Raw genomic sequence first — 56,089 nt, forward strand, 5'->3', positions numbered from 1 at the left:
CGAGCTTGCGCTGCAGGAGAAGCAAGCCGGCAGCAGCACCTGGGTTGCACTGACGCTTGCCGTGCTGTTTGTCTATTTGCTACTGGCCGCGCTGTTCGAGAGCTGGTGGCTGCCACTGTCCGTGGTGTTGATTGTTCCCATGTGCATCCTGGCCGCGCTGGCAGGTGTCACCTGGAGAGGGCTGGACAACAATGTGCTGACCCAGATTGGCATTGTGGTGCTCATCGGACTTGCCGCAAAAAATGCCATCCTGATTGTCGAATTTGCCCGCCAGGCGCATGCCGAGGGCGCAACGCCGCGTGAGGCTGCCCTTGCCGCTGCACGCTCCCGACTGCGGCCCATACTGATGACGTCTCTGGCCTTCCTGATGGGCTCCCTGCCGCTGGTCTTTTCCACCGGGCCCGGGGCTGAAATGCGCCAGTCCGTGGGCACTGCCGTCTTCTCCGGAATGATTGGCGTCACCCTCTTCGGTCTCCTCTTTACCCCTCTGTTCTTCACCCTGCTCACGCGAAAGAGCAGCAACGCGGTGGCCTCAACCTTGCCGCAGACTGCTGGAGTACAAGCATGAAAGCACTTGCAATGCCTACCCTTGCTTTGCGCTGGTCCGTACTGTTGACCGCGAGCCTACTTGGGGCGTGTTCCAGCACCGCTCCTTACCACTCGCCGTCTTTGCAGGCCGATCAACTGACGACCTTGCCCTCCGCCCGTGCGGTAGGGGTGCTGGAGTCCGACACGCCCCTGGCGCTGTGGTGGACCCAACTGGGCGATGCGCAGCTGGATGCCCTGGTGCACCTGGCCTGGAAAAACAACTACGACCTGCGGGCCAGTGTGGCCCGGCTTGCTTCTTCACGCGAGCAACTGCAGGCAGCGCAGGGCGCACGCTTGCCGGGCGTCACCCTGGGCGCGGAGGCCAGCCATGTGCGACTCGCTGCGGTTGAAAGCCGCAGCGGTGTAGCCAGCATTGCGGACCCGGTGCAATGGCAGGCTTCGATGGCATGGGAGCTGGACCTCTTCGGGCGGGTCAGCCACAGCATCGAAGCCGCCCAATTCTCTGCAGATGAGCGCGCAGCACTCAGTGACGACGTACGGCGCGCGATATTGGCCCAGGTGGTGGAGACCTATCTGGAACTGCGTGGTGCGCAGATGGTGGCTGCGAACCTTCAGCAGCAACTGGCTATGCAGGAAGAGACACTGACGCTGATTCGCGCACGCGAACGTGCAGGCAGCGTTGCAGCGGTAGAGCGCATGCGCTACGAGGGGCAGATCCGGTTGGTGGGTTCGCGGTTGCCGGGTTTGCATGCACAGGAACGCGCGGCACGAAATCGCCTGGCAACCCTCACCGGTCAACGGCTGGACGCGCCCATGCTGGCCCTTTTGGATAGCCCGGTGCCGCTCCAACTGCCAAAGGCCATGCTGGCGGACGAGCCGGCACGCCTGTTGCTGCGCCGCCCCGATGTCCGGGCCGCCGAGCGGGCCATGGCCGTGGCCGCGGCGCGCGAGGGCATTGCACAGGCCGACCTCTTTCCCCGGGTCAGCCTGCTGTCCATGCTGGGTGGGGCCGGCATCGCTGGCGACTGGCTGGGCAGCGAGGCGGGGCGCTGGCGGCTGGGTGCCGGCCTTTCCTTTCCCTTGTTGGATGGGGGTGCACGGCGGGCACAATTGCGCGCGGCGGGGGCGGACATGCAGGTGGCCAGTGCCAACTTCGACAAGGTGGTTGCAGTCGCCCTGGAAGAAACCGATTCCGCACTCTCCAACTGGACCCAGGCGCGCAGGCGCAACGAGGACCTGAACACGGCCCACAGCCTGACGCAGGAGAGCGCCCGTCTGACGCGCATCCGTTACCAGGAGGGTGCCGAGAGTCTGCTGGGCGTTTTGGAGGCGGATCGCACGGCCCTGGCTGCCAATGAGCAAGTTGCGCTCGCCCGGCGGGATCTGGCCATCGCCACCGCACGCTGTTACGTTGCCATGGCGGGTGGTCTGGACGTTGCGGAGGTCACTAAACAATGACTGCGTCCACGCGATCAGTGGGTCCATTGCCAACTGGCGGCAACAGGATCCAGCACGTATCTGCAGTGATCCCTGTCAAAGGGTTCGGTGCCGAATCGGCAATAGCCCTACGCAAACTGCATGATGTCTGGACAAAGCTGTCAGCGACGGTCTCTGCGCATGTGCAGCTCAGTGCAAAGCGCATACGCATCACCTTCAGTGGCGTGGATGTTGCTGCCTTTGTCCGGATTGGCGCGGCACAGCTACCCGGAAACTGGATCAAGTTGTTTGTGCCAACGGCAGCAGGCGGCAGTGTAGGCCGCGCCTACACCCTGCGAGCACTCGATCTCGAAGCGGGGACGTTTGATGTGGACTTTGTCATTCACAACACGGGTGCCGTTTCGTTGTGGGCGCAAGCTGCACAAGTGGGTGATGCAGTCACCTTCGCCGGTCCGCGCGACGGCGGTTTCAGCTTGCCCTCCCATACGCAGCGGCTACTGTTAATTGGCGACGCCACTTCCCTGTCTGCTATCCAGGCGATCCTGACCCATGTGTCTTCCGACCTGCCTGTTGACGTAGTGATTGCGGTGGAGCACCCGGGTGACCGTGAGGCGCTGGTCGCAGGACCTCAAGTGCACATGAATTGGGTGTGCTCTCCAGATGAAGCATCAGGTGAATCGGATGAACTGCAAAGCATCTTGAATAGCCTGCCCATTTCCTTGGGCCCTTGCCAGGTCTGGATGGCCGGCGAGTCGCGCACCGTGGTGGCGGCACGCAAACTGCTGAGCGAAAGATGGCCTATGGAAGAAGCCCGGATTCATTCAAAAATCTATTGGAAGCGCGGAACCGCCCATTTCCGAACCTAGATGCTTGCACCCGCAATAGCTTCCTCTCCCTCACACCCCAAGGACACCATGAATAACCTGACGGCCTTTCCCATCACCCACAAATGGCCCGCCACCAGGCCTGACCAGATTCAGCTCTACTCCTTGCCCACGCCCAATGGCGTCAAGGTGTCCATCATGCTGGAAGAAACCGGGCTGCCGTATGAGGCGCATCTGGTGGACTTTGCGAGCAAGGACCAGTTCAGCGCGGAGTTCCTCTCGCTCAACCCCAACAACAAAATCCCCGCCCTGCTGGACCCCAACGGGCCAGGGGGTCGCCCGCTGGCCCTGTTTGAGTCGGGCGCCATCCTGCTCTATCTGGCCGAGAAGACCGGGCAGTTGCTGCCCGCTGACCCTGCCCAGCGCTACGAGACGATCCAGTGGCTGATGTTTCAGATGGGAGGCATTGGCCCGATGTTTGGGCAGCTGGGTTTCTTCCACAAGTTTGCCGGCAAGGACTATGAAGACAAACGCCCGCGTGACCGCTATGTGGCGGAGTCTCAGCGCTTGCTCGGCGTACTGAACGCGCGCCTGGCAACACGCAGCTGGATCATGGGTGACACGTACACCATCGCTGACATCGCCATCTTCCCCTGGGTGCGCAACCTGGTCGGTTCTTACAACGCGGGTGAGTTGGTGGGCATGCAGGACTTTCCCTGGGTGCTGCGCAGCCTGGGCCACTTCGTTGCCAGGCCGGCGGTTGCACGGGGCCTGGATATTCCAAAACGCAGCTAACCAGTGGCCAAGAAAATAGCCTCAGAGCAGCCCATCCAACAACTGGGTTTGGTGCTGCGCGTAGAACGCGCGCCGGCAGGCACCATGTCCATAGCTGTATCCGCTGCAATGGCAACCCCATGCTTTTGATGAGGCGTCAACTGCATCCATGAAGTGCAGCCAGAGCGCCTTCCGCAATGGGCGCCAGGGAAATACGATTCAGACATAGACATTGCGCAGCGCGCAAGCAATCCAAATTATGTGGCCCATACCAGGCCATAGCCAACATCAGGAGCCCACCATGCACCCAAATACGTACAAGCCTGCGCCTTCCGTTCCCTGGTCCATGGTCAGGGGCGATGTGCAATTCATCTGTCCGGAAGCAGCGGGCGTTTTGCGGGTGACATCCGGGCGCGCCTGGGTCACCTTGAATCCGGCAACGGAGTTTCCGCCTCCCCGCTGGTGCCCCGACATTGAACCAGGGGACATATTCATGGGTCCTGGAAGAGGTTTGACCTTGCATGCCAGACAACGGGTACTCATCGAATCATGGCCCGTTGGTAGCGGCAAAAGCTCCGATCTGATTTGGGAAGATGCCAAAGCGCATCAGGGCAATGACCGGTGGCAAGATGCGGTGCTGCAGTCTGCGTCTCGGGTCGTTCGCAGTGCGAAGCAGTTGGCAGTGGCGCTACGCATTCAACGCATTCCCAATCAGCACTAATCGGAGGCAAAAAATGAACGCTTATGACTACCAACTCTTTGTCATCGGTGGCGGCTCCGGTGGGGTGCGTGCTGCGCGCATTGCCTCCAGCCTGGGCGCACGTGTGGCCATCGCAGAGAGCTACCGCTATGGCGGAACCTGCGTCATTCGTGGGTGCGTGCCCAAAAAACTGCTGGTCTACGCGGCGCACTATGCAGAAGACTTTGCCGACGCCCATGGCTTCGGCTGGAGCGTGCCACCCGCTGCATTTTCATGGCCCCGCTTGATTGCAGCCAAGGACAAGGAAATCTCCCGCCTGAGTGGGCTGTACGAGAACAACCTGCTTGGCTCGAACGTCAGCACCTTGTACGGCAACGCACGCCTGGTGGACCCGCACACGGTGGAGATCAACGGCCAGCGCATGACCGCCGAGCACATCCTGATCGCCACCGGTGGCACCCCTTTCATACCCGAGGTCCCTGGAATAGAGCACGCCATCACCTCCAACGAAGTCTTTGATCTTCCTGACCTGCCGCGCCGCGTGCTGATCGTGGGTGGAGGCTACATCGCGGTGGAATTTGCGGGCATCCTCAACGGGCTGGGCGCGCAAGTCACCCTGTGCTACCGGGGTGAGCAGGTGCTGCGGGGATTTGATGATGACGTGCGCGCGCACCTGCAGGCCGAGATGGTCAAGAAGGGCATCACCCTGCGGCTGCACCAGGATGTGGCCCGCATTGAAAAACTGCCCGATGGTTCGCTCAGCGTGGGCTTTGCCGATGCCGCCGCACGGTGCCTGGTGGTGGATGCAGTCCTGTATGCCACGGGACGTGTCCCCAACACGCAAGGCCTGGGCCTGGAGGCGGTTGGCGTGGCCCTGGATGGTTCTGGCGGTGTAAAAGTAGATGCCTTCGGAAAAACCAACGTGGACAGCATTCACGCCGTGGGCGATGTCACCAACCGCATTGCACTCACCCCGGTGGCCATCCGGGAGGGCGCGGCACTCGCACACACGCTGTTCGGCCCCACGCCGCTTGCCGCAGACCTCACCACCGTGCCTTCTGCGGTCTTCAGCCAGCCGCCCGTGGGCACAGTAGGACTGACCGAAGCGCAGGCGCTCGCGCAATGCGGTGCGATTGATGTCTACACCAGCACGTTCAAGAATATGCGCCACACCCTGTCGGGACGGGACGAGCGCACCCTCATGAAGCTTATTGTGGACAGCGCTAGCCAGCGCGTGCTGGGCGCCCACATGGTGGGCAGCGATGCGCCGGAGATCATCCAGGGCCTGGCGATTGCTATCCGCATGGGCGCCACCAAGGCCGACTTCGATGCGACCGTGGCGCTACACCCTACGGCGGCGGAAGAGTTTGTGACCATGCGCGACAAGGTGACCAAAACAGCCACGCCCTCTGCATGACAGACTTCCCCGGTGCAGCCCTCAGAGTCAGGACTGCACCGGCAGATACGGGCTGATGTTGGCCACCGCGCGTGCAACGTACAGCTCCTTCTCGCCCACGGGGGCCATGTAGTGCAATGCGGATTGGGCGGCCTCCAGGCCTTCCAACCGGGCAATAACCCAGGCCGCCAAATACTGCGAAGCCAGACAGCCACCTGCGGTGGCCACATTGCCAGCGGCATAGAAGGGTTGATTCAACACCTCCACGCCCGCCTCCACCACCCACGGCTTGGTCAGCAAATCCGTGCAGGCGGGGATCTTCTCCAACAAGCCGAGCTTGGCCAGCATCAGGGTGCCGGAACATTGCGCGCCGATAAGTTGCCTGGCAGGGTCAAGCCGCAACTGCCCCATGACGTGTGGGTCGTTGGCAATGTCACGGGTCTTCATTCCGCTGCCAAAAAGTACCGCGTCTGCCGCACAAGCCTCGGCCAAGGTCGACTGGGCGTGCAAGGTCAGGCCATTCATGGAGGTGACTGTTGGCGATGGACTGCAGACGCTCACCCGCCAATCCGGCTTCTTGATGCGATTCAAAATGCCGAAGGCGACCAGCGAGTCGAGTTCATTGAAGCCGTCAAAGGTAAGTATGGTGATGTGCATGGCAGCACTCTAACCCCCAAACCATTTTGCTGTTGCGGCGTCAGACGCAGGAACACAGTGCGAATGACGCGCCTTCCGCCCTCTCCCGCACACCATTACGATGGCCGAATGAACATCATTTCGCATTCAATCAACAAGCAACGTACGGGATTGCGCCAGGGTGGCCAACAGAGCGATGGTGGCGAGCCGGAAATCTGTGCATGATTCCATATTCCACTCTGACAGTGTTTGTCGGTGCTGTGCTGCTGTTGCTCATGTCACCAGGCCCCAACATGGCCTTCGTCCTGGCCCATGGTGCCAGCTATGGATGGCGCGGTGGGGCAGCCGCTGCATTGGGCATTGGTGCCGCAGATCTCGTGCTGACCGCCTTAACGGCAGCAGGCATTACGGCAATAGTGATGCAGTGGTCGTATGCCTTCGACCTGATCCGATTCACGGGCGTCCTCTACCTTATGTGGATGGCCTGGATGGCTCTGAAGAGGTCCGTTTCTGTTGTGACGCCATCAGCTATTCAAACATCGCTCTGGTCGGTGTTTCTGCGTGCGATGCTGAATAGTCTTCTCAACCCCAAGGCCTTGTTGTTTTTCATGGTGTTCTTGCCGCAATTTGTGGAAGCCAATGCGACGTCCGTCATGAACCAGGTGGTGTGCCTCGGGGTCGTACTGACAATAATTGCAGTGTCATTTCACCTGGTTCTTGGGTCTCTTGGGGGCGCAATCCAGCGACGTGTGTCACGTCTACAGGGCGTAGCGCATTGGCAATCACGTGGTTTGGCGGTGGTCCTGTTTCTGCTCGCGCTGCGACTGGCGCTTTCATCACGTCCCCGCTGATCCCGTTGAAAGGACTTTCCAAAGCCCACTATGCATGAAAGGGAGCGTGAAATGAATGTTCTTAGAATCGCGGCCTTCTCTGACGATGAAGTCGGTGGCAATCCTGCAGGGGTGGTCATTGCCGACGAACTGCCCTCTAGCGCTGAGATGATGCGCATTGCGTCGGAGGTCGGGTATTCGGAGACGGTATTTGCAACCCGACAGGGGGCTGGATGGCGTGTGCGCTACTTTTCACCTACAACTGAAGTTGCGTTCTGCGGACATGCAACCATCGCACTGGGTGCGGCGCTGACACTTGGATTTGGTAGCGGTGTGTTCCCGCTGGTACTCAATCAGGGCGATATTTCCGTCGAGGGAAGGCGCCAGGGCAATGTGATGGCCGTTGCACTTCAGTCTCCTCCCACACGCAGCAGAACGGTCGCGCCCATTTTGGTATCCAAGGCGCTCGCTCTTTTTGGCTTCCGACCCGAGGACATCCATCCCGACATACCGCCAGCGGTCATCCACGCCGGGGCAGACCATCTGGTGTTGATGCTCAATAGCCGGGAAGCCCTCTCTTCGATGAACTACGATTTTGAAACGGGGCGGGCGTTGATGCTGCGTGAGGGCTGGGTTACGGTTCTCTTGGGCTATGCCGAAACACCACAGTTGTTCCACACGCGCAATGCATTTGCCTATGGTGGGGTCTATGAAGATCCGGCCACTGGGGCAGCAACGGCGGCGCTTGCCGGATACCTGCGGGATATCCAATGGCCACACAAGGACTCTATAGAGGTCGTTCAAGGCCACGACATGGGTGTGCGATGTTTGCTGCGTGCTGAATTTGGATCGGAAATTGGCAGTTCCATCCGCGTTTGCGGCACCGCGAGAATGATGTGACTGTGAGCGCCAAGGTCTTTTTGCGGAGCGAGCCATGCTGAAAATACTGGGGCATAGCGCCTCCATCAATGTGCGCAAGGTGCTGTGGCTTTGCGCCGAACTTGGTTTGCCTTACGAGCAAGAACCCTGGGGTCAAGTCCCTCTGTCCACCCAGTCACCCGAGTTTCTGCGCCTGAACCCCAATGCCTTGGTACCCGTTTTGATAGATGGCGACTTTGTGCTCAGCGAGTCCAACACCATTTGCAGGTACCTTGCCAACAAGTGCGGCAGAACGGATCTGCTGCCCACAGACCCGATGGCGCGCGCCCGTGTGGAGCAATGGATGGACTGGGGTGCTACGGAACTCAATGTCGCTTGGCGCTATGCCTTCATGGCGCTGGTTCGCAAGACTCCAATCGACCCTGATCCGATACTGCTGGCGCAGAGTGTTACCAGCTGGAATCGGCACATGCAAATTCTGAATGGCGTTCTCGAAAAGACTATGGCATACGCGGCCGGCCCCTCCTTCACCGTGGCCGATGTGGTGTTGGGCCTCGGTACGAATCGGTGGTGGATGACACCAATAGAACATGCCGTACTGCCTGCGGTACAAGATTACTACCATCGGCTGAGTGAACGCCCCGCCTTCCTGCTGCACGTACGCAACGGGCTGCCTTGATTGCCCGAGATTTACGCAAAGCCCACCCCTTGGAGAGAACCATGAGTGAGAGAGTTGAACCAATTGCCGTCATTGCCATGCAAGCGGAAGTACGTCACAAACCGTCGAACTACCCGGACGCCTTTGCTTCCCGCGTTGCAGGCAGGGAGAAGCGCGCGCTTGGAGATATTTTCGGGCTGGGAAATTTCGGTGTAAACCTGACCCGCCTTCCGCCAAAGACTGCGTCTGCCCTGCGTCACGCCCACACGCGGCAGGACGAATTTATCTTCGTGCTGCAGGGACGCCCTACGCTGGTAACCAATGCCGGAGAGACCGAATTGGAGCTTGGTATGTGCGCTGGCTTCAGGGCGTGCAGTGGGGATGCACACATGCTCATAAATCGCACGGCTGAGGATGTGTTGTACCTTGAGGTAGGTGACAGGTCCATGGGTGATTCAGTGAGCTACCCGGATGACGATCTGGCCGCGTCCCTGGGCATGGATGGTCGCTGGACTTTCACGAAAAAAGATGGAACACCTTACTGACGCATGGTTGTGTGCCCGGATCAACGAGCAGGGTGCGTATGGATAGACTGTTCAAACCCATGTTGCTGCAGTTAGGTGCGGCGTTGATGGGTCTGGTATTTGCAGTGGATGCCTGCTCGCAGTCGACCTTGCCAATACCGTGCCCGACGCCAACTGCGATTTCCGACTACTGGGAGCCACAGAGTGCAGACAGTGCAGGATTTGACGCGGTTGCCCTGTGCACCGTCCTCGCGTCCGTGCAAGGTAGTGAAGCCAATATCCACGGTGTGTTGATCGCACGCAATGGCAAGTTGGTAGCGGAGATGTACCGCGCCGGACAGGATCACCCCATCAACCACCTTTATGGCTTGTGGGGACAGTTCAAGGCCTTCGATGCAGGCACGCTGCACGACGTCCGATCGATCAGCAAATCAGTCGTCAGCTTGTTGTTTGGCATCGTATCGGCCAAAAGCCCGACACACGCGCCCAACACACCGGTCATTGACCTCTTTCCAGAACTGGCTGACCTGCGCACGACAGACGCGGTGGCGATTCAGTGGCGCCACCTGTTGGCTATGAGCTCTGGCCTGGACTGGTCTGAGGGATCACCACCTGACAACGAGACCAGACTCTTCTGGAGTTCCCAACCAGACCGCTATGTACTCAGCCGCAGCAGTGTTGCCGCTCCGGGGCGCCTCTTCAACTACAACAGCGGTGGCACAAGCTTGATCGCTGAAGCGCTGGCGCGTGCAGAAGGCCTCCCGATTCAGGAGCTGGGGCGCCAACATCTGTTTGACCCTATGGGCATTACAGATTGGGAGTGGGTGCCTGACTTGCATGGCCGCGCACTCGCCTTCACGGGCCTGCGTCTGCGTCCTCGCGACCTGCTCAAACTGGGGCAGCTGGTTCTCAACCGAGGCCAGTGGCAAGGCCGACAGCTCGTGCCCGCCGAATGGATTGATGAGTCCACCCGCACCTCCCTATCAACCGGCTTTATCAACCCGATCCTACCTGACGAAGAGATCGGTTACGGCTACCAATGGTGGACCGGTCATACGCTGTGGCGCGGACAGCGCCTGGCCTGGATCGCCGGTTTTGGTAACGGAGGGCAGCGACTGTTCGTGGTGCCCGATTTGAACCTTACGATGGTGATTACAGCAGGGTCTTACAACGCCAGAAGCATTGACGCGCACGTAATGCGCTTGTTTGCCAACGTCGTTGCCAGTGTGGAATGCCCTGGCTGCCGCTGACGCTTCAGTGGCGCGGACCCCGGGCATAAGGTGCCCACAAATTCCGCGCGACATGGTGATGCGCTAAGGCATGGACGAAGCCCTGGGCTACATGGCTTTCGAGCCGCTGGGGATAGAAACACTGGATGAGACGGCCACACGGGGACTGGCGGGGGATTTGCTACCAAGTGCTGCTTAACCCAAGCGGGCAGGGGAAAGGCTGGGCCGTTCAGCAAAAGGCCATGGCCGGTCTGTAGTCTGCGGGTTTTGCGCCTGCATTATCCAAAACTCCCAGCCAGGAGTAAACGATGTCACCTGTTCTTGAAGACTGTTGCCTGTGCGCAATAGTCCGTTTCCAGGCCAGCCGCGTGCCACTGCGCCTGCTACATCTTGCTGCCACCTAAAATGGCTTTACCAAACAAATGAAAGCAGACTGGCAATGCAAACCGCTTCCAAACACCTTGATGAGCTGGAATGGGATCGCTGGCCACTCGATCAGGTGGCTTTACGAGGTAAAGCAGAGTGGAAAGAGCTGCTTGGAAGTGGTTCAGGTTGCCAGAACGACATGACGATGGGAGTCGTTCGCATCAGACAAGGTGAGTCGCTCGAGCCGCATTACCACGCGCAGCCTGAAACGTATTTCACCCTGTCAGGGCGCGGAACAGTCACCATTGAGGATGTCGTGCATGAGGTCGAACCGGGGAGAATGCTGTTCATTCCTGGCAATGCCCGGCACCAGATCAACAACGTTGACGAAGCGGATCTCATGATTCTGTACGTGTTTGCAATCAGTGATTTCGGCAAAGTAAAGTACCACTTCTAAGTTCGTCTGGCGCACGGTTGCGAAGGCTGCGGCCTTTTGCTGGAGGGACTAAAGCGCTGACCCACGCGGTGCGAAGCCCCGGCTTGACGCGGAACTCTCCAGACGCAGCGCACCCAGGCTTGCCCACAAGGCTCAATGAACGTGCCGGTGGTGAATGTCCGGGTAATGCGGGTGGCTGTGCCGCATGGAGGGGTGGGTGTGCGCATGGCTGTGGTGGCCACTGCCATCCCATGCTTGTGCATGCGCATGCTGGTGGTGTGCGTCATGGCTGTGCGCGTGGGTGTGTTCCAGCACCTCGTGCAGGTGTTCATGGGCATGGCTTTCGGTCAGGTGCAGCCACACGCCCAGGCCCATCAGTGCGGCAGCCAGCCAGAAAGCAGGTGAGGTGTGCTCCGCAAAAACCAGCAAGGCCACGGCCGCGCCAATAAACGGTGCAGTGGAGAAGTAGGCGCCGGTGCGGGCCGTGCCCAGCCCGCGCAGCGCCAGGACGAACAGCACCAGACTGATGCCATAACCCAGCAGGCCAAGGCACAGCGTCAAGGACAGCACAGGCAGCTGGGGCAGCAAGGCTCCCATGCCAATGGCCAGCACCGTGTTCACGCTGCCGGCGATCACACCCTTGATGCCGGCAATGAACAGGGCGTCCGAGGCTGATACCTTGCGCGTGAGGTTGTTGTCTACGGCCCAGCACAGACAGGCCAGGCCCACCAGCACCGGCCCCATGGCACTGGACTGTGCGCCCGGGCCGGTCTGCCAAGCCAGGGCGACACCGCCGGCCACGATGGCCAGCATGCCCAGCACGATGCGCCGGTCGGCGTTCTCCTTGAACACCAGCCAGGCGATGGCGGCGGTCAGCACGGCCTCCAGATTCAGCAACAGCGAGGCGCTGGAGCCACTGGTGGAGACCAGGCCATACATCAGTGCCACAGGCCCCAACACCCCGCCAAACAAGATTGCGCCCAGCAGCCAGGGCCATTCACCGCGCGCCAAGCCCGGAGGCTTGAAGCCGCCATCGCGCAGCACGCGCGCCAGCGTCAACCCCAGGCCACTACCCAGATAGAGCAGGCCCGCCAGCAACACCGGCGGCATATCACCGGTGAGCAGCTTGGCCAAGGGAGTGCTCGCGCCAAACAGGGCTGCAGAGCCCAACGCATACAGGACACTTTTATTCATGCGGCGATTGTCCGCCACGGCCGTAAGGCGCGGTCAGTCCCTGGCCGCTCGCGGCTCATCGAATTTCTGCTGCACCCTCTGGCTTGGGTACGGGCACAACGGCCTGCCCCTGTGCCTGCCAGGCAGCGATGCCACCCTCCAGGTGACGCACCTCAGCGCCCATGGCCTGCAGAGTCGCACTCAGGCCCTGGCTGATCTCATGGCCGTGGGCGCAGTACACAACGATGGGCAGGTCTCGCGCAATGGTGTCTTTCCAGTCCAGCCAGAGTGCCGGGTCTCGCCACTGGGCGCCGGTGATCTGCACCCCTGAAGCCGCAAAGGCCTGTGCGCGCCGCACATCCAGCAACCGCAGTGGCACACCTTGCGCCAGTTGATGGGCCAGCTCTGGTACGGAAATAGATGGCATGGAATGCTCCTGAAAATCAAGGGTGAGTGAGTGGATACAACAGAATTCCGATGAGTGCAGCCGATGCGACGACGACGGGTTCCTGCAGCTTTTTGTACTTCCACAGGACGCCAATGGTCAGCAGCGCCAGCACGGCGGTGGGCACATCGACAATGCTGCGCTTGGCAATCACCACCACCGAGCCCGTGATGGCCCCCACGGCCGCAGCGGTCACACCGTCCACAAAAGCCACGATGGCCGGGAGCTTGCCGTACTTTTTGAAGTAAGGCGCAGGCAGGATGGTGAACAGATAGCATGGCAAAAACGTGGCCAGTGCCGCCATGCAGGCACCGGGAAAGCCCGCGACCAGATAGCCAATAAAACCCACGGTAATGACCACCGGCCCCGGCGTGATCATGGCCACGGCCACCGCGTCTACAAACTGCTTTTCTGTCAGCCAATGGTGCTCGGTGACCACACCGCCGTACAGAAAGGGAATGATGGCCAAACCGGAGCCAAACACAAACGCCCCGGCCTTGGCAAAGAAGACGCCTATCTGGGTCAGCAAGGGCCAGTCCAGTGTGGCCATCCAGGTGCCGGTGTGCGCCATGTCAACGGGCAATGCGGCGGCCAGTCCCCCGCCGCCCCAGCGCTTGGGCGGTGCGCGCCACAACCAGGTCACCACACCGGCCGCCAGAAACAGCCAGGCGATTTCCGATTCGGTGACGATGGTGACAGTCGCCAGAATCAGAAAAATCGCCCACAGCAGTTTGTCTTTGCCAATGCTTTTAGTGCTCAGCTTGTGCGCGCTGATGGCGATGATGCCGATGACGGCGGCGCCCACGCCGTAGAACACCGCCTGCATCCAGGGCAGCCCGCCAAACTGGCTGTAGGCCCAACCCAGGGCCACGACCATGAAGAACGAGGGCAACACAAAGGCGATGCCTGTCAGGGTGGCGCCCAAGATGCGGTAGTGCACGTAACCGAGGTAGATGGCGGTTTGCGCGGCCATGGGGCCCGGTGCCAACTGGGCCAGTGCCAAGCCCTCTTTGTAGTCGGCCTCTGTGATCCACGTACGTTGCTCCACCAGATCGCGGTGCATATAGCCCACCAGCGCCACGGGGCCACCGAAGCCCAGGCTTCCAAGACGCAGGAAGTACAGCACCAGCTGCCACAGGGTGTAGCGGATGGCATCGCGCGCTGGGGCGGGGTTGGCTTCAGGGCTTGTCATGGCTTGTTCCCTGCTTGGAGAAGTTCTGAAACAAACCGTCGAACACGGCACAGGCGGCCTGCAGCAGGCGGTCATCGCTCGCAATGGAATCGCGCATGCCGGCCAGCACGTTCTCAATGCCCGAGGCTTCAGGCGGCTGCAGGCCACCGGCATCCAGAAAATGCACCAGATGGCCGATGCGCTGCAGTGCTGGGGTGTCCAGCCCAAAGCTCGTCAGCATCACCTCGAAGGTCACCTTGGCACCAATGTGGCTGAAAGTGGCTCCATCAAAGTCAAAGCCCACCGCGTCCCTGGGACACTTCCTGGAATTCTCCAGCCACATGAATTTGGCCTTGCGGTCGATGAAGGTCCGGATCAACCAGGCGCAGGCCAGGCGGTCCACCCAAGGGCGCTGGCGCGTGGCCCAGGTCTTGCCCTTGAAGGCCTTGATGTCCAGGCGCGCAATGTCGGCCGCAACCGCGTGCGGCTCGTCCGGAGAAAGAATGCGTGCCAGGGCCAGCTCTAGCGCCTGCAAAGCTGCTTCGGTTTGCTTCTGGGCTTCGGACCCGAAGAAGTCAATCTCTACGACAGCGGCCAAGGCCTTGCGCAGCTTGCGTGCCTTCTTGACCCGCTCGGACGCGTTGTCCTCGTTGAGTTCGGCACTGGTGGCGCGTATGTCTTCCAGCAGCGCCGCGAACTCTTCGCTGCGGTCAAACAGGGACTTGAAGTCGGCACCTGCAGGTTCTTCGACCCGCATCACGCAGGACGTTCCACCAGACTCCGACACTTCGGCGGCCACGCCGTCAAAGACCGCGCGACACGCAGCCTGCTCAGGCATCAGGTAGACGCCATCGCGCAGCACGGCAGCACCCGATGCCTTGAGGGCGCGCCAGGTGCGCATGCGGGTGTTGGCGTTTTCAGTGGGCAGACTGATGATGAGGGTGAGCCAATATTTCATGCAACAATTATTACATTGACGTATTAAGTGTTGCAAATTATTTTGACAACTCTCCGGGTGTGTCTGGCCCAAGTGTGTGGGCGAGTGGTACGCCGCTTCTGATGACGGGCACACCACCCAATCCGTAGCGGCTTGCCGCGCTCCCCTTCAGCCCTGTCCCTGAAGCTGATGGACCGCACGTGCCAGCGCCGCAATGCCCGGCTCGATCTGGTTCAGGCCGATCGACGAAATGCGCAGCCGGAAAAAAGGGCAGGGCGTGGGTGGGTTCAAAAAGAAGCTGGCCCCCGGCTCGATCAGCACGCCGAACTGCTGCGCCAGCAGCGCCAGTTGCGCCGTGTCCATATCTGCAGGTGCCTGTACCCAGAGCGAGGCCCCGCCGTGCGGTTGCTCAAAGCGGAAGTCGGGCAGGTGCTGCTGCAGCGCCTGGCCCAGGCGTTCCAGGCGCTGCAGCATCTCGGCGTTGATGCGCCGCGCATGGGTCTCGTGGTGGCCCAATGACAGGTACATGGCATAGGCCTGCTGCAGGAAGGCGCTGGGGTGGCGCAGCATGGCGTGGCGGGTCTGGCGCAGCGTGGCAATCAGCGCGCTGGAGGCGACGATATAACCCAGCCGCAGCGCGGGCGACAGGCTCTTGGAGACCGAGCCGATGTAGACCACGCGCCCGGTGCGGTCCAGGCTTTTGAGGGCGGGCATGGGTGCGCCCTGGTACAGGTTCTCGGCTTCGTAGTCGTCTTCGATGATGGCAAAGTTCTGCAGCTCGGCCTTGCGCAGCAGCCACTGTCGGCGCTCCAGGCTCATGGCATGGGTGGTGGGGCTTTGGTGCGAGGGCGTGACATACACATAGTCCAGCGCGGGCAGCCCATCCACCACCAGGCCCTGCGCATCCACGGCAATGCCCAGCAGCTGCGGGCTGCGGGCCGACAGGCTGTTGCGCGCATGCGGGTGGCCGGGCTCTTCCAGGCCCAGGCGGGTGCTGCTGTCAAACAGGGCCTCAGAGAGCAGCGCACAGGCATGCTGCGAGCCGCAGGTGATGAGGATTTCCTCGGCACGGGCAAACACCCCGCGTGCGGGCAGCACGCGCTGGCGGATCTGCTCCACCAGTTGCGGCACATCGGCACTCTCCAGGTCATGCGTCCACTCCGGCAACTGGGCGCGGCTGAGGGTGAGGGCGCAGCACTCGCGAAAGCCTTCCAGCGGAAAGCCCTTGTCGTCGCTGGCGCCGTAAACAAAGGGGTAAGGGTAGTCCTGCCAGCGCGCGGGCTTGCTGAAGAAGCGCTCCGTGCTGCGCGAGCGCCGCACGCGGGCCGGCCAGTCGGGAGCCACATCACTGGGTGCTTCGGGCCCGCGAAACGGGTCGTTGCGGGCCAGCGCCAGATCGGCCGCCAGCGGGCGCGCCTGCGCGGCCACATACACGCCGCTGCGCAGGCGTGACTCCAGGTAGCCATCATCCATCAACTGCTGGTAGGCGGCAGTCACTGTGTTGCGGCTCAGGCGCAGCAGCGTGCAGAGCTCGCGCGAGGAGGGCAGAGCCGTGCCCGGTGCCAGCCGCCCGGCCAGGATGGCCTGCACCACGGCCTCGCGCAGGCGCGCCTGCAGCTTCATGCCGGGGCGCTCGGGCAGGCCCAGTAGCTGCTCCCACTGCGGTGCGCTGGTATCGGGAATGGGCGCGCTGCGCGCACTGGCATGGCCGGTAGCGGGCATCTGGCTCCTGGTGGGCGGGGTGGTCAGCATGTATGCTCCAACGCTTGCAACTATCGCGCCACCCGGGCGTGCGCTGCGTCCACTTTACGAGCCTGCCCGCATGACCCCTTATGTCCGATAGCCATGCCTTCTCCCGCCTGGACTACTTCAAGGCCCTGACCGTGGTGGTGATCTGGGGCCTCAACTTTGTGGCCATGAAGGTGGCCCTGCCCGGCCTGGGCCCCATGCTGCTGGGGGCCTTGCGCTTTGCCGCAGCGTCCCTTCCCTTTGTGCTGTGGGTGCGCCGCCCCAATGTGCCGTGGCGCTTTATCGTGCTCTATGGTCTGCTGCAGGGCGTGGGCCAGTTTGGCCTGCTGTTTACCGGCCTGGCACTGGGCATGACGGCCGGCATGGCCTCGGTGGTGCTGCAGGCCCAGGCCTTCTTCACCATGCTACTGGCCGTGCCGCTGCTGGGCGAGCGTGCGCGCGGCTACCAGTGGCTGGGTCTGCTGTTGGCTGCAGGCGGCCTGGTGGTGCTGGCCTCCAGCCACGGCAGTCTACCGGGGCAGATGACGCTGATCGGCTTCTTCTTCAGCCTGGGGGCGGCGTTGATGTGGGCCAGCGCCAACCTGGCGGTGCGCTTCATGGGCCGCCAGTCCGCAAGCTATGACCCGTTTGCCTTCATTGTCTGGAGCAGCCTGGTGCCCATACTCCCGTTCCTGGCCATGGCCTGTGCGCTCGACGGCGTGCAGCCGGTGTTGCAGGCGGTGCTGCACCTGAGCCTGCGCGAGTTCCTGGCCATCCTGTTTCTGGCCCTGCTGGCCACGCTCTTGGCCTACACGCTGTGGACTGGTCTGCTCAAGCGCTTTCCGGTCGGGCGGGTGGCACCGTTCTCGCTGCTGGTGCCGGTGGTAGGGCTGCTGTCGGCCTATGTGGCCTTTGACGAGCAGCTTAGCTTGCTGCAGGTGCTGGGCACAGTGGGCGTGTTGCTGGGGCTGCTGGTGAACCAGTTGGGTGGGCGTTTCCTGCGGCTGGTGTTTTAGGGAGCGCACCACTGTTCTTCGCACGGAATGCCGTCTGCATCCCCATCCATTTTGACGCCAGGACAGTGGGCCAGGAAATATTTCGCCTCGGCGCATGAAGTCATTTGAGAGCAATATTTTCGGCCATCGCACTGGAAAGAGGGCATGGGTGAAGCAGATGCCTTGGTCGGCATTTCATTCAATGCCTCAGTGGCGGCCAAGGGAGGGGCTTGGAACTTGGCACGTGCGGGCAACTCTTTGTCTTTGGCCAATTGCTTTTGTCGCTCGGCATTGAGTTCTTCGACCGTGGGCTGCTTGCGCACCTCATTTGACGGACAGGGGTCCTGCTGATACCGCACGGAGCCGTTGACGTTGCACTTGTAAATCTGAGTGGCTGCCACTGCAGTCGACGCGAGCAGAAAGGGGGCCAACACCAGTGCCAAGGCGAACGATTTGAGCATGGGGGACGTAAACAGTTTGTGGTGTCGCAGTATCTGCGAAAAGCCCAACGCCACCGTACATCGGGTGCTGCGGGAGGGCGGGCAGCGCCCTGTCGGGCACCGCTACCGGCGAGGACATGTGGCGCTTCATGGAAGGCAGCGCGCGCGCAGCCAGTTTGATGTGGCAGAGACCTGGCAGTGCTACAACCTGCGTCCGATACCTGCGCCGGAAACATTAGTCTGCTGGGCACGCTCGATCGGTCCGTAGCGAGGGGAATGCGTGAGGAATTGGGGGGGGGTGGTTGAATTCTTGGCCGCGGGAGCAGACCTTGATATGCTGCTGGCTACGTATGTCAATTCGCAGCAAAGTTCGTGAAAGAAGCGGACAAACAGAAAAGCAGTGCACCAAGTGTGCCGACTGGAAACCTGCCGATGCCAACTACTTTTCAAGTTTTAAGCAGGGAGTGTTAGGCCTTCATCCATGGTGCCGTGCATGTCTGAGTGACTACACCCGTGAAGCCTACGCTAAGCGGCGAACTACTGTACGGAAGTACCTAAAGGACTTCGGTGCACTGCCCAGGGTAAATCACGCACTTCCCAAGCCAGTTCATGAAATCCTAGAGGAAATTACACGTGAAGTCGATGATCAGGCGACCTACAAGGCGTACCTGATTACAAATAGACTGACGAACGAACCCTATGTTGGTATCACCGCTCGCAGTCTCAGACATCGGTGGAAGCAACATCTTTCCGATGGTGTCAAAGGGCAAGGCTATCTACTTCATCAGGCCATGCAACGGGATGGCATAGAGAACTTTTCTTTTGAGTACATTGCGTGTGCCTCGGACAGGCGAAACTTGCACCTTCTCGAGATACAACTTATCGAGCAGTTTCGGTCTCTCGAAGTTGGATATAACCAAACACGTGGTGGCTCAGCTGGCGAAACAGTCGGCAACGAGATCATCGTTGATGACAAGACTTTTATTAGCCTAAATGCTGCCGCACGTTATTTCAAGATTCAAGAAGGTACTGCTGTACAACGGTTGAAGCGGTACGGATGGACTCAGGAGCAAACCTTTGGCTTGAGTCCTCCACCCGATCGCCAACCTCGAAGGAACACTTTTGAAGTTGATGGTGTCGCTTACATAAACTTCAAATGGGCATGCAAAGCATTTGGGCTGAGCGAATCCGCTGTACGATCTAGGCTCAATAATGGATGGGATAGGCGTCAGGCATTTGGACTGGATCCTCGACCACCTCGCAAAACTACAGGCAAGGCGATCGCAGTTAGTGGTCAATCCTTCCCAAGTCTTGCAGAAGCAGCAGCCCATTTTGGTCTTGCTGTAGGTAAGGTGGCACAAAGGCTCCGGGCTGGGTTAACTGCCGAGCAGGCGTTTGACTTACAGGACAAGAATAAACACGAAGTGAGCGGGACCCCCGTCGTTGTTGATGGGGCGACATTTTCCAGTCGCACTGCGGCAGCGAAAAGGTATGGGGTTGAACCTTCTCTGGCCAGCGCACGAATTCGGAAAGGTTGGACTGTTGAACAGGCGTATGGACTTACCTCTCCAGTACCTAAGCCGGTCAGCGTCAACGGTGTCGAAATTGTAGTTGCAGGCAAATTGTTTCCCAGTAGAGCTATTGCCGCGAAATCATTTGGGTTGGATCCTAGGCTCGTTCACAAACGATTGAAAGACTATGGATGGACCTTGAATCAAGCATTTGAGATTGATCCACCGCCTGAGGCTCGCTCAAACCATGCAAAGGCGATTACCGTTCAGGGTAAGACCTATGCGGCAATTATTGATGCGTGTCGTGCATTTGGCCTGTCTGTCTCCACAGTCCGGAGAAGGATGGCCTCTGGAATGACTTTTGAGGGGGCACTTACAAAGCCCTCGCAAAAAAAGAAAGTCTAATGACTGCTCTGGAGTTGGCAGACTACAGAGGCCTTGCACCCGCAATAGGCCCGGCGGAGCCGATAACTTTTTTCCGATTCGGCACCTCAAAGCTGAATGTCGGCCATGTGGAAAATACTAGACCCGCATTGCCGCGAAAGCAGTCACTCAAAGGGTTCCCCCAATTGCGGAATGTTCAGCATTCGCGTCGAAGTCCCCAATCTCGCGAAGTAGTCGATCGTGTGATGTACTGGCTCAATATTCACTTGCCGACATTGCACTATCAATATGCCCGTACCCAAATGCTGTCTATAGACGTAGGTACATGATTTTCAAGATAAATTCCAGACATTCATCGCGATGTTTTCTGACGGGATCCCTCGTTATCCCGCAAAGCTGCGGGATATATCAAAGTTAAGCCCCATGAACCCTAGCAAACGCTACCTTGCTGCGATAGCTGCAAACCTCGATCAGCTTCAGCGAGCCCAGATGGCTTGGATCTGTACACAAGGCTTCGCTGCCGCCGGGCAACCCACACATCTGTTTGCAAAATTGTGCTTCAACGCTCTCTTTAACGACTACATATCAAAATGTGCCAAGGTTTTCGAACTAGGGCGTCAAACTGCATCCATTTGGTACATTGAAAGGACAAATTCAGCCGCCTTCCTTGCTGCCATGGACAATAACAAGGGATTGCTTGACCAACTTTGCGCCATAGCCGTGCCTTTGAAGCACCTGCGAGATCGGGACCTTATGCATTTGGACGAGACTGGAGTTCTGGATCCAAATGGAGTGTGGGAAGCAGCCGCCCTCAATCCACGAGAGCTCCAGGTTGCTGTAAAGGCAACGCTTCGAGTACTGCGAAACCTTGCCTCCCAAAACAACATTGATGTCCCGCCACTGCCACGTTCTCTAAATGGACCTCGGACAAGTCACATCGCAAAGTACCTCTACAACTATGTGCAATGACGCCTAAACCATCTCTCAACCGGACCGCTGCGGCGCCTGCCTCCACGGTCCGGTTAGGTCGAACTTTAAACCCACGCTTTGAGCGACCGCTTCCAACCCAAGTCAGGATTCGGCTGGGGTGCGTTTGCGGTCTTAAGGCTTTTTCACCCGCTGCGCGGGAAGGGGGTATGCCGGGCGACGATTTGTGGTGCTCAACCATGAGGAGCCCGCCCTTGCCCCTCCTGCGCACCCACCCGCCGGTGCGAGAACTCTGACCGCCAGATACCGGACGTATTTGAAGACCCGCTTCCAGCCCTAAAGAGTCTTCAACTCCCTAACACATCCGCCAAAACGATCTGCATGGTTTTTGGGCATGGGCTGCCAGCCCAACAGGCATGCGGGTCCGGGGTAGTTGCACAGACCTTATCCACAGCTCCATTCACAGTTCCTGGGGATGGAAGTGTTCACCCATTCATATCTTTTCGTCGCGCAGCCAGTACCACTTGTACAAAAAGAACTGCCCAAAGCGGCGAAACGGCGCAAAGGCTTCGGCGCTCACCACGTTGAAAAGATTGGGGTACTGCAGCGGCGTGTTGTAGATGGGCAGCTGGAAGACCTCCTGCCCCGCGTCCTTGCCGGCCACGCGCTCGGCCAGGCGCTTGCCGGCCCAGGTGGAGAAGGACACGCCGTTGCCGCCATAGCCCACGGCGTACCACACGGTTTGCTTCGGGTCGGGGCGGGCGATGCGCGGCATCATGTCGTGGCTCACGTCCACCCAGCCCCACCACGAGTAGTCAATCTGTATGCCCGCCAGCGGCGGGAACTTGCGCGCGATGGCATCCGTCAACAGCTTGAGGTGGGCCGGGTCCTGCGCGTCGGCGCCGGTGATGGAACTGCGGCTGCCCAGTTGCAGGCGCTTGTCGGGCAGCAGGCGGTAGTAAAAGCGAAGGGTGCGGGTGTCGGTCAGAAAGGTCTGCGAGACAAAATTGGTGGCGGCCAGCTCGGCATCGGTCAGCGGGCGGGTCACCACCGAGTTCGACAGGATGGGCAGCAGCTTGTTGTGCGTGTGCGGGCTCAAGCGCTGGCCGGTGTAGCCGCCGGTGCACACGGCCACGCGCCGCGCGCGCACCGTGCCGGTGGGCGTGTGCAGGGTGTGGATGCCGTCGGCACCGGTCTCCCAGCCCTGCACCGGGCTGGCAGGGTGCAGGCGCACACCCAGGGCGCGGGCCCGGCGGATCAGGCCGAAGGTGAACTTGAGTGGGTGTATGCCCACGCCTTCGTGTTCGTACAGGGCGCCCAGGTGCTCGCGCTCGTCGCAGTAGCGGCTGCGCACTTCTTCGGGCGTGAGCAGGCGGGTGTCGTAGCCAAAGATGTCGCGCCGCACGCGGGCCTCGTTCTTCAGGTACTCCAGCTTCTTGGGGCGGTGGGCCAGATACAGGTGGCCGCCATCAAAGGCGTCGCAGTCAATGTCCTGGGTGAGCGCCTTGAAGTTCTCAAAGCCGGTGCGGATTTCGGTGTCCATTTTCTTGGCCACATCCAGGCCCCAGCGCCCTATCCACTGAGAGCGGGTCAGGCGCCCGCTGGCGTTCTGGCCTTGGCCGCCGCTGCGGCTGGAGCAACCCCAGGCGGCGCGGTTGGCCTCCAGCACCACGGCCTGTATGCCGTGCTCTTGCGCCAGGTAGAGCGCAGTCGACATGCCAGTGGAGCCCGCACCTATGACCACCACATCGGCCACGCTGTCACCCAGCAGCGGGCCGTCGTCTTCCGGCGGCTCACCGGCAGTGGCCACCCAGTAGCTGGGGGCGTAGTGGCTGCCGGTGCCGGGGTCCGGGGCCAGCAGCGGGTCGTAGATCGGGTTGTAGGCCTGGCTTGCTGGGGTAGCCATGCTCATGCCTTTGCCGCTGCGTTGGCGGGCAGGACGGCAGGCAGGTTGGGCCGGGCCTTGCGGAACACCTTCTTGCTGAGGATCTTGCCATTCTGGAAGGCGAAAATGTCGACGCCATCGCTCTCGATGCGGCTGCCGTCCGCGGCTGTGCCCACAAAGGTCCATTGCGAGACGCCAAAGTCGCCCTGCACAACATGCTGGCCGTGCAGCCACTGCGCATCGGGCACGGCAGCCCAGGCGGCGGCAAAGGCGTGGCGCACGGCCTCCAGGCCCACATGGCGGGTGCCAAAGGCTTCGGGCCCGGCGGCGGTTTCAAACACGCAGTCGTCTGCCATGAAGGACATCAGCGCCTCCACATCATGCTGGTTCCAGGCCAGGCTGAAGGCGGCCAGGGTGGCCTCGGTGACCGGTGGGTGTGCGTTCGTCAAGTCGGGGCTCCAGTGCATGGCAAAGGAGCCAAGACTAGGGCGCAGGGCCGGGCTGCGGTAGAGCCAGAGCGGCGTGTTCTATGCAGCCAGGGCGCTCACTTTGGGGCGCCCACAGGCGCCCGCAACACGCTGCGCCAAGGCAGTACCATTTCGGTGCACACTTGGAACTTTGGCTCTGCCCGCAGACACAGGCGCGCAGCCCTTCAATTCGCATCGGAAAAAATACATGACAGCCTTCAAGACCCACTCCCTTTTTCGCTGCATGTTTCTGGCTCTGGCCAGCCTGGCCCTGGCCGCCAACGTGTTTGCCCAGACCCGGGAAGTCACCTTTGCCCACCAGGACATGCTGGTGCCGCTGCGCACGGTGATGGAGTCGGGTGAACTGGAAAAGGCCACCGGCTACAAAATCCACTGGCGCATGTTTGGTGGTGGCGGTGACGTGATACGCGCCATGGCCTCGGGCGATGTGCAGATTGGCGAGGCGGGCTCCAGCCCCTTTGCCGCAGCGGTCAGCCAGGGGCAAAACCTCAACCTGTTCTGGATACTCGACGACATTGCCGATGCCGAGGCGCTGGTGGCCCGCAATGGCAGCGGCATTGCCAGCGTGAAAGACCTCAAGGGCAAGAAGGTGGCCACGCCCTTTGTGTCCACCGCGCACTACCAGCTGATGGTGGACCTCAAGCTCGAAGGCGTGGATGCCAAGGGTGTGAACGTGCTCAACATGCGCCCGCCCGAGATTGCCGCAGCCTGGGAGCGCGGTGACATCGACGCCGCCTTCATCTGGGACCCGGTGCTCAGCCGCATCAAGGCCAACGGCAAGACGATTGCCAGCTCGGGCAGCATCGGCAAAAAGGGCTACCCCACCTTTGATGGCCTGGTGGTGGATGCCAAGTGGGCCCGTGACAACGAGGGCTTCATGGTGGCGCTGGTGAAGGCCCTGGCCCGTGCCGATGAGGACTACCGCAGCAACGCCGCCCGGTGGACCGTGGACTCTCCCCAGGTCAAGGCCGTAGCCAAGTGGACCAAGGCCGATGCCAGGGACGTGCCTGCGGCCATGGCCTTGTATAAATTCCCGACGATGCAGGAACAGCTCTCGGCTGCGTGGCTGGGCGGTGGCGCGGCCAAGGCCCTGGCCGACACGGCAGTGTTTCTGAAGGAGCAGGGCCGCGTGCAGGAGCTCAAGCCCAGCTACGGCGCCTATGTGAACCCCACCTACGTGCAGAAGGCGCTGGGCAAATAAGGCGGAGCGGCGAGGAGGGCGGCATGCCAACACTGGAAATACACGACCTGTCGGTGAACTACGCCACCCGGGGCGGCACGCTGCAGGCGCTGGCACAGGTCAACCTGACCCTGCAAGGCGGCGACTTTGTCGTGGCCCTGGGCGCCTCGGGCTGCGGCAAGACCACGCTGCTCAATTGCATGGCAGGCTTTTTACCACCGACTGAGGGGCAGATCGTGCTGGACGGCCAGCCCGTGACCGGGCCGGGTGCCGAGCGCGGCGTGGTGTTCCAGCAGCATGCGCTGATGCCCTGGCTTACTGTGCGCGACAACGTGGCCCTGGGCCTGCGCATGCAGGGCGTGGGCAAGCGCGAACGCGAACGCATCGCTCTGGAGCGGCTGCGGCAAGTGGGGCTGGAAGCCTTTGCAGACCACGCCGTGTATGAGCTCTCAGGCGGCATGCAGCAGCGCGTGGGCATTGCGCGTGCGCTGGCCTGTGACCCGGCTGTCCTGCTGATGGACGAACCCATGGGCGCGCTGGACGCCTTCACGCGCGAGCAGGTGCAGGAAATTTTGCTGCGCGTCTGGGAGCAGTCGCGCAAGATGGTGTTCTTCATCACCCACTCGGTGGAAGAGGCGTTGTTTCTGGCCACGCGCCTGGTGGTGATGAGCCCCAGCCCCGGGCGCATCACCCATGTGTTGGACGACTTGCCGTTCTCGCGCCAGTTCCTGGCGCATGGCGACGCGCGGCGCGTGAAGTCCGAACCCGGCTTCATCCGTATGCGCGAAGAGGTGCTGGCACTGGTCCACCACCGGGAGGCCGCGCATGCGTGAGGCCGCGCCACAAAAGACCAGCCGCTTCAAGGTGCAGGGCGAAGGCAGCAGTGCAGCCATCAGCGTGGTCACTGTTTGCGTGCTGCTGGCGCTGTGGTTTGGGGTGACGCAGCTGGGCCTGGTCAAGCCACTGTTTTTGCCATCGCCGCAGGCGGTGTTGCTGCAGTTCCAGGAATACCTCACGGGTGCGGCCAATGATAGGCCGCTATGGCAGCACCTGCTGGCCAGCGTGCTGCGCGTCAGCGTGGCCTTCGTGCTGGCCTTGCTGTTGGCCGTGCCGGTGGGGCTTGCCATGGGCATGTCGCGGGTGGTGCGCGGTATCTGCGATCCGCTGCTGGAGTTCTACCGCCCGCTGCCGCCGCTGGCCTATCTGCCGCTCATCATCATCTGGTGCGGCATTGACGAGGTGCCCAAGGTGCTGCTGATTTTCTTGAGCTGCTTTGCCCCGCTGGCGCTGGCCGCACGCGCCGGTGTGCGCAGCGCCTCGCAGGAGCAGATGCAGGCCGCCTGGTCCATGGGTGCGGGCCCGTTGCAGGTGATACGCCATGTGGTGCTGCCCGCAGCGCTGCCCGAGATTCTGGTGGGCATGCGCATTGCCATCGGCTTTGGCTGGACCACGCTGGTGGCCGCAGAGATGGTGGCCGCCAACGTGGGCCTGGGTCAGATGGTGCTCAACGCCTCCAACTTCTTGCGCACCGACATTGTGGTGATGGGCATCCTGGTTATTGGTGCGGTGGCTTGGCTGTTTGACTGGCTGATGCGCCGCCTGGAACGCCGGCTGGTGCCTTGGAAGGGGCGCATGTAGGCAGCCAGTGGCCCCCCTGCAGTTGCAGCCGGTAGTGCGCACTGGTCTTACTGCACAGGGGTTTGCCATGCTGTGTGCCCTGTTGCACTGCCCCCGGGTTGGACGCGGGCGGTGTAGCGGGCCCGCCAAGCGGCGCAGGGCTTGTAGCGACGGCATCTGGCGGCTCGGCCACGGGCCTGGCCAGCAACGGTGCCGGTGTGAGCTGAATGCCTGCCTCCGGGCTTGCCGCCTGGGCCGGCAACAGTAAGCCCAGCGCAGTTGTCAGCACCAGCAGGTCTGCCTTGATGTTTCCGTTCACGTGAAGCTTCTCCCTGGTTCGGTGGTGGTATGGCGCTCAGTCTTTGGGTGCCGGCACAAAGCCGTACAGGCGCTCGGGCGCCAGGCGCTTGAGCATGGACTTGTCATCTACCACACCCACAATGGCGTGCTCCTTGTCACCGCTGTCCAGGCGCACCGTCTTTTGCACCGGATGGCCGGCCGCATCGGTGATGGCCGCCACGATGGGCGCCTTGGCACTGGCGGTGCGCTGCACCACCACCGCCAGCTCGCCCGAGGCCAGCTTCACAAAGTCGCCCGGCGGGTACAGGCCAAACTGCTTGACCACCGAGGTGGACAGGGGGCCACCCGCGTCTTCTGCATACAGCTGGCGCACGGCCTGCTGCGGCGATAACGCTGCACGCAGCGCACGCGGGCTGATCTTGGCCATGAACACATCGGCCACACGCAGGGCCACGGCCATTTCGCTGATGGTTTTCTGGCCCTTGGGGTAGCCGCTGCCATCGCTGCGCTCATGGTGCTGTTCGATGGCACCCAGCCACTCTTCGTCTTTCACGCCGGCCTGGCGCAGCAGGTCAGCGGCGGCGGCGGGGTGCAGGCCTATTTTTTCGCGCTGCTTGTCTTTCACGGGCACGTCCTGTCCGGCCATCTGGCCTTGCAGCTCCATGATGGACAGGTTCATGGTGAGTGCTGCCTTGGCCAGGCACAGCATGCGTTCTGCGGGCCACTGCAGCTGGCGCGCCATCAGCACACACAGCACGGCCGCGTGCACGCTGTGCGTGTAGCCATACCAGTAATGCTGGGCGTTTTCCTGGCGCACGCAGCGGTACAGGGCAATGTCCGGATGGGTGTCGAGCAGGCGGATGAGGTGCAGCGCAAATTGCTCCACCCTGGCCGGGAAATCCGGCCCGGCCACATCGGCCAGCAGGGCCTGCAAATCGGCCCCGGTCTTGTCCCAGGCCTGCAATAGGCCGAAGGGCCGCACGGGCTGGGCTACCGCGGAGCTTTCAGCAGCGCGCGCGGATTCACGGACCTCTTCCGCATCCACAAAAGCACCGCGCTCCAGCACCTGGTCGAGCTGGTGTTCGGTTTGCACCACGTGGCCTTTGGACAGCAGCAGTTTGCCGTCCTCGTCCCGCACGTTCCAGGGCAGGGGTTTGCCGAGTTCAACTTTCGAGCGGGGTAGGCGCAATACTTTCAATGTGGCATTCCCTGTGGTGGTTTTTTGGCTTGTGCTTGTTTGTATCACCCGCAGCGGGTGGTTTGCGCACTTTATTTGAAGTTGCCGCTACAGTAGCCCCATCGTTGCGAAAATCAAATTGAGACCTTCAAGGTCCATGTGCACTATGCAGAATAAATACATGCCGGGCGGAGATGCAGCCTGGCGCATTGTGGGGCAGTACGCCCTGTTTGCCTCCTTGTGGATCTGGCTGTCCGACAGCCTGGTGGCCTGGCTGTTCAGCGACGTCCTTACCGCACAACGGGTCAGCATGGGCAAGGGCTGGCTGTTTGTGGTGGTGACCTCCTGCATGCTGTTTGTGCTGATCAACCGGCTGATCGGAAATTTCATGCAGGCCCAGGCCGCCCTGAGCCACGCCAACAACAAGTTGCAGGCCACACTCGGCGCCTTGCCGGACCTGATGTTTGAAGTCTCGCTGGATGGCCGTATCCACCAGTACCAGTCCCACCGCAGTGATTTGCTGGCAGCACCTCCCGAGCTTTTTCTGGGCAAGTGCTTTGCTGACATACTGCCGCCCCAAGCCTCCGCGGTCTGTCAGCAGGCCATGGACGAGGCAGGCCGCAAAGGGTTTTCTGCCGGCCTGCGCTATGCGCTGGACTTGCCGCAAGGCGAGTGCTGGTTTGACCTGTCGGTGGCCCCCCTGGCCAGCAGCGTGGGAGGGGCGCCGCACTTCATTTTCATTGCCCGGGATATCACCGAACGCAAGCGGGCCGAGAAGCAGCTGGAGCTTGCCGGCCTGGTGTTTCAGCATGCGCGGGAGGGCATCATGGTCTCCGACCCCGACGGCGTGCTGGTGGATGTGAATGAGGCCTTTTGCCGCATTACCGGCTACAGCCGCAGCGAGGTACTGGGCAAGAACGCCCGGCTGCTGAGCTCGGGCCGCCAGGGCAAGGAGTTTTACCGCCTGATGTGGACCAGCCTGCTGCAGGCGGGCTATTGGAGTGGCGAAGTCTGGAACCGTCGCAAGGACGGCGAAGAATATGCCGAGCTGCTGACCATCAGCACGGTGCGCAATGACCAGGGCCAGGTGGTACAGCATGTGGCGCTGTTCTCGGACATCACCCCGCTCAAGCGCTACCAGCTGGAGCTGGAAAGCATTGCCCATTTCGATGCGCTGACAGGCTTGCCCAACCGCCTGCTGCTGTCGGACCGGCTGCAACAGGCCATGGCACAGGCTGCACGGCGTGGGCAAAAGGTGATGGTGGCCTACCTGGACCTGGACGGCTTCAAGAGCGTCAACGACCAGTATGGCCATGCCGTGGGCGACAGGCTGTTGGTGGCGCTGGGCCACCGGCTGCAGGACCACCTGCGCGATGGCGATACGCTGGCGCGCCTGGGCGGGGACGAGTTCGTGGCCATCCTGGTAGACCTGGAAGAGAGCGAGACGGTGCTGCCCCTTATAGCCGGGCTGATTGCCGCCACCGCAGAGCCCTTTCACATTGACGGGCTCACCCTGCGCATTTCGGCCAGCGTGGGCGTCACCAGCTACCCGCAGTCTGCTGAACTGGATGCCGACCAATTGCTGCGCCAGGCCGATCAGGCCATGTACCAGGCCAAGCTGGCAGGCAAGAACCGCTACCACGTGTTCGACACCCAGCGCGACAGCGATATGCGCGGCCACTTCGAGAGCCTGGAGCGCATGCGCCAGGCCTTGTGCCGCAAGGAGTTTGTGCTGCACTACCAGCCCAAGGTAAACATGCGCAGCGGCCAGTTGATCGGCGTGGAAGCGCTGATTCGCTGGCAGCACCCCGAGCGCGGGCTGATGCCGCCACTGAGCTTCTTGCCGGCCATTGAAGAGCACCAGCTCTCCATCGACGTGGGCGAGTGGGTGATGGACGCGGCCCTGGCCCAGCAAGGGCGCTGGCGCAGTGTGGGCCTGCACATTCCCGTCAGTGTGAATGTGGGCGCCCTGCAGTTGCAGCAGCCGGACTTTGTGCAGCGCCTGCAGGCCCTGCTGCAGCGTTACCCGGACCTGCGGCCGGGCGACCTGCAGTTCGAGATTCTGGAGACCAGCGCCCTGCAGGAGATGCAGCAGGTCACCGCCGTCATCGGCGCCTGCAAGGCCTTGGGCGTTGACTTCGCACTGGATGACTTTGGCACCGGCTATTCGTCCCTCACCTACCTGCGCCAGCTGCCCGTGCACATCCTGAAAATCGACCAGAGTTTTGTGCGCGACATGCTGCAAAACACCGAAGACCAGGCCATTCTGCGCGGCGTGCTGGGCCTGGCCCGCTCCTTTGGCCGCGAGGTGATTGCCGAGGGCGTGGAAACCCAGGCCCATGGTGCACTGCTGCTGCAAATGGGCTGCGAGGCGGCCCAGGGCTATGGCATCGCAAGGCCTATGATTGGCGACGCCATCCCCGACTGGTTGCAGCGCTGGAATTCCCACCCGCAGTGGCTGGAATCTGTACCCCAAACCCTTCAGGAGTCCCTTGCATGAATGCATCCCATGTTTCCATCCCCAGCTACGACGGCCAGTCCTTCAGCGCTTACCTGTCGCTGCCACCCAAGGGCACGGGCCCCGGCCTGATCCTGATCCAGGAAATCTGGGGCGTGAACGAACACATACGCGCGGTGGCCGACCAGTACGCCATGGACGGCTATGTGGTGCTGGCACCCGATATCTTCTGGCGCCAGAAGCCCGGTGTGGACCTGCAGTACACCGAGGCCGACACAAAATTCGCCTACCAATACATGACCAACCTGGACGCACCCAACACCGTGCGGGATTTGCAGTCCGCAGCGCAAGCCCTGCGCGAGCGCCCCGAGGTGACGGGCAAGATTGCCTCCCTGGGCTTCTGCATGGGCGGGCGCCTGTCGTATGCACTGGCTGCTACGGGCGCGGTGGACGGCGCGGTGTGCTACTACGGCGGCGGCATCCAGAACAACCTGGAGCAGGCACCTGCCATTCAGGCGCCCATCCTGTTCCACTACGCCGAGCTGGATGACCACATTCCCCCCACGGCTGTGGCCGCCGTGCAGGCCGCCTTTGCCGGGCGCAGCAACGCACAGTTCCATGTGTACCCCGGCGTGGGCCATGGCTTCAACTGCTGGAGCCGCCCCCTGTACAACCAGCGCGCTGCTGCATTGGCACGTGGGCGCACGCTGCAGTGGCTGGCGGAAAACCTGGGCTGAGTCCAGCGCCTTTGCAGCTCAGCCGGCGCGCTTGAGCGCCAGGTAGACGGCCGCGCGGCTCACGCCGAAGGTCTTGCCAATGGCCTCAAAACTCAGGCCCTGTACCTCGCGCATCTGGCGCGCGGCCACCAGGTCCACCCGGCTGGCGGGTTTGAGGCCGGGCAGCGGGGCGCCACCACGCAGCAGCGCCGCATCGGCCTGCTCACCACCCACCTCCAGCCAGGCGCGGTGCAGCAGCAGGTCGCGCACGATGGAGTCAAAGTTGAGCGGGCTCAGGCGGCGCAGCGGCGTGTTGTATTTGCCACTGGCCACCAGCTTCCAGGCTGTCATGGGGTGGGTGGGGTCGGTGCCCACGTGCAGCAGTTGCTTGCGCCCCACGGTTTGCGAGAAGCCGGAAAACCAGTGCGCAAAAAAGCCACCCGGCGTGAGCGACTCGGCGCGTTGAACCGCCTCCTGGCTGTCCGCACCGGCCCATGCAGCGAGTGCGCCCTGCAAGGCCTGCATGCGCAGGGTCAGCGCCTCGCCCAGCACGGGGCGCAGGGCATCCACCAGAACCACGATGTCATCGGCGCGCTCGGCCCAGCTGCTGCCCAAGGCCTGGGGCTTGCGCCCGGCGCGGCTGCGGCTGCGCGCCAGTGCGCGCTCCAGCGCCTGCGTGGGCTCGCGCCATACGGGCTTGCGCGCCAGATCCGCATGCAGCCGCTCGAACTGCGCCCGGAACTGCGCGGCCAGCAGGGTGGAGTGGCGGTGCTGGGTGCGTGCGTGCACGGTGGCGGTGGCGGTGGCGGTGGTGCTGGCTGTTGCAGCTGCGGCTGCGGCTGCGGCAGGCCGGTCCTGGCGCGTTGCGCCGTCGTCCGGGCGGGCATGGCGTTCACAGTACTTGCGAAAGTGCAGACCCACATGGCGAAAGCATTGCTGGCAGTGGGCCGAAGCCTCCACCCGCACCAGCGCATGCAGGGCCGCACCCAGCCAGGCCAGGGCTTCACCCGCCTCGTGCACGGCGCGCCACAGTGCCTGGGCGGCCTGCTCGCCCGCGCTGTTGGCCGGCCTGCGTTTTGCCGCTGCAGGAACTGTGGATTCCACAAAGCGCAGGTTGGCGCCGCAACCGGCCATCCAGGCGCCCAGCACCTGGTAGCTGGCCACGGCGGCGGCGAGCGTCTCGCCGTCTTCCACGCCCATCAGCCGCAAGGGGAAGGGCCAGGCCGCATAGGGCCGGGTGTCATTGCCACGGCCCACGCGTGACTCTTCAAAGGCAAAGCGTGTGGCCTCAAACCCCTGGCTGCGCAACGCCACCAGGCGGCGCACGGCGGCAGACATGTTGTTGCGGACCAGGTCGAACTGGCGGCGTGCATCGGCCACTTCACGGGGCTGTTCGTTTGCATGTTCTGCGGCCTGCAGGACCTCGGGGTTGTGGGCAATGGCGTTGAGGTGGAATTCGCTGTCCAGATAGGCGCGCAGGGCGCGTTGGGTCGGGGCACTGGCCTGGCGCACCTGCTCCACCCACAGCAGGTAGGGGTGGGAGAACTGCCCCAGGCTGTCCAGCAGCGCATCCAGATTCTCCAGTGCTGGCCATCGCTCCAGCAGCAGGAACCAGCCACCAAAGCGCTCGCGCAGCGCGGGCAGTTGCAGCAAGGCCGCACCGGCTTGGTCGAGTGCGCGCTGCGCCAGGGCGTCTATGGTGCGCAGCATGTCGCGCTCGGACACGAAGCGTTGCGGGTCGCGTTGCGCGGCGCGGGTGGAGTGCACGTCGTAAATGCGCTCCTTGCCCTGCAGCATGCGGCCCAGGGTGCGGCTGCACTCCAGCGCCAGCGGGCTGCTGCGGGTGGTGGGCGGGGCCAGCAGGCGCAGACGCGACTGGTACAGCGCCACCCCCATGTAGCGGCGCGCATGGCTGTCCACCAGCTCGCTGTCGTCCTGCCAGGGGATGCGTGTGCGCAAGGTGGTGGTGGGTGGCATGGGATGGGTTGGTGTCAAGGCATTGCGCGGGCGCAGGGTAGCAGCATACAGGCAATGCCGCAAACACGTTACAGGGTGTTCAGTAGCAATGTTCTAAAGGTATTGCCGGCATGGGCAAGCCGGTGCCCAATGCAGCGATGAACCCAAGCACACCTGATACCGACATGGAACTGGAACTGGACCTGGACTGGAACGAGGCCCCAGAGGAATGCGCCCCCGCCCTGCAAACCCTGGAGCGCGTGGAGCGCATGGAGCCGCCACCCAGGCGCAACCTGGTGCGCACGCCCGTGCCCTGGCGCGCGTCTGATCCGCCCCTGGTCATGGGCAGCAAGGGCGCCTGGTTTGGGCGTGACAGCGTGCACCCCTCGCAGCTGGTGAACATCCAGATTCTGGGTGGCACCGGCTCGGGCAAGACGGCCTCCTGCGTGGAGCCGCCCCTCGCGGCCTTGCTGAACTATGCCGTAGACGGCCTGCAGACCGCCATGCTGGTGATCGACCCTAAACGCGAGCTGGAGGCCAAGGTGCGCCAGGTGCTGACACAACGCGGCGAGCTCGACCGCCTGGTGGTGGTTGGCGAATGCGCGCCCATGCGCTTCTTTGCGGTGGACAGCCCCCTGAGTGCCACCGAGCGCCTGGCCAAGTGCAAGGCCTTCGGGCCGCTGATCACGCCCACGGGCGACGGCTCCTTCTGGCACCACCTGGGCATGGCCCTGCTGCGCGACCTGCTGCACCTGCAGACCGAAGTGGCGGCGAAGACCGAAGGCGGGCGCCTGTTTGAGCTGATGGCCGCGCAGCTGGGTGTGCAGCGCGCGGGCGCCAACTCCTGGGGGCAGATCCGCGAGATCCTGTCCTGGATCCGCCGCGGCGGCATGGCCAAGCTCAAGGAGGCCAGCGAGGTGCTGGAGCACCTGACCAGCCTGGCCGGGGTGGACTGCGCCGCAGGCAACGCGCTGAAGAACTACACCAAGGACGATGAGCTGTTCCGCCAGTTCACCTACGCCTGCCAGAGTGCCGACCCCTTGGTCAACGCTCTGAGCAACCCCGACATCAGCCACTTCGTGGACCTGGACGCGCTGCCCGACAGCCGCCGCGCGGGCACTGACATCGGCGCGCTGGTGGAGGCGGGCCGGGTCATCCTGTTTTGCCCCGAGGCGCGTGAGGACCATCGCCTGGCGGGCAAGGCGCTCAAGGCCAAGTTTTTCGAGGCCGTGTTTGCGCGCGAGAACCTGGAGCGCCCGGTGGCCTATGTATGCGACGAGGCCCAGCGCTTCGTCACCCAGGACCCGGAGTCCGGCGAGCAGAATTTTCTGGACCGCTGCCGCGCCTACCGCGCCATCTGCGTGCTGGCCAGCCAGAGCCTGTCGTCCATGGAGCATGAGCTGGGCAGCGACAACGCGGCCTGCACCGCGCTGGACATCATCAGCTCCAACACGCCCACCAAGTTCATCCTGCGCACCACCGACACCCGCACCATCGACTGGCTGCGCAGCATCCTGCCCGGACCCGACACCCAGGGCCCGCACGTGGTGGATGTGCGCCGCCCCGCGCAGCTGCGCGTGGGCGAGGCCTACAGCGTGTTTGCCGATGGCCACTGGGGCCTGCACCGCGCTCGTCTGGCCGACCTCGCTTGATTTTTTTTGAAAGACCCGCATGGAACTCACCCCCCTGGTCCCCGCCTATGGCGCGCAGGACGGCACGCTCGAGATCAACACCGATATCTCCGAGGCCTCGGCCATCGAGATCGAAAAACACCTGGAGCGCCTGTTTGGCTACTACCACTACGAGCAGGTCACGCTGAAGATCAACTCTCCGGGCGGCGCCGTGATCGGCCTGGAGCACATTCTGGAATGCGTGGAGCGCTGGCGCACGGCCGGGCGCAGCGTGCAGACGCTGGCCATGTTTCGCGCCGCCAGTGCCGCAGCCATGCTGATGGCGCTGGGTGAGGTGGGCAGCCGCACGGCGCACCGCAACACCAGCCTGCTGTACCACCACGCCCGCGTGGGCAGCAATGCCTACACGCTGACCTCGGGCGTGGCCGACAAGCTGGCCGCGGTGCTCAAGGTGGTGGACCAGGGCCTGGTGCAGCGCCTGGTGAACCATTGCAACCAGGGCTTTGGCGGCGGCCTGGGCCTGGCCGTGGAGGGCGCCGTGCGCTGCCAGATGCTGCACACCCAAGGGCTGGAGATTGCGCAGGACCTGGGAGTGAGCGAAGAACGCCGCCCGCTCAAATGGCTCAAGCCCGTAGTGCGCATGTGGGCCGACTGCCAGGCCCGCCAGACCCTGGCGCCCTACACCAAACACCTGAGCACGCGCATGGAGGAAGACGCCAGCATGGACCTGCGCGAGGCCTGGGCCCTGGGCCTGCTGGACCGCGTCAAAGGCGTGCCGCGGCTGGAGGCGCGCCTGGCCGTGGTGCCTGTGCAAACCGCAGTGCAGGCCCCTGCACAGCAGCGCCCGCGCCTGGCCAGTCTGTAGCCAGACTGCGTATACATTTATTCCCGATAGCGTTTCAACCCAAGGACTTTTGTGATCAAGACCACCCTCATCGTGCTGACCTGGCTGCAGGGCGCCCCCGTCGTGCAAACCCAAACCCTGGAGTCCGACCACGCCTGCCGCGCCGTGGCAGAAGCCACCGTGCAGATGATCCAGCGCCAGGCCAAAACCAATATGAGTGCGCCGCACAACGCGCTCACCCTGTCGCGCGACGAGAGGACCGATGAATGGACACTGAACACCGGCGCCATCGGCCGGGAAGTGGCGCGCCTGCGCTGCGTGGAGGCGGAGGTGGTGTCGGTTCGTTAACTGGCCGCCATCAATGACACGCTGGCCTGCAGTTCATCCCACGGGGCCGTCAATTTTCGACCGTCACGCTGAAGCAGTCCGGCAGCTTCCAGCATGGCGACGTCCTGATGCACATTTTTGTAGTCGCGCTTGAGTGCCTGGGACAGTTCACGTACATTGCCTGCCCCATGCTGGCGTACGTGACGCAGCAAGTCCAAGCGGCGCGGTGAGAGCGCATCCAGCATCGTCTGCACGTCCAGAAACGTTACATGGGTTTCAGAGACCTGCTCACCCGCTACCGCTCTGTTCCAGGCGCCCGCAAAACGTTTGCCCATGTCTTCAAGGCTGCCAACACGCACTTGGACTTTATTCGTGGTGCTCATTTTTCATCCTTTCAACATCGGCCAAAAAATCGGCCACTAACTGTTCGACACTTAGAAACTTGTACCGGAATTCAATCCCGTGTACATGCTTATGGTCACCCTTGCCGCGCTCGTTGTCGTATCCAACAATACGCCGACCATCACGTCCATAGAACAGGCTGTACTTCAGTCCGTGGGTACGCTCCGGTGAAGTATTCGGCAGCTGCCATATGGTCATTTCGACGATGGCGCCATCTGGCAGAACGGCCTTGTCATAGAAAATGCGCGTCGCCTTCATATGGTCAATCTAACCATAATAAATGATGGCGTCAAGGGGCTGGTTTAAGACGCCGCCGCACAGCCCAACAGTTCCCGCATCTCCTGCTGGTCCACGATGCGGTCGGCCACCAGCCGTGCACCGAGTGCATCCAGCAGGGGCCGGTTCTCGCGCAGCGTGCGCAGCACATGCTGGTACTCCTGGGCCAGAAAGCCCTGCACCAGGCCGCGCACTTCGGCCTGGGCCTGGGGGTCGTCGTGCAGTACCAGTGCCAGGTTGCTGCCCGAGCGGGCGGCGTCATCCATGTTGGGCGCCAGGCCGCCGGCCGAGAAGGCCCAGCTGCATTGGCGGGTGGCGGCGGCCAGGTCATTGGCGCTGCCGTTGGACACCTGCGCGCTGCCATAGGCCACCTCTTCTGCGGCCCGCCCGGCCAGGGCCACGCGCACCTCGTGGCGCAGTTCGGCATAGGTGAAGGGCTGGTGCTGTTCACGCAACGAGACCACCACACCATCAAACGCCATCGAGCGGCAGGCCGAGGCGTAGTCGGGCACGCGCTGGCGGTCGCTGTCGAGCACCGTCATCAAGGCGTGGCCGGCTTCGTGCCAGGCCACGCGGTGCAGGGTGCTGCGCTGGTTTGCACTGTCCGCATTGCCGGTGTCAGTCGCATCGCTTTGCGCCGTGCCCCGCAGCAGCACATCAATCAGGTCTGCCAGCTCCACCTGGCGGTTTTCATCGGCGGCCAGGCGGCGCAGGCGCAACAGCACGGCTTGCGGGTTGAGGTGGGTCTCGGCCATCAGGCCGGCCACCTTGGCGCGCGATTCCTGCAGGGCCGGCGTGGCGCAGTCGCCCAGTTGCGCCAGCCACATGGCACCGGCGATGTCCTGCACCGGGCCGCCGAGGGCAATCTGCCGGTCAAAGCCGCCGACCTGCTGCAGCGGCGTGCTGAAGGCTGCAATTTCCTTGGTCAGTGTGAGGTAGACCACGGGGCGCTGCGCCAGGGCTTGCATCAGGGTGGCTTGCACCGCGCGGATGTGTTTGAGCTGTTCCTGCACGGCAGCGGGCACCTCGCCCTTGTAGGGCTGCAGCAGACGCTTGAGGTCTGCTTGCCAGGGCCCGTGCTCCAGATGCACCACGGTGGGTTGCTCTATGGCCTGCAGCACGGCTGCAAAGTCTTCGTGGCCCGGGCTGAGCGAGACATAGGGCAGGCCTGCGGCGTCGGCCACCGAGCGGCCCAAGGTCATGCCGTTCAGAAAGGGCGACACCACCACGCAGGCACGGCCCACCAGTTGCAGGGCATCGGCATCCCGAGCGGGTGCAGCCATCGCCCGCCCCACCGCCTGTGACCAGGACTTGACCAGGTTCAGCCCGCGTATGTCCATGGCGTCCCAGGCGAGGGCGGGGATGGTGGCAGCGGCCTGCAAGGCGGTGTTCAGTGGCATGGCAATTTATTGTGTTCAAAAAACAGGGCGGCTACAGCGGCCACGCAAGCCTTGGATCATGACTTCTTTTTGCACGCCCCTGGCCGACCGCAGGCCTGGAATGCCAAATGCCAACTAATACTTCAAGTATCATCGAAGTATGGAATCAAAATCGGTAGTCAAAGCACTGGCCGCGCTGGCGCAGGCCTCGCGTCTGGAGGTCTTTCGCTCGCTGGTGGTGGCGGGGCAGGGTGGGCTGACGCCCGGCGCACTGTCGGAGAGTCTGGGCGTGGCAGCCAACACCCTGTCGTTTCACCTCAAGGAGTTGCTGCATGCCGAGCTGATCACGCAAGAGCGTGTGGGCCGCAACCTGATTTACCGCGCGCAGTTTGACCAGATGAATGGCGTGCTGTCTTACCTCACCGACAACTGCTGCCAGGGCCAAGCCTGCCAAATTGTTTCCCCCAAGCCCTGCGTCAGCCAATAGAAGAAATGGAAACCATGAGCCCTACACCTGCAAGCACCGCACCTCTGAACGTGCTGTTTTTGTGCACCCACAACTCGGCCCGCAGCATCCTGGCCGAAGCCTCACTCAATGCGATTGGCAAAGGCCGCCTCAAGGCCTATTCCGCTGGCAGCAGCCCGCGCGACTTGCAGCAACCCAACCCCCTGGGGTTGCAGGTGCTGACCAACGCGGGCCTGTCCACCGAGGGGCTGTACAGCAAGAGCTGGGATGCGTTTGCCGGGCCCGAGGCGCCGCACATGGATCTGGTCATCACGGTCTGCGACGATGCCGCCGGCGAGGTCTGCCCGATCTGGCCCGGCCACCCCGCCACTGCGCACTGGAGCTATGCCGACCCGTCCGCCGGCGACGGCAGCGAGGCCGTCAAGCTCGAAGCCTTCCGCAAGACCCTGCACGCCATCTACCACCGCCTGGAATTGTTTGCCAGCCTGCCCGATGACAAGCTGCACCACACCCTGCTGCAAGACAGCGCCCGCCAGTTGGCGAACCACGGAAGTACTGCGCCATGAATGTGTTCGAGCGGTTTTTGACGGTGTGGGTGTTTCTGTGCATCGTGGTGGGCATTGCCTTGGGCCAGTTTTTTCCGGCGGTGTTCCAGGCCATTGGCCACATGGAATACGCGCAGGTCAATCTGCCGGTGGGCCTGCTGATCTGGGTGATGGTGATCCCCATGCTGGTGAAGGTGGACTTTGGCGCGCTGGGCGAGGTGCGCCGCCACGTCAAGGGCATTGGTGTCACGCTGTTTGTGAACTGGCTGGTCAAGCCGTTCTCGATGGCCTTTCTGGGCTGGCTGTTCATACGCCACTGGTTTGCGCCGCTGCTGCCGCCCGACCAATTGGACAGCTACATTGCCGGCCTTATCCTGCTGGCCGCAGCCCCCTGCACGGCCATGGTGTTTGTGTGGAGCCGCCTGACCGGTGGCGACCCGCTGTTCACGCTCTCGCAGGTGGCACTCAACGACAGCATCATGGTGATTGCGTTTGCGCCGCTGGTGGGGCTGCTGCTGGGCATCTCGGCCATCACCGTGCCCTGGGACACGCTGCTGACTTCGGTGGTGCTGTACATCGTCATCCCGGTGATCCTGTCGCAACTGCTGCGCCGTGCCTTGCTGTCCAAAGGGCAGGCCGCGTTTGACGCCACCATGGAGCAGATTGGCCCCTGGTCGATTGCCGCTTTGTTGCTCACGCTGGTGCTTCTGTTCGCATTCCAGGGCGAGGCTATCTTGCGCCAGCCGCTGGTGATTGCGCTCTTGGCCGTGCCGATTCTGATCCAGGTGTTTTTCAACTCGGCGCTGGCCTATTGGCTCAACCGCGCGGTTGGCGAGAAGCACAACGTGGCGTGCCCCTCGGCACTGATTGGCGCCTCCAACTTCTTCGAGCTGGCCGTGGCCGCAGCCATCAGCCTGTTCGGCTTCAACTCGGGCGCCGCACTGGCCACGGTGGTGGGCGTGCTGATCGAGGTGCCGGTGATGCTGTTGGTGGTCTACATCGTCAACCACAGCAAAGGCTGGTACGAGCGGGGTGCGGCAGCATGAGCAGCATCACGATTTACCACAACCCCGCTTGCGGCACCTCGCGCAACACCCTGGCCCTGATCCGCAACAGCGGTGAAGAGCCTGAGGTGATTGAGTACCTCAAGACTCCCCCCACCAAGGCCCGCCTGCAAGAGCTGCTGGCCGCCATGGGCATCAGCGCCCGCGCCCTGCTGCGCGAGAAGGGCACGCCCTACGCCGAGCTGGGCCTGGCCGATGCAAAGTGGAGCGACGATGCGTTGCTGGACTTCATCGTGCAGCACCCCATCCTGATGAACCGCCCGGTGGTGGTTACCCCGCTGGGTGCGCGGCTGTGCCGCCCGAGCGAAGCCGTGCTGGAGATACTTCCCAACGCGCAGCTTGCCGCCTTCAACAAGGAAGACGGCGAGGCCGTGGTGAATGACAAGGGCCAACGTGTCTGAGCCCGCACTGCCCAGCAGCAACATCGACGCCGCGTGCTTCCAGGTACCAGAGCCTGCACGGCTGGCGCCATCTGCACCGTCCACCCACGCACCCCGCATCCTGCTGCTGTACGGCTCGCTGCGCGAGCGCTCCTACAGCAAGCTGCTGACGCTGGAAGCCCAGCGCCTGCTGCAGATCATGGGCGCAGAAACGCAGGTGTTTGACCCGCAGGACTTGCCCCTGCCCGATGGCGCGCCTGAGAGCCACCCCAAGGTGCAGGAACTGCGCACCCTGGCCGCCTGGTCCGAGGGCATGGTGTGGTGCAGCCCCGAGCGCCACGGCGCCATGACCGGCATCCTGAAAAGCCAGATCGACTGGATTCCTTTGTCGGTCGGTGCCGTGCGCCCCACGCAGGGCAAGACGCTGGCGGTGATGGAGGTGAGCGGCGGTTCGCAGTCCTTCAACGCGGTCAACCAGATGCGCATCCTGGGGCGTTGGATGCGCATGCTCACCATCCCCAACCAGAGCTCGGTGGCCAAGGCCTTTCTGGAGTTTGACGAGGCCGGGCGCATGAAGCCCTCCGCCTATTACGACCGCGTGGTGGACGTGATGGAAGAGCTGGTGAAATTCACGCTGCTCACACGCGATGTGGCGCCGTATCTGGTGGACCGCTACAGCGAGCGCAAAGAGAGTGCCGAGCAGCTCAGCCAGCGGGTGAACCAGCGCGCTTTGTAAGTCACACTAGGGCCATGCACAGCGCCAACCGGACCCGCACGGTGCTCACCCTGGGGACAGCGCAAACCCTGGCCTGGGCCTCCAGCTACTACCTGCCTGCCATCCTGGCCGTGCCCATGGCGCGCGAGCTGGGCATCAGCACGGCCACTGTGTTTGCGGCATTTTCTGTGGGCCTGGTGATCTCTGCATTCGTGGGCCCGCGCGCTGGCCGGGCCATCGATGCCCTGGGGGGCCGCCCGGTGCTGGCGCTGAGCAACCTGGTGTTTGCCGCGGGCCTGGTCGGTCTGGCTTTTTGCACTGGCCGCTGGGGCCTGTTCGCCGCCTGGATGCTCATGGGCCTGGGCATGGCCGGTGGTCTGTACGAGGCCGCCTTTGCCACGCTGGTGCGGCTGTACGGGCGCGACTCGCGCAATGTGATCACCGGCATCACCCTGATCGCCGGTTTTGCCAGCACCGTGGGCTGGCCACTGAGCTCCGCTCTGGAGGGCTGGCTGGGCTGGCGCGATACCTGCCTGGTGTGGGCCGCGCTGCACCTGCTGCTGGGCCTGCCGCTGAACCTGTCTTTGCCCAAACTGTTGCCGCACGATGCGCCACAGATGAGCCCGTCCGCTGCGCAGGCATATGCGTTGCAGACCAGCGCGTCCGGCACGCAGGCGGATACCGTATCCGCCTCCCCGGCTCCTGTGCCGCTGCGCAGCGCGGTGCTGTTGTCGCTGGTATTTGCACTGACCTGGTTCATCAGCACCGCCATGGCCGCGCACCTGCCCACCTTGCTGACGGCCAGCGGCGTGGGCCTGTCCATGGCCGTGACGGCAGGGGCCTTGATAGGCCCGGCCCAGGTGGCCGGCCGCCTGCTGGAGTTTGGTGTGCTGCGCCGCGCCCACCCGCTGCTGAGCGCGCGCCTGGCAGCCGTGCTGCATCCGCTGGGCGCGCTGGCGCTGTTGCTGCTGGGGCCGGTGGCGGCCATGCTGTTTGCAGTGCTGCATGGCGCAGGCAACGGCGTGCTGACGATCGCCAAAGGCACCTTGCCGCTGGCGCTGTTCGGCCCCCAGGGCTATGGCGAGCGCCAAGGCCTCCTGATGGTGCCCGCCCGGCTGGCGCAGGCCCTGGCGCCCTGGCTGTTTGGCCTGTGCGTGGCGCATCTGGGCGCAGCGGCCCTGTGGGTGTCGGCGGCGCTGGGCTGCCTGGTGGTGCTGGCCTTGTGGCTGCTGGCGCAAACGCCGCCGCCGTCCGGGCCGGATGCCTGAGCCCGGCCTCAGGGTGTCAGCAGCACATCACCCATAAAGCCCACACTGTGGCCGCCGGTGTTGTCGCTGTCGGCGCCCACCAGCACGGCGGTCAGGGGCGGCAGGCTGCTGCTTTCTTCATCAAACGCCTTCTGAAAATCGGCTGCCACATCGCGGGCTTGCGATTGCCATTGCCCCAATGCTTGTCCTTTTCCTTCGGCCACGATCATGCGCACGCGGCCGGTGTAGGCGTTGTGCAGCAACGTCTCGGGCGCCAGCTTGTCATCCCACACATAGCACAGCGTGGCCGAGGGCAGGGCCTCGGCGCTCACCGCGCGCGCCAGGCGCAGCAGGTTGCGCTCCACCAGGCCCAGCCGCTCCAGCGGCACATCAAACAGCAGGCAGACCTTGAGCGCACTGTCGTCCCCCTTGCGTGTGCGCAGATCGGCCAGAGGCAGTGCCGCATCCAGCCGCCAGCGCCAGCTCAACATCGGCCGGGCCGACACGGCGTTGGGCGCCAGGGCATGCACCAGATTGCCGTAGGCATTGGTTGCCTCCAGTTTGAGCACCGTGCTGCCTTCCATGCTGGTAAGTGTGAATGTGGTCAATGCAATCTTGCCGCCGGGAATGCCGACCACGCGCCAAGGTGCGGGGGGCTGTTGGCCTGGGGCGGAGGAGAAAGGGGATAGCAGGGGAGTGCCCTGTGCGAATGCTGTGAACGGTGAGGCCAAGGCCAGCAACAGCAGGCAGGTGCGGGCAAAGGGCCTTGCTAACAGGCCCACAGATTCCCTGACGCTCGCGGGCAGCTTGTTTGGGTGGGTGTTGTGCACCGTGAACGCGGTATAGGCATGGGCAGTACCTTACTCGATTGCATCGGACTTGCTTGCCTTAAGCCTGCTATCCGGAAAATACGGCGTAGGTTTGGGCATGGGCCAGCCGCGCTTGGAAGTCCAGTCCGCCATGTCGGCAATCACACCGGGTGCCTCGCCGTCTGGACACTCATGCAGGCAAAGCCAGTAGTCGCCATGCTTGCCGATGATGGGGCGTGGTGCATCGTCAAATCCCATCCAGCCGATGAACCGGCCAATGTGGGTCTTCTTGCCTGCCTTGTCGTGGTAGGTGGTCACGTCAATATAGGGTTGCACAAATCCACGGACATTGGGTTTGTAAATGCTTGCTTCATCCAGGCCGGGGCATAGCAGCTTGCCCTTGTAAAGCCCTGGCTCAAAGCCGCCTTGGCACTGGCCTTGGGCATCCGGCACCTGGCCGCCCAAACCAGCCACGCTGACAGGGCGCTTCATTTGATAAGCCCACTCCCGGCAGCCAAAGGTGCCGCGGTCATTGATGATGTCTTTGACGTTGAACTTCATTTCTGGATGGAAGTAACGGTCGCTGCTGTTGACGGAGTAGCGGCCATCGTCGTCGTAACTGCACAGCGCAGGAGTAATGTCATCACCTCTCGCACCGGGCAAGTGAACATACCATTCACCTAGCTTGTAGATGGGGTTTCCAGTAGTTGCGTCGCCCTCCACCATTAGGCCGTCCAGCCGCACATCGGAGTTGGGAGTTTGCCTAACCTGTAAAGGCTTAGGTGTGTGGTGGGTGGTCACCACCTTGTTGGATTTGTCGAAAACTATTACTTGGTAGCCGAAGTCGTCATAGTTGTTGTAAATGTCCTCATACACTCGACCTGCCGGATGCTGTATATCTCTAAAGGGGTGCGTGGCTCCAAAGAACTCTTCGAAGCTCCATAAGATGGTGCTTCCTTTTTTGCGACGGTTTTCATTGCGCTCTGGTGCGTATTCTTCTAGCCGAGAATAGTCCAGCGCCACAGATATCACGTAGCGGGCAGGCCATGGTCTGTCTACCCAGTCATACCAGCTAGCAGCCTGAACGCAGGCGCCACAGGCGATAGTCAACAACGAGAAGAGGCTGACCCGAAACACTGCTCTATAGGTTGTGTTGATAGACATGGGAATAGTGTTCTGGTCAGGGGATGAGATAGGAGTCCACTGCAGTGACGTGCAGATGGTTTTTGTGGGTGGCTTCATTGCCCAAGCGGTAGCGGTTGACTTCCGGCTCCAGCTTGTCACGGGTATTGGCATCCATTACCAGGGGCTCAAACACCTGGCGGATGAGGGGATTCTTCAACAGGGTCTGCTCCAGAGTGTCTGCAAAAGTCCCTTTGTGATTTTTTGCGTATTCCGCTTTTGACAGGTCTCGCTGAAGGAGTGCTTTTGTTAGTCTTTTCTTCGCTTCATCCTCTCGCTGCTGGGCAAGCGCTTTGCCCTCTTCTTTGGCCGCCTTCGCTGCTTTCTGTGCCGCAGCCATCTCCACATGGGCCTTATCCAGTTCAGCCTCGGATTCAGTCCAATCCCGATGAGCGACTTTCTCCTCCGGGCTGGACCATAAATTCGCGTTGTCCTTGTCAAACACCAAGGTAGTTCCCGAAACCGACTTGGCACTTTTGATATCAAGCCCCAGACCTATGCGGTGCGGCGATTTTCCTGTCATGGGACGCCAGCCCGAGGTGATCTCCAACGAACCAACATTGGCATCCCGCGCTGCCTGCAAGAGCGCTACCCACGAACGTGGATGCACGCGCGGCAAGGCTGCGCCACTGAAGCCACCCAGTGACAGGTAGCGCAGGATGTTCTGCACGCAATTGCTGTCAACGCCTGCCTGGAAGCTGAGCTTGCAACTGTGCTTGCCTGCAAAGGCCACGGTATAGCCGCTGGTCTTTGAAACATCGCCGCCATAGATGGCGCGCAATGCAGCCAATATGCCCGCATCGACCTCGCCCGCATCGGCGGCCAGAGCCAGGGACTCGGCTACGGTGTATTTGTGACTGAATTTCAACCACGTGTTACCCGTCAAAAAGTTGCCTCGGTAGATATCCAATTTGTCGGCCCGGCCAGCTTCGGTCATATCGCGCTGGATGTCAGTTTCCTTGCTGGAGACTTCGGCCTCATGGTCATGTTGTCCGGTCACACTGTGAATGACGATGCGCACATCGTTGTGTCCGACCGTTATGGGGAAAAGCATTTCCTGGCGAAACTGGGGTGATGCGTCACTTCCCAAATAGAGCCCCACTTTCTGCCCGCTGCGCGCCATGATGCGAACGGTGGCAACTGCGCCGCCTGTGGTCAACGCGACACGGTTGGCCGGTTGCGTTTCTCCATTCCAATAGATTGCATACGGCAGCCTCAGGTTGGTATCCAGGTGGATTTCGTATTCAACGGGTATCAAGCCTGCTGCGTGGGTCTTTACGCAGGATGCCTGGGCTTCATTCAGGATGCCAGTGGCATCGCATTTTGGTGTCGTGGCCATGGTTTTTCTTTCGTTGCTTTAGCAGCCGTCACTGTCGGATGGCGCAGTGGCTTCAAGGGGGCCACCTTCCTGCAGGCCGCCCAGGACGAGTTCGAGTGACTCTGCCTGTGAGCCGAAGATGCGCGGGGTTCTTCCTTCCTGGTCCGTTACGCCCTGAATGGTTTCACCACTGGACGTCTTGATGGTGAAAGGAATCGCCTGTGCAGGCTTGCCCGTTGTGGGCTTGAGCACCTGAAACTGTTCGTCAAAGGGCAGCGCAGAGGGGAAGGGCGGCATCACCACCGGCAGGCTCTTGGGCCCATCCATCGCCTTGGTTGCCGCATTCACATCCCACACCCCCGCCGTGCCATGCACGATGCTGCCGCTCTTGAAGGTGCTAAAAGAACCGCCGCCGTTGATGGTCAGTTCTTCCTTGGCGGTGAAGGTGATGGTCTGGGCGGTTTCGGTGATGCTGACCTTGGAGAGGAAGTGCATGCTCTTCTCCAGCGCCTGCACCTCGATGTCGGCCGCGGCCGACACCAGCTTGATGCCGCTCTTGTAGGCGAACAGGCGCACGGCTTCTTTGGCGCTGGCCAGCAGGCTGCGCTGTGCGCTGATGCTGGTGTGGGCGCCGCTGGTGATGGCGTGGTGGCACCCGCTGTGCTGGTGGGTGCTGCCGGGGGTGGTGCTGGCAATGCCGGCCGGGCTGGAGAAGACCAGGTGCGGCTCTGACAGTTCCGGGAACTTGCCTGCACCGCCTTTGCCCTGTATGGCATCGTTCTGCGCTTGCAGGTCCTGGGCCACATCGCCCTGGTCCGCAGTGTCCTGTGCCAGATGCTGCGCAGCCAGATCGCCCAGGGATGCATGCTGGTCCTGCGCCTGCTGCAAGCGCGCCGTTGTCTCACCCATGTCCTTGGCGTGGGCCTGTGCTGCTGTGCGGCCTTCGGTGGTGATGAGCAGGCCGTCCTTGGCACGCAGCACGCCGTGGCCGTCGGTGCGCAGCTCGAAGCCTTCACCACGGTAGTCTTTGCGGCCGGCGTTGTCTTCGATACGGGTGATGTGGCCCAGGCTCAAGGAGCTATGCTGGTGGTCGCTCTTGAGCTGGGCCTGGATCTTCTGGTCGGTGTCATCCAGCACCACATGGTTGCTGCGCCCGGCTGCGCTGTTGCCGCCCCCAGGTGTGAGCTCGCGGCTTCGAAAGCCCGAGAGCGCCTGCTGCTCGGGCAGGCTCCAGGGCGGCATGTTCACCGCATTGAACAGGCGGCCTTTCACAAACGGCAGCTCCGGGTCGCCGCCCAAAAAATCCACCAGCACTTCTTCGCCAATGCGTGGCACATGCATGGCGCCCAGCTGGTTGCCAGCCCAGGCACTGGAGACGCGCACCCAGCAGGAGCTGTTCTGGTTCTTCTGGCCGTAGCGGTCCCAGGGGAACTGCAGCTTGATGCGCCCGAGTGCGTCGGTGTAGATGTTGGATTCGGCGGTGTCCGCGGATGGTCCGACCACCAGCGCGGTTTCCGGCCCGCCGGTCTTGGGTTTGCGTTGGTTCAAGACAGGCCGCAGTACTTCGGTGGTGGGCTGCACCTCAAACTCCACCAACACGCGCCACTGACCGGACAGGCGCTGCACGTCCGACAGCGCAGTGCCCAACCCAGCGCCAAACTCCACCCCAAAGCCAAGGGCGGCGTCGTACCCCGGGGTGGGGGGCGATTTGTGCGCGTTTGGCACCATGAGCCCCCCGCCCCGGGGTGCGGCGCCGCCCGTGTAGCCGGAGGAGACGGTGTCCAAAGCCAACCGCTGCGTATCCTCCGACACGTTCTCAATCACCAGGCGCGTATCCAGCACCATGTATTCGCTATTGGCCTTCTCCTGCGGATGCCCGCTCAAAGAAAACGTGCAGCCCGGCACGATGCCCCGCACATGGCCCACACCCTTGGCGCGCAGGCCAGGTTGCCGCAGCGCCTGCATACGCAAGCGCGCCAGATGCTTGCCCTGTCCTTCGGTCTGGTTGGCTGCCTTGTCGGCACCCCGGTTGGGCTGGCTGTAGTCGCTGCCGCCCACACAGGTCTTGTCCCCACGCCACAGATACACCTCCTCGTCCGCATGCCCCGTGTTGCGCGGCGCAGACGCCTCGGCAGCCAAGGTGGCCCGTGGACGGGTGTAGTCGTACTCGCGTGACGCATAGCTGCCGCTGGTCAGGCTGTCCACCGGGCTGAAGCCGTGGATGTACTCGCGGTCAATCTTGTGGCCCAACGGGTAGAAGGGGATGGAGTGGTAGGCGCTGACGCCCTTCTTTTTGTTTTGCGTGACCTGGAAAGCACCGTTGTGGTCGCTCCAGACCAGGCGGTGCACGCCAGCGCTGTGTTCGAAGTGGTAGTTGATGCCCCACTCCTGCATCAGCCGTGTGATGAATTCAAAGTCGCTCTCGTTGTATTGCACCGTGTAGTCGCGCTGCGGGTAGGTCTCGATCAGGCGCTTGGTGGTGGCAAACGGGTAGTTGGCCAGCACGGCCGCTATCACTTCAATGGGCGTCTGGTCCTGGAACACCTTGCAGTTGGTGGTGAGTGTGGCCAGGTGCAGCCAGGGCCGCAGCGTCAGCTCATAGAGCGCGTGGCGACTGTCAACGCCTACGAAGCGGGCTTCTGTGATCATCCCGGAGATCTCGCGCACACCGGCGCCCTGGTTGGCAGCGCCCGCACCACCGGGCAGGCCGGGCACAAACTGGCCCTGGCCTTCCAGCTCTACAAAGCAGCTCAGCTCCAAGCCCACAAAGGCCGTCAGGTCGAAGTTGGAGCCGCTGGCGGCCATGAAGTTCAGGGCATCTGGCGTTTGCAGGGTCAGCCGGTATTCAAACAGGCTGTTGATACCTTCAGCGCCTTCGAGCTTCAGGGGCACCAGTGCGGGCTGGCCCGCCACGATGGGGATGGCAGGGCTCTTGACGGTCAGCACACGCGGGGCATGGAACAGGGCAGACATACAAACTCCAAAAGCTGCGCCGAATCACCGGGGCGGCGATGCAGCAGAGAAACAAAGGGTGTTGAAAGGCCGGTATGGCCTTGGGGGATGTATGTAGTAGCGCTTGGCGGCGAACGACGCGCCGTGAAGCCACGCGTTGGATGCGCTGGGAACGGCAGTGGCTGAGTCCACTGCTTGGCTTTGCAGGAAATTATAGGTCTGCTTCAGTTGGTGGTGGCTTGATTCATACATGGGCTGCCTGCCAGTGCCTGGATGCGGTGACCAGTGCGCTAGCGCAAAGACAGGCCATACCGTGTCTGCCACCATGAGAACTTGGGACAACCCAGTGCATAGTCACGATATGAACCACATCCAACAGCCAAGCCCGGATGCCGCCGCGTCGCAGCCCGCAGCCCCATTGCCTGAAGGCTGGCGCGCAGACAGCGGCATGAGTGCGGCGCAAGCCGCGCACCGCCTGGAGCAGGACGGCCCCAACCACCTGCCCGGTGACCACAGCCGCGGGCTGCTGCACATCGTCCTGGAGACCTTGCAGGACCCGATGTTTGCCCTGCTGCTGGCCGCCGGTGTGCTCTATCTGCTGCTGGGCGACGTGCAAGAGGGCGCCGTGCTGCTGGGCCTGGTGCTGGTAGTGCTGGCGCTCACCCTGTACCAGGAGGGCCGCACCGAGAACGCGCTGGCGGCCCTGCGCCGCCTCAGCAGCCCGCGTGCGCTGGTGCTGCGCGATGGCGCGCGCCTGCGCATTGCCGGCGCCGAGGTGGTGTGTGGCGACGTGCTGGTGCTGGCCGAGGGGGACCGCGTGCCTGCAGACGCCGTGCTGCTGGAAGGCAATGCCGTGCAGGTGGATGAGTCGCTGCTCACCGGCGAGGCGGTGGCGGTGGACAAGCTGCAGGCAGAGGCCTTGTTCTCAGGCACGCTGCTGGTGGGCGGCCACGGCACGGCGCGGGTGACAGCCATTGGCGCGCAAACCGAAATCGGCCGCATTGGCAGCGCGCTGGACGGGCTGGGGCAAGAGGTCTCGCCATTGAAACGGCAGATGGCCCGCCTCGTGAAACTGCTGGCCTTTGTGGCTCTGGGTGCCAGCCTGTTTCTGGTGGCAGCGCACGGGTTGATGCATGGCGACTGGCTGGCCGCGCTGCTGGCCGGCATTGCCCTGGCCATGGCCTTGTTGCCGCAGGAGTTCAGTGTGGTGCTGACGGTGATACCGGCACTGGGCGCCTGGCGCCTGTCCAAGGAGCATGTGCTGACGCGGCGCATGGCGGCCATCGAAACCCTGGGCGCCACCTCGGTGCTGTGCGCCGACAAAACCGGCACCCTGACCGAAAACCGCATGACCGTAGCGCAGCTGTATGTGCCTGCGGACCACAACCCGGCGGGCCAAACGCTGGCCATTGATTACGCCAACAGCATGGAGCTGCCAGAGGCCTTTCACGGCCTGGTGGAATATTCCATCCTGGCCAGCATGAGCGACCCCTTTGACCCGATGGAAAAAGCCTTCCACCGCCTGGGCCAGCATTTTTTGCAGGGCACCGAACACCTGCACCGCGACTGGAGCCTGGTGCAGGAATATGCGCTCACCCCCGAGCTGCGCGCCATGTCCCATGTGTGGCGTGCAGCCGAGGGGCAGAGCGACAGCGGTGTGCACAGCGTGGCCGCCAAGGGCGCACCCGAAGCCATTTTTGATCTGTGCCATCTGGATGCGCCAACGCAGGCGCGTCTGCAAGGTGCGGTGGATGCCATGGCCGCACAGGGCCTGCGGGTGCTGGGTGTGGCGCAGGCCCGGTTTGCGGGTGAGGAGTGGCCCGCCATCTCGCATGACTTTGCCTTTGCCTTTGTCGGTCTGCTGGGCTTGCAGGACCCGCTGCGCAAAGGGATACCCGAGGCGGTGCAGCAATGCCACGCCGCCGGTATCCGCGTGGTGATGATTACCGGCGACTACCCCGCCACCGCGCAGGCCATTGCACAGGCCGCGCACATCGGTGTGCAACAGGCAGGCCAGGTACTCACCGGCAGCGATATGGATGCGCTGGATGACCAGCAACTGCAGCAGCGCATGCGCACCGTGAGCGTGTGTGCGCGCATTGCACCCCAGCAGAAGCTGCGCATCGTGCAGGCCCTCAAGGCCAACGGCGAGATTGTGGCCATGACGGGTGACGGCGTGAACGATGCACCGGCCCTCAAGGCCGCGCACGTGGGCGTGGCCATGGGTGGGCGCGGCACCGACGTGGCGCGCGAGGCTGCTGCGCTGGTGCTGCTGGACGACAACTTTGCCTCCATCGTGCGGGCCGTGCGCCTGGGGCGGCGCATCTTTGACAACCTGCGCAAGTCCATGTCCTACATCCTGGCGGTGCACGTGCCCACGGCCGGGGTGGCGCTGCTGCCGGTGCTGCTGGGCTGGCCCACCTTGCTGTTCCCGCTGCACATCGCGTTTCTGGAACTGGTGATAGACCCGGCCTGCTCGCTGGTGTTCGAGAACGAACCTTCCGAGCACGATGTGATGCAGCGCCCGCCGCGCGACCCGCAGGCACCATTGTTCGCAGGCGCCGTTCTGGTGACGGCCCTGCTGCAGGGCCTGGGTGTGCTGGTGGTGGTGATGGGCGCCTATGTCTGGGCTGATACCTGGCTGAGTGACGCCGCCGCGCGCGCCTTCACCTTCACCGCGCTGGTCATGGGCAACCTGGCGCTGATCTTTTCCAACCGCAGCAGCACGGCCCCGCTCTGGGTCAGCTTGCGCGTGCCCAACCGCGCGCTATGGGTGGTGGCAGGCCTGACCGTACTGCTGTTGCTGCTCACCCTGTACCAGCCCTGGGTGAACAAGCTGTTCCAGTTCGGGCCCCTGCAGCCTCTGGATGCACTCATGGCAGCCGGCCTGGGTTTGTGCAGCGTGGTCTGGTTTGAAGGCCTCAAGCTTTGGCGAGGCGGCGCAGCCCTACGGCATCGGTCTGTGCCACCGTCAGGTCCCCGGCCTTGAGGCGGAACAGGCGCATGGAGTTGCTGACCTCGCCGGCCTGACCCTGCATGGAGCGGGCCGTGGCGGCCAGCTCTTCCACCATGGCGGCGTTTTGCTGGGTCAGGCTGTCCATCTGCGTGATGGCCTCATTGATCTGCGAGATGCCCAGCTGCTGTTCGTTGGAGGCCGTGCTGATTTCTTCCAGCACGGTGCTCACCTTGCCCACGGCCTGCAGGGCCGACTCCATGCGCCCCAGGGCCACTTTGGTTTGCTGGTCGCCAGTGTCCACGCGTTGTGCCGATTCACTGATGAGCTGCCGGATGTCCTTGGCCGCAGCCGTGGTGCGCTGCGCCAGGGCGCGCACCTCGGCAGCCACCACGGCAAAGCCGCGGCCCTGGTCGCCGGCACGCGCCGCTTCCACCGCGGCGTTGAGCGCCAAGATGTTGGTCTGAAAAGCCACACCCTCAATCAGCTGGATGATTTCGTTGATCTTGCCCGCAGAGTCCGCAATGCCCTGCATGGACTGCGCCACTGCATGCACCGCCTCATTGCTGCGCTGGGTGATGTGGGTGGTGGTGCCCGCCAGCTCGTGGCCGCGCATGGCCGAGGCTGCGCTGCTTTGCACCGTGCTGTTGATTTCTTCCATGGAAGCGGCCGTCTGCTGCAGGCTGCTGGCCTGCGATTCGGTACGTGAGGACAGGTCTTCATTGCCGTCGGCAATCTCGCGCACCGAGATGTTGAGGGCGTCCACCTCCTGGCGCACATCGCTGACAACGGTGCGCAGGTTCACCGACATCTGGTTGAGTGCCTGCTGCAATTGCCCCAGAAACCCGCCCGCACCCGTGGCTACGGCATGGGCCAGGTCGCCCGAGGCAAGGTGGTTGGCGTCATCCACCACCTGCATCAGGGGCTGTACCGCCATGAACCAGGTGGCAGCCACGGTCACGGCCGCCCAACAGCCCATGGCAAGGGCCACCAGCGCCAGGGGCGTGCCCAGCAGCAGCAGGCCCAACACCGCCAAGGCCAGCAGCACCTGCAGGGTGGCCATCTTGCTCAGCACATTGGGTTTGAGCAGGCGTTGCAGTGCGCCAACCAGCCCGGTACGCAGCACCTGGCCGTGGTGCAAGGCATAGCGGCTACGGCCAGCGGCCACATCGGCCTGCATGTCGGCATACAAGGCTTCGGCGGCCGCCACTGCCTCGCGGGTGGGGCAGGTGCGCACCGAGAGGTAGCCGGTGATCTGATCGCCATCGAGCATGGGTGTGGCGTTGGCGTTGACCCAGTAGTGGTCGCCGTCCTTGCGCCGGTTCTTCACCAGCCCGGTCCAGGGGCGCTTGGACTGTATGGTGGCCCACATGTCACGAAAGGCCTCTTCGGGCATGTCGGGGTGGCGCACGAGGTTGTGGGGCTGGCCCAGCAACTCGGCCTGCGAATACCCGCTCACAGCCGTGAAGGCGGCGTTGCAGTAGGTAATGCGGCCCTTGAGGTCGGTGACAGAAACCAGGGTCTGGTCCCGCGGAAATTCAAAGGGACGCTGGCTGACCGGCAGATTGCTGCGCATGGGGTTCTCCTCCTTAATTTTGAATAGCGTACCCGCGCCGCACCCAAAAGGCCGTCAAAGAGGTGTTTTGCAGCAAATTAAATTTAGATGTGCTTTTGTGTGTTCATGTTCTTTGCTGCTGTCATGTTCATAGCTCGAAGCAGCGCGGATGTGGCCTACTTCTGACCCATGCACTGCAGCCTGACAGCCTATTCCATACCCCCCGGTTTTCGCCCGGACCTGTCGCGTTGGCGTCAGCTGGTCAGTGCCGACTGGCTGGCAGCATGGCTGGCCCAGGACGGCGTGGCCGCGGCGCCCGCAGGTGCTTGGCAACTATTCGAAGTGGGGTGCGACGGCCTGCAACTCTTTGAGTCCGGCCACCTGCCCGGTGCGCGCTACCTGGACACCCACCAGTTTGAGCGGCCGCCGTTTTGGAACCAGCTGCCGGATGCGGAACTGCTGCACCTGCTGCAAAGCCTGGGCACAGGGCCAGACAGCACGGTCATCCTGTATGCACGCAACACGCTGGCGGCCGCGCGCGTGGCGCAGCTCCTGCTGTATGCGGGTGTGCGCGATGTGCGCCTGCTCGATGGCGGCGTGCAGGCCTGGTGTGCTGCTGGCCACACCTTGCACACCGGGGCACAGGCACCGGCGGCAGTGCCCGTGTGCCCCGCGCCTTGGGGCGAAGCATTTCCCGCGCATCCCGGCTATTGCCTGAACCTGGCCCAAGCCCGGGCACTGTCACTGCGCAGCGATGCCGCCCTGGTCAGCATCCGCAGCCACGCCGAATGGATGGGCGAGATCTCGGGCTACAGCTACATCAGTGCGCGCGGCGAGATCGCCGGTGCCCTGTGGGGCCACGCCGGACGCGATGGCGATATCAACAGCATGAGCAGTTTTCAGGACGCGCAAGGACGCATGAAGCCTGCCGCCGAGATCGAAGCCGTGTGGGCCGATGCGGGCATTCACCGCGACCTGCAGATTGCGTTCTATTGCGGCACCGGCTGGCGCGCCTCGCTGGCGTTTTTCTACGCCTGGCTGATGGGTTGGGAGCGCATCAGCGTGTTTGATGGTGGCTGGTTTGAATGGAGTGCGGATGCGGGCAATGCGGTGGTGTGCCGCTGCGAAGCGCATGCGCTTTCGTACCCGCGCCTGGAATGAGTGATGCGCTAGCAGGCAGATCGGAACAGCAGGGCATGGCTACTGGCTGCTTTGGGCTGGAAGCGGGTCTTCAAATACGTCCGGTATCTGGCGGTCAGAGATCTCGCACCGGCGGGTGGGTGCGCAGGAGGGGCAAGGGCGGGCGCCTCATGGCGGAGTACCGCAAATCGTCGCCCGCCCTTGTCCCTCCTGCTCACTGGGGCGCGGCTGCGCTTGACGAAAAATACCAAACACCGACCGTACAACCGACGCGCACTGTCTTGAATCGCGGGTTCACACGGGGGTCGCGCGGGAAGGGGGTAGGCCGGGCGCCGATTTGCGGTACCCCGCCATGAGATGCCCGGCCTACCCCCTTCCCGCGCCGCGAGCGAAAAAGACGTATGACCGCAAACGCGGCAATCTTGACAGCAGTTGGCGACGGAGAACATCTCCTGTCCGGGGGATAGATATCCCTTGGTTGTCGGCCGTCACCCTTGCCTTTGGACGGTTGTGGGCTGCTGCTTGGAATACACCGCATTCCACAGCCGCCTCAAGGTTTGAATTCATCCTTGTTGCGCGGCATCTTCTCGAAATCGCTCAGGGCGGCGGCGCGGAGGGCGGGCAGGGTTTCACAGTGTTGGGCCAAGGTGATCAGATTGGCGTGGGCGGTGGGTGACAGCACCTCATCCATCCTGTCCTGCATGTACCAGATCAGCGTGGTGATCATGATATCGGCATGGCTGAGCGTTGCCCCGCAGGCATAGGGTGTGGCAAGGCGGCGGGTCAGTTCGTCGAGACCAGCACGGGCCTGGCCAAGGCAGCGGTCAAGCCAGTCGGCACTTCGATGATCGGAGGAATGGAAGTGCCTCTCGTACACCACAGCAGCGACCTTTTCGAGGGTGCCTTGAGCCAATGCCGTCATCTGGAGAACGCGCCGGCGTGCGGGACCAGATGCGGGGATCAGCGCCGCCTCGCCCGCTTGTTCGTCGAGATGATCCAGGATGGCGGCGCTGTCGATCAACACCTCGCCGTCGTCGAGGACGAGGGCCGGGATGCGGGTCAGGGGGCTGATCTTCCCGACCGCCGGCGCATCGCCAAAGATCGAGCGGGTGTCGCGGGTGAAGGGTATGTGGTAGTGATGCAGCGCGATAGCGACACGGCGGGTGACGGGGCTGTCATATTGGCCGACGAGGAGCATGGAGCGGTTTCCAAAGTATGGGCAATTCAAACGCTGCTTTTCAAGAACCGTGAATGTATCAGCCGACACACTGGCGGGAGTCTGCAGGACCGCCTCTGCGGCCATTCCAACAACCTGGATCAACCCCTGCGCGCCTGTTCAGGCCATCCCACTGCAAGCCAATGCGCACCGAAGCGTACAGAAGGCTGCGTAGGCAGAGGTAAATATACAAAAATTTACATCCTGCTTCCTGCATTGGCCTCCCGTTGCGCACATAGTGAGGCTGCGGCCCGGTTGGCGTACAGGCCAAGCCCAGGTCGTGGTAGCCACATGGGAATCAACAAGATACACAGGACGTTGGATGAAACGAATATTTTTGCGCCAATCGCTCTGCCTCCTGCTGGCCGCGGCTGCAGCATGCACAGGCCCGGTGGCGTTGGCGCAGGAGGAAGCGCCCGATGCCTTCATCAAGCGCATGCTGTCCGAGCTGAAGGACGCCATCAAGGGTGACAAGGCCTTGCGAGCCGGTGATATAGCCAAGATGACGGCCCTGGTGGATGCGCGTATCATGCCCCTGCTCAACTTCCCGCGCATGACCGCTGCAGCCGTAGGCCCGGCCTGGCGGCAGGCCAGCCCGGAGCAGCAAAAGCGCGTGCAGGACGAGTTCAAGACCTTGCTGCTGCATGCCTATGCGGGCGCCCTGGCACAGCTGAAAGACCAGACCATCAGCCTCAAGCCCGTCAAGGGCGGTGCGGACGACAAAGAGGTGCTGGTGCGTGCCGAAATCAAGGGCAGTGGTGAAACCATCCAGCTGGACTACCGCCTGGAAAAGGTTGCCGGCGCGGGCTGGAAAATTTACAACCTGAATGTCATGGGCGTGTGGCTGGTGGAAACTTACCGCAGCCAGTTCGCCCAGGAGATCAGCACCAAGGGCATTGATGGCCTCATCAGCACCCTGGCCGAGCGCAACAAGTCCAACGCGAAAAAGGCCTGACCGGCCC

52 protein-coding genes (1 of these 52 running past the window's edge) are annotated in these 56,089 nt (G+C 62.7%); 32 read left to right on the forward strand and 20 right to left on the reverse strand.

Translation table 11 applies throughout. The features are described 5' to 3' along the window. From DIC66_RS11560 to gor, 6 genes are all read left to right on the forward strand, one after another. On the forward strand, positions 1–568 hold the final stretch of the coding sequence (locus DIC66_RS11560; RefSeq protein ID WP_117177309.1) for an efflux RND transporter permease subunit. It extends 2,585 nt beyond the left edge of the window; 568 of the gene's 3,153 nt are visible here — the last part of the coding sequence; its start codon lies off the left edge, out of view; its stop codon occupies positions 566–568. Positions 569–579: 11 nt separating this feature from the next. Beyond that, positions 580–2,007, forward strand: a complete 1,428-nt coding sequence (locus DIC66_RS11565) for an efflux transporter outer membrane subunit (protein ID WP_275405226.1) — start codon at positions 580–582, stop codon at positions 2,005–2,007. Beyond that, positions 2,004–2,852, forward strand: a complete 849-nt coding sequence (locus DIC66_RS11570; RefSeq protein ID WP_117177312.1) for a siderophore-interacting protein — start codon at positions 2,004–2,006, stop codon at positions 2,850–2,852. The genes DIC66_RS11565 and DIC66_RS11570 overlap by 4 nt, the downstream gene beginning before the upstream one ends. A 48-nt stretch (positions 2,853–2,900) precedes the next feature. After that, complete coding sequence (locus DIC66_RS11575) at positions 2,901–3,605, forward strand: glutathione S-transferase N-terminal domain-containing protein (RefSeq protein WP_117177314.1); 705 nt, start codon at positions 2,901–2,903, stop codon at positions 3,603–3,605. A 280-nt stretch (positions 3,606–3,885) separates the two neighbouring features. Further along, positions 3,886–4,305, forward strand: coding sequence for a DUF2917 domain-containing protein (locus DIC66_RS11580; protein ID WP_158558898.1), 420 nt, complete (start codon positions 3,886–3,888; stop codon positions 4,303–4,305). A gap of 13 nt (positions 4,306–4,318) precedes the next feature. Then, on the forward strand, positions 4,319–5,701 hold the full coding sequence (gene gor / locus DIC66_RS11585; RefSeq protein ID WP_117177318.1) for a glutathione-disulfide reductase: 1,383 nt from the start codon (positions 4,319–4,321) through the stop codon (positions 5,699–5,701). A 27-nt stretch (positions 5,702–5,728) separates the two neighbouring features. On the opposite strand, the gene DIC66_RS11590 is transcribed toward gor, so the two are convergent. After that, the gene (locus DIC66_RS11590) at positions 5,729–6,337 is read right to left on the reverse strand and encodes a DJ-1/PfpI family protein (protein ID WP_117177320.1); all 609 of its coding nucleotides are present in this window, start codon (positions 6,335–6,337) and stop codon (positions 5,729–5,731) included. A gap of 200 nt (positions 6,338–6,537) precedes the next feature. Between DIC66_RS11590 and DIC66_RS11595 the strand changes: the two genes are divergently transcribed. The 6 genes from DIC66_RS11595 to DIC66_RS11620 all read left to right on the forward strand — a co-directional run bounded on the left by DIC66_RS11595 (position 6,538) and on the right by DIC66_RS11620 (position 11,259). Beyond that, positions 6,538–7,167 carry a LysE family translocator gene (locus tag DIC66_RS11595; protein WP_117177322.1) on the forward strand — a complete coding sequence of 210 codons (630 nt, stop codon included), beginning with the start codon at positions 6,538–6,540 and terminating at the stop codon, positions 7,165–7,167. 51 nt (positions 7,168–7,218) lie between these two features. Continuing rightward, the gene (locus DIC66_RS11600; RefSeq protein ID WP_117177324.1) at positions 7,219–8,046 is read left to right on the forward strand and encodes a PhzF family phenazine biosynthesis protein; all 828 of its coding nucleotides are present in this window, start codon (positions 7,219–7,221) and stop codon (positions 8,044–8,046) included. Between the two features lie 34 nt (positions 8,047–8,080). Next, the gene (locus tag DIC66_RS11605; RefSeq protein ID WP_117177326.1) at positions 8,081–8,704 is read left to right on the forward strand and encodes a glutathione S-transferase family protein; all 624 of its coding nucleotides are present in this window, start codon (positions 8,081–8,083) and stop codon (positions 8,702–8,704) included. Positions 8,705–8,745: 41 nt separating this feature from the next. Beyond that, positions 8,746–9,228: a cupin domain-containing protein gene (locus tag DIC66_RS11610; RefSeq protein ID WP_117177584.1), complete on the forward strand. Its 483-nt coding sequence runs from the start codon at positions 8,746–8,748 to the stop codon at positions 9,226–9,228. 38 nt (positions 9,229–9,266) lie between these two features. Next, on the forward strand, positions 9,267–10,457 hold the full coding sequence (locus DIC66_RS11615; protein ID WP_233505886.1) for a serine hydrolase domain-containing protein: 1,191 nt from the start codon (positions 9,267–9,269) through the stop codon (positions 10,455–10,457). Positions 10,458–10,875: 418 nt separating this feature from the next. Continuing rightward, on the forward strand, positions 10,876–11,259 hold the full coding sequence (locus tag DIC66_RS11620) for a cupin domain-containing protein (RefSeq protein ID WP_117177328.1): 384 nt from the start codon (positions 10,876–10,878) through the stop codon (positions 11,257–11,259). Positions 11,260–11,391: 132 nt separating this feature from the next. Here DIC66_RS11620 and DIC66_RS11625 read toward each other — a convergent pair whose 3' ends face one another. The 5 genes from DIC66_RS11625 to pdxR all read right to left on the reverse strand — a co-directional run bounded on the left by DIC66_RS11625 (position 11,392) and on the right by pdxR (position 16,686). Continuing rightward, entirely contained in the window at positions 11,392–12,432 is a 1,041-nt protein-coding gene (locus tag DIC66_RS11625) for a DMT family transporter (RefSeq protein WP_117177330.1), read from the reverse strand. Positions 12,433–12,487: 55 nt separating this feature from the next. Beyond that, the gene (locus DIC66_RS11630; protein ID WP_117177332.1) at positions 12,488–12,838 is read right to left on the reverse strand and encodes a rhodanese-like domain-containing protein; all 351 of its coding nucleotides are present in this window, start codon (positions 12,836–12,838) and stop codon (positions 12,488–12,490) included. Positions 12,839–12,854: 16 nt separating this feature from the next. Continuing rightward, a complete protein-coding gene (locus DIC66_RS11635; protein WP_117177334.1) occupies positions 12,855–14,048 on the reverse strand; it encodes a chromate transporter in 1,194 nt (397 codons plus the stop codon). Further along, on the reverse strand, positions 14,035–14,985 hold the full coding sequence (locus DIC66_RS11640) for a chromate resistance protein ChrB domain-containing protein (protein ID WP_117177336.1): 951 nt from the start codon (positions 14,983–14,985) through the stop codon (positions 14,035–14,037). The genes DIC66_RS11635 and DIC66_RS11640 overlap by 14 nt, the downstream gene beginning before the upstream one ends. Positions 14,986–15,132: 147 nt before the next feature. Continuing rightward, positions 15,133–16,686: a MocR-like pyridoxine biosynthesis transcription factor PdxR gene (pdxR, locus tag DIC66_RS11645; protein WP_117177588.1), complete on the reverse strand. Its 1,554-nt coding sequence runs from the start codon at positions 16,684–16,686 to the stop codon at positions 15,133–15,135. Positions 16,687–16,796: 110 nt separating this feature from the next. Between pdxR and DIC66_RS11650 the strand changes: the two genes are divergently transcribed. Continuing rightward, positions 16,797–17,708, forward strand: coding sequence for an EamA family transporter (locus DIC66_RS11650; RefSeq protein WP_117177338.1), 912 nt, complete (start codon positions 16,797–16,799; stop codon positions 17,706–17,708). Here DIC66_RS11650 and DIC66_RS11655 read toward each other — a convergent pair. Further along, positions 17,705–18,148 (reverse strand): excalibur calcium-binding domain-containing protein, encoded by a 444-nt coding sequence (locus DIC66_RS11655; protein WP_117177340.1) that lies wholly within the window; start codon positions 18,146–18,148, stop codon positions 17,705–17,707. The two genes, DIC66_RS11650 and DIC66_RS11655, sit on opposite strands and share 4 nt — an antisense overlap. A gap of 329 nt (positions 18,149–18,477) precedes the next feature. Here DIC66_RS11655 and DIC66_RS11660 point away from each other — a divergent pair, with 329 nt between their 5' ends. After that, complete coding sequence (locus DIC66_RS11660) at positions 18,478–20,043, forward strand: GIY-YIG nuclease family protein (RefSeq protein WP_117177342.1); 1,566 nt, start codon at positions 18,478–18,480, stop codon at positions 20,041–20,043. Between the two features lie 402 nt (positions 20,044–20,445). Beyond that, entirely contained in the window at positions 20,446–20,991 is a 546-nt protein-coding gene (locus DIC66_RS22900; protein ID WP_147321293.1) for a hypothetical protein, read from the forward strand. A gap of 451 nt (positions 20,992–21,442) precedes the next feature. Here DIC66_RS22900 and DIC66_RS11670 read toward each other — a convergent pair whose 3' ends face one another. Both DIC66_RS11670 and DIC66_RS11675 read right to left on the reverse strand, forming a co-directional pair. Further along, positions 21,443–22,855, reverse strand: coding sequence for an NAD(P)/FAD-dependent oxidoreductase (locus DIC66_RS11670; RefSeq protein WP_233505887.1), 1,413 nt, complete (start codon positions 22,853–22,855; stop codon positions 21,443–21,445). 2 nt (positions 22,856–22,857) lie between these two features. Then, positions 22,858–23,283: a nuclear transport factor 2 family protein gene (locus DIC66_RS11675; RefSeq protein WP_233505888.1), complete on the reverse strand. Its 426-nt coding sequence runs from the start codon at positions 23,281–23,283 to the stop codon at positions 22,858–22,860. 262 nt (positions 23,284–23,545) lie between these two features. Between DIC66_RS11675 and tauA the strand changes: the two genes are divergently transcribed. The 3 genes from tauA to DIC66_RS11690 are packed head-to-tail and all read left to right on the forward strand — an operon-like array spanning position 23,546 to position 26,140. Next, positions 23,546–24,523 (forward strand): taurine ABC transporter substrate-binding protein, encoded by a 978-nt coding sequence (gene tauA / locus DIC66_RS11680; protein ID WP_199534728.1) that lies wholly within the window; start codon positions 23,546–23,548, stop codon positions 24,521–24,523. A gap of 23 nt (positions 24,524–24,546) precedes the next feature. After that, entirely contained in the window at positions 24,547–25,335 is a 789-nt protein-coding gene (locus tag DIC66_RS11685) for a taurine ABC transporter ATP-binding protein (protein ID WP_117177352.1), read from the forward strand. Further along, complete coding sequence (locus tag DIC66_RS11690) at positions 25,328–26,140, forward strand: ABC transporter permease subunit (protein ID WP_117177354.1); 813 nt, start codon at positions 25,328–25,330, stop codon at positions 26,138–26,140. The genes DIC66_RS11685 and DIC66_RS11690 overlap by 8 nt, the downstream gene beginning before the upstream one ends. 334 nt (positions 26,141–26,474) lie before the next feature. Here the strand turns inward: DIC66_RS11690 and DIC66_RS11695 are convergent, their stop codons facing one another. Then, entirely contained in the window at positions 26,475–27,617 is a 1,143-nt protein-coding gene (locus DIC66_RS11695) for an HD-GYP domain-containing protein (RefSeq protein ID WP_147321294.1), read from the reverse strand. 145 nt (positions 27,618–27,762) lie between these two features. Between DIC66_RS11695 and DIC66_RS11700 the strand changes: the two genes are divergently transcribed. Together DIC66_RS11700 and DIC66_RS11705 are read left to right on the forward strand one after the other, a co-directional pair. Then, the gene (locus tag DIC66_RS11700; RefSeq protein ID WP_233505889.1) at positions 27,763–30,096 is read left to right on the forward strand and encodes a putative bifunctional diguanylate cyclase/phosphodiesterase; all 2,334 of its coding nucleotides are present in this window, start codon (positions 27,763–27,765) and stop codon (positions 30,094–30,096) included. Further along, the gene (locus tag DIC66_RS11705; protein ID WP_117177358.1) at positions 30,093–30,791 is read left to right on the forward strand and encodes a dienelactone hydrolase family protein; all 699 of its coding nucleotides are present in this window, start codon (positions 30,093–30,095) and stop codon (positions 30,789–30,791) included. Before DIC66_RS11700 ends, DIC66_RS11705 begins: the two co-directional genes overlap by 4 nt. Positions 30,792–30,809: 18 nt before the next feature. On the opposite strand, the gene DIC66_RS11710 is transcribed toward DIC66_RS11705, so the two are convergent. Beyond that, positions 30,810–32,747, reverse strand: coding sequence for a hypothetical protein (locus DIC66_RS11710; RefSeq protein WP_117177360.1), 1,938 nt, complete (start codon positions 32,745–32,747; stop codon positions 30,810–30,812). 164 nt (positions 32,748–32,911) lie between these two features. Here DIC66_RS11710 and DIC66_RS11715 point away from each other — a divergent pair, with 164 nt between their 5' ends. Genes DIC66_RS11715 through DIC66_RS11725 form a run of 3 tightly spaced genes read left to right on the forward strand, consistent with a single transcriptional unit; the run spans position 32,912 to position 35,549 of the window. Beyond that, entirely contained in the window at positions 32,912–34,378 is a 1,467-nt protein-coding gene (locus DIC66_RS11715; protein ID WP_158558899.1) for a TraM recognition domain-containing protein, read from the forward strand. Positions 34,379–34,397: 19 nt separating this feature from the next. Beyond that, entirely contained in the window at positions 34,398–35,222 is an 825-nt protein-coding gene (locus tag DIC66_RS11720) for an ATP-dependent Clp protease proteolytic subunit (protein WP_117177365.1), read from the forward strand. 51 nt (positions 35,223–35,273) lie between these two features. After that, positions 35,274–35,549, forward strand: coding sequence for a hypothetical protein (locus tag DIC66_RS11725; protein ID WP_117177367.1), 276 nt, complete (start codon positions 35,274–35,276; stop codon positions 35,547–35,549). Here the strand turns inward: DIC66_RS11725 and DIC66_RS11730 are convergent. The 3 genes from DIC66_RS11730 to DIC66_RS11740 are packed head-to-tail and all read right to left on the reverse strand — an operon-like array spanning position 35,546 to position 37,606. Then, positions 35,546–35,911, reverse strand: coding sequence for an HVO_A0114 family putative DNA-binding protein (locus tag DIC66_RS11730; RefSeq protein WP_233505890.1), 366 nt, complete (start codon positions 35,909–35,911; stop codon positions 35,546–35,548). The two genes, DIC66_RS11725 and DIC66_RS11730, sit on opposite strands and share 4 nt — an antisense overlap. Continuing rightward, positions 35,895–36,188, reverse strand: a complete 294-nt coding sequence (locus tag DIC66_RS11735) for a toxin-antitoxin system TumE family protein (RefSeq protein ID WP_199534722.1) — start codon at positions 36,186–36,188, stop codon at positions 35,895–35,897. The genes DIC66_RS11730 and DIC66_RS11735 overlap by 17 nt, the downstream gene beginning before the upstream one ends. A gap of 44 nt (positions 36,189–36,232) precedes the next feature. Next, the gene (locus tag DIC66_RS11740; protein ID WP_117177373.1) at positions 36,233–37,606 is read right to left on the reverse strand and encodes an FtsH/Yme1/Tma family ATP-dependent metallopeptidase; all 1,374 of its coding nucleotides are present in this window, start codon (positions 37,604–37,606) and stop codon (positions 36,233–36,235) included. A gap of 139 nt (positions 37,607–37,745) precedes the next feature. Here DIC66_RS11740 and DIC66_RS11745 point away from each other — a divergent pair, with 139 nt between their 5' ends. The 6 genes from DIC66_RS11745 to DIC66_RS11770 are packed head-to-tail and all read left to right on the forward strand — an operon-like array spanning position 37,746 to position 42,023. Beyond that, positions 37,746–38,072 (forward strand): ArsR/SmtB family transcription factor, encoded by a 327-nt coding sequence (locus DIC66_RS11745; RefSeq protein ID WP_117177375.1) that lies wholly within the window; start codon positions 37,746–37,748, stop codon positions 38,070–38,072. Between the two features lie 14 nt (positions 38,073–38,086). Beyond that, entirely contained in the window at positions 38,087–38,617 is a 531-nt protein-coding gene (locus tag DIC66_RS11750; protein ID WP_117177592.1) for an arsenate reductase ArsC, read from the forward strand. Beyond that, the gene (gene arsB, locus DIC66_RS11755; protein ID WP_117177378.1) at positions 38,614–39,642 is read left to right on the forward strand and encodes an ACR3 family arsenite efflux transporter; all 1,029 of its coding nucleotides are present in this window, start codon (positions 38,614–38,616) and stop codon (positions 39,640–39,642) included. The genes DIC66_RS11750 and arsB overlap by 4 nt, the downstream gene beginning before the upstream one ends. Continuing rightward, a complete protein-coding gene (gene arsC, locus DIC66_RS11760) occupies positions 39,639–40,061 on the forward strand; it encodes an arsenate reductase (glutaredoxin) (protein WP_117177380.1) in 423 nt (140 codons plus the stop codon). Before arsB ends, arsC begins: the two co-directional genes overlap by 4 nt. Further along, entirely contained in the window at positions 40,039–40,776 is a 738-nt protein-coding gene (gene arsH, locus DIC66_RS11765) for an arsenical resistance protein ArsH (RefSeq protein ID WP_117177382.1), read from the forward strand. Before arsC ends, arsH begins: the two co-directional genes overlap by 23 nt. A gap of 14 nt (positions 40,777–40,790) precedes the next feature. Next, positions 40,791–42,023: an MFS transporter gene (locus tag DIC66_RS11770; RefSeq protein ID WP_117177384.1), complete on the forward strand. Its 1,233-nt coding sequence runs from the start codon at positions 40,791–40,793 to the stop codon at positions 42,021–42,023. A gap of 8 nt (positions 42,024–42,031) precedes the next feature. Here DIC66_RS11770 and DIC66_RS11775 read toward each other — a convergent pair whose 3' ends face one another. The 4 genes from DIC66_RS11775 to DIC66_RS23450 are packed head-to-tail and all read right to left on the reverse strand — an operon-like array spanning position 42,032 to position 48,284. Beyond that, complete coding sequence (locus tag DIC66_RS11775; protein ID WP_117177386.1) at positions 42,032–42,832, reverse strand: DUF3047 domain-containing protein; 801 nt, start codon at positions 42,830–42,832, stop codon at positions 42,032–42,034. Positions 42,833–42,862: 30 nt separating this feature from the next. Further along, positions 42,863–43,975, reverse strand: a complete 1,113-nt coding sequence (locus tag DIC66_RS22905) for a hypothetical protein (RefSeq protein ID WP_147321295.1) — start codon at positions 43,973–43,975, stop codon at positions 42,863–42,865. Positions 43,976–43,991: 16 nt separating this feature from the next. After that, on the reverse strand, positions 43,992–45,332 hold the full coding sequence (locus DIC66_RS11785) for a hypothetical protein (protein ID WP_117177390.1): 1,341 nt from the start codon (positions 45,330–45,332) through the stop codon (positions 43,992–43,994). Between the two features lie 18 nt (positions 45,333–45,350). Continuing rightward, the gene (locus DIC66_RS23450) at positions 45,351–48,284 is read right to left on the reverse strand and encodes a type VI secretion system Vgr family protein (RefSeq protein ID WP_117177392.1); all 2,934 of its coding nucleotides are present in this window, start codon (positions 48,282–48,284) and stop codon (positions 45,351–45,353) included. Positions 48,285–48,624: 340 nt separating this feature from the next. On the opposite strand from DIC66_RS23450, the gene DIC66_RS11795 reads away from it, so the two are divergent. Further along, complete coding sequence (locus tag DIC66_RS11795; RefSeq protein ID WP_117177394.1) at positions 48,625–51,252, forward strand: cation-translocating P-type ATPase; 2,628 nt, start codon at positions 48,625–48,627, stop codon at positions 51,250–51,252. On the opposite strand, the gene DIC66_RS11800 is transcribed toward DIC66_RS11795, so the two are convergent. After that, a complete protein-coding gene (locus DIC66_RS11800; RefSeq protein WP_117177396.1) occupies positions 51,185–52,792 on the reverse strand; it encodes a methyl-accepting chemotaxis protein in 1,608 nt (535 codons plus the stop codon). The genes DIC66_RS11795 and DIC66_RS11800 overlap by 68 nt on opposite strands. A gap of 168 nt (positions 52,793–52,960) precedes the next feature. Between DIC66_RS11800 and DIC66_RS11805 the strand changes: the two genes are divergently transcribed. Continuing rightward, complete coding sequence (locus DIC66_RS11805; RefSeq protein WP_117177398.1) at positions 52,961–53,932, forward strand: sulfurtransferase; 972 nt, start codon at positions 52,961–52,963, stop codon at positions 53,930–53,932. Positions 53,933–54,461: 529 nt separating this feature from the next. On the opposite strand, the gene DIC66_RS11810 is transcribed toward DIC66_RS11805, so the two are convergent. Next, positions 54,462–55,109, reverse strand: coding sequence for a glutathione S-transferase family protein (locus DIC66_RS11810; RefSeq protein WP_117177594.1), 648 nt, complete (start codon positions 55,107–55,109; stop codon positions 54,462–54,464). A 340-nt stretch (positions 55,110–55,449) separates the two neighbouring features. Here DIC66_RS11810 and DIC66_RS11815 point away from each other — a divergent pair, with 340 nt between their 5' ends. Next, positions 55,450–56,082, forward strand: a complete 633-nt coding sequence (locus tag DIC66_RS11815; RefSeq protein WP_117177400.1) for an MlaC/ttg2D family ABC transporter substrate-binding protein — start codon at positions 55,450–55,452, stop codon at positions 56,080–56,082. Positions 56,083–56,089 lie beyond the last annotated feature (7 nt).

The organism is Rhodoferax lacus, assembly GCF_003415675.1.
GTDB lineage: Bacteria > Pseudomonadota > Gammaproteobacteria > Burkholderiales > Burkholderiaceae_C > Allorhodoferax > Allorhodoferax lacus.

Excerpts from the sequence above, each read along its gene's own strand:
- DIC66_RS11565 (WP_275405226.1), top strand. The coding sequence starts at position 580 with ATGCCTACCCTTGCTTTGCGCTGGTCCGTACTGTTGACCGCGAGCCTA.
- DIC66_RS11570 (WP_117177312.1), top strand. The coding sequence starts at position 2,004 with ATGACTGCGTCCACGCGATCAGTGGGTCCATTGCCAACTGGCGGCAAC.
- DIC66_RS11575 (WP_117177314.1), top strand. The coding sequence starts at position 2,901 with ATGAATAACCTGACGGCCTTTCCCATCACCCACAAATGGCCCGCCACC.
- DIC66_RS11580 (WP_158558898.1), top strand. The coding sequence starts at position 3,886 with ATGCACCCAAATACGTACAAGCCTGCGCCTTCCGTTCCCTGGTCCATG.
- gor (WP_117177318.1), top strand. The coding sequence starts at position 4,319 with ATGAACGCTTATGACTACCAACTCTTTGTCATCGGTGGCGGCTCCGGT.
- DIC66_RS11590 (WP_117177320.1), bottom strand. The coding sequence starts at position 6,337 with ATGCACATCACCATACTTACCTTTGACGGCTTCAATGAACTCGACTCG.
- DIC66_RS11595 (WP_117177322.1), top strand. The coding sequence starts at position 6,538 with ATGATTCCATATTCCACTCTGACAGTGTTTGTCGGTGCTGTGCTGCTG.
- DIC66_RS11600 (WP_117177324.1), top strand. The coding sequence starts at position 7,219 with ATGAATGTTCTTAGAATCGCGGCCTTCTCTGACGATGAAGTCGGTGGC.
- DIC66_RS11605 (WP_117177326.1), top strand. The coding sequence starts at position 8,081 with ATGCTGAAAATACTGGGGCATAGCGCCTCCATCAATGTGCGCAAGGTG.
- DIC66_RS11610 (WP_117177584.1), top strand. The coding sequence starts at position 8,746 with ATGAGTGAGAGAGTTGAACCAATTGCCGTCATTGCCATGCAAGCGGAA.
- DIC66_RS11615 (WP_233505886.1), top strand. The coding sequence starts at position 9,267 with ATGGATAGACTGTTCAAACCCATGTTGCTGCAGTTAGGTGCGGCGTTG.
- DIC66_RS11620 (WP_117177328.1), top strand. The coding sequence starts at position 10,876 with ATGCAAACCGCTTCCAAACACCTTGATGAGCTGGAATGGGATCGCTGG.
- DIC66_RS11625 (WP_117177330.1), bottom strand. The coding sequence starts at position 12,432 with ATGAATAAAAGTGTCCTGTATGCGTTGGGCTCTGCAGCCCTGTTTGGC.
- DIC66_RS11630 (WP_117177332.1), bottom strand. The coding sequence starts at position 12,838 with ATGCCATCTATTTCCGTACCAGAGCTGGCCCATCAACTGGCGCAAGGT.
- DIC66_RS11635 (WP_117177334.1), bottom strand. The coding sequence starts at position 14,048 with ATGACAAGCCCTGAAGCCAACCCCGCCCCAGCGCGCGATGCCATCCGC.
- DIC66_RS11640 (WP_117177336.1), bottom strand. The coding sequence starts at position 14,985 with ATGAAATATTGGCTCACCCTCATCATCAGTCTGCCCACTGAAAACGCC.
- pdxR (WP_117177588.1), bottom strand. The coding sequence starts at position 16,686 with ATGCCCGCTACCGGCCATGCCAGTGCGCGCAGCGCGCCCATTCCCGAT.
- DIC66_RS11650 (WP_117177338.1), top strand. The coding sequence starts at position 16,797 with ATGTCCGATAGCCATGCCTTCTCCCGCCTGGACTACTTCAAGGCCCTG.
- DIC66_RS11655 (WP_117177340.1), bottom strand. The coding sequence starts at position 18,148 with ATGCTCAAATCGTTCGCCTTGGCACTGGTGTTGGCCCCCTTTCTGCTC.
- DIC66_RS11660 (WP_117177342.1), top strand. The coding sequence starts at position 18,478 with ATGTCAATTCGCAGCAAAGTTCGTGAAAGAAGCGGACAAACAGAAAAG.
- DIC66_RS22900 (WP_147321293.1), top strand. The coding sequence starts at position 20,446 with ATGAACCCTAGCAAACGCTACCTTGCTGCGATAGCTGCAAACCTCGAT.
- DIC66_RS11670 (WP_233505887.1), bottom strand. The coding sequence starts at position 22,855 with ATGGCTACCCCAGCAAGCCAGGCCTACAACCCGATCTACGACCCGCTG.
- tauA (WP_199534728.1), top strand. The coding sequence starts at position 23,546 with ATGTTTCTGGCTCTGGCCAGCCTGGCCCTGGCCGCCAACGTGTTTGCC.
- DIC66_RS11685 (WP_117177352.1), top strand. The coding sequence starts at position 24,547 with ATGCCAACACTGGAAATACACGACCTGTCGGTGAACTACGCCACCCGG.
- DIC66_RS11690 (WP_117177354.1), top strand. The coding sequence starts at position 25,328 with ATGCGTGAGGCCGCGCCACAAAAGACCAGCCGCTTCAAGGTGCAGGGC.
- DIC66_RS11700 (WP_233505889.1), top strand. The coding sequence starts at position 27,763 with ATGCAGAATAAATACATGCCGGGCGGAGATGCAGCCTGGCGCATTGTG.
- DIC66_RS11705 (WP_117177358.1), top strand. The coding sequence starts at position 30,093 with ATGAATGCATCCCATGTTTCCATCCCCAGCTACGACGGCCAGTCCTTC.
- DIC66_RS11710 (WP_117177360.1), bottom strand. The coding sequence starts at position 32,747 with ATGCCACCCACCACCACCTTGCGCACACGCATCCCCTGGCAGGACGAC.
- DIC66_RS11715 (WP_158558899.1), top strand. The coding sequence starts at position 32,912 with ATGGAACTGGAACTGGACCTGGACTGGAACGAGGCCCCAGAGGAATGC.
- DIC66_RS11720 (WP_117177365.1), top strand. The coding sequence starts at position 34,398 with ATGGAACTCACCCCCCTGGTCCCCGCCTATGGCGCGCAGGACGGCACG.
- DIC66_RS11730 (WP_233505890.1), bottom strand. The coding sequence starts at position 35,911 with ATGAGCACCACGAATAAAGTCCAAGTGCGTGTTGGCAGCCTTGAAGAC.
- DIC66_RS11735 (WP_199534722.1), bottom strand. The coding sequence starts at position 36,188 with ATGAAGGCGACGCGCATTTTCTATGACAAGGCCGTTCTGCCAGATGGC.
- DIC66_RS11740 (WP_117177373.1), bottom strand. The coding sequence starts at position 37,606 with ATGCCACTGAACACCGCCTTGCAGGCCGCTGCCACCATCCCCGCCCTC.
- DIC66_RS11745 (WP_117177375.1), top strand. The coding sequence starts at position 37,746 with ATGGAATCAAAATCGGTAGTCAAAGCACTGGCCGCGCTGGCGCAGGCC.
- DIC66_RS11750 (WP_117177592.1), top strand. The coding sequence starts at position 38,087 with ATGAGCCCTACACCTGCAAGCACCGCACCTCTGAACGTGCTGTTTTTG.
- arsB (WP_117177378.1), top strand. The coding sequence starts at position 38,614 with ATGAATGTGTTCGAGCGGTTTTTGACGGTGTGGGTGTTTCTGTGCATC.
- arsC (WP_117177380.1), top strand. The coding sequence starts at position 39,639 with ATGAGCAGCATCACGATTTACCACAACCCCGCTTGCGGCACCTCGCGC.
- arsH (WP_117177382.1), top strand. The coding sequence starts at position 40,039 with ATGACAAGGGCCAACGTGTCTGAGCCCGCACTGCCCAGCAGCAACATC.
- DIC66_RS11770 (WP_117177384.1), top strand. The coding sequence starts at position 40,791 with ATGCACAGCGCCAACCGGACCCGCACGGTGCTCACCCTGGGGACAGCG.
- DIC66_RS22905 (WP_147321295.1), bottom strand. The coding sequence starts at position 43,975 with ATGTCTATCAACACAACCTATAGAGCAGTGTTTCGGGTCAGCCTCTTC.
- DIC66_RS11785 (WP_117177390.1), bottom strand. The coding sequence starts at position 45,332 with ATGGCCACGACACCAAAATGCGATGCCACTGGCATCCTGAATGAAGCC.
- DIC66_RS23450 (WP_117177392.1), bottom strand. The coding sequence starts at position 48,284 with ATGTCTGCCCTGTTCCATGCCCCGCGTGTGCTGACCGTCAAGAGCCCT.
- DIC66_RS11795 (WP_117177394.1), top strand. The coding sequence starts at position 48,625 with ATGAACCACATCCAACAGCCAAGCCCGGATGCCGCCGCGTCGCAGCCC.
- DIC66_RS11800 (WP_117177396.1), bottom strand. The coding sequence starts at position 52,792 with ATGCGCAGCAATCTGCCGGTCAGCCAGCGTCCCTTTGAATTTCCGCGG.
- DIC66_RS11805 (WP_117177398.1), top strand. The coding sequence starts at position 52,961 with ATGCACTGCAGCCTGACAGCCTATTCCATACCCCCCGGTTTTCGCCCG.
- DIC66_RS11810 (WP_117177594.1), bottom strand. The coding sequence starts at position 55,109 with ATGCTCCTCGTCGGCCAATATGACAGCCCCGTCACCCGCCGTGTCGCT.
- DIC66_RS11815 (WP_117177400.1), top strand. The coding sequence starts at position 55,450 with ATGAAACGAATATTTTTGCGCCAATCGCTCTGCCTCCTGCTGGCCGCG.